Genomic DNA, 57,671 nt, shown 5'->3' with positions numbered 1-57,671 from the left:
TCAGGCTCCTTCCCCACCTCGCGGCACACGCTCAAGTCCTTCCGCGTCACCTCCTCGGGCACCATCGGGCGCGCTCCTGACAACACTCTTGTCCTGGACGACCCGCTCATCTCCAAGCACCACGCCCGTATCGACATCTCCTCCAACGGCATGGTCGTCACCGACCTGGGATCCACCAACGGCCTCTATGTCGGCGGGCAGCGCGTCTCACAGGTCCAGGTCACCCGGCCCGTGCTCCTGGGACTGGGATCGACCTTCATCGCCCTGAGTCCGGACGGGCTGTGCGAGGTCCAGGTCGCAGGCGGAGCCGGCGGCGAGCTGGTCGGCAAGGACCTGACCTTCCGCGTCAACAACGGCAGCATGACACTGCTCGACGGCATCTCCTTCTCCCTGCCGGGCAACGAGCTGCTGGCCGTCGTCGGCCCTTCGGGAGCCGGGAAGTCAACGCTGCTCAAGGCCCTCACCGGCGAGCAGAAGGCCCAGGAGGGCCAGGTGCTATTCAATGGGCTGGACGTCTACGAGCACTACCCGGTCATGCGCAACAAGATCGGTGTGGTCCCCCAGAGCGACGTCATTCACTCCGCCCTCACTGTCCGCAAGACCCTCGAGTACGCGGCCGAGCTGCGCTTCGCCAAGGACGTCTCCAAGGCCGAACGGCGCCAGCGCATCGCTGAGGTCCTGGAGGACCTCGACCTGACCGCGCATGTGGACAAGCGGGTCAAGAAGCTCTCCGGAGGCCAGCGCAAGCGGGTCTCCACCGCCATCGAGCTGCTGACACGCCCCAGTCTGTTGTTCCTCGACGAGCCCACCTCCGGACTGGACCCCCAGCTGGACCGTGATGTCATGGACCTGCTGGCCTCCCTGGCTCACGGGACGCGTCCGGGTGACAGCGGCCGCACGGTCGTCGTCGTCACCCACAATGAGAACCACATCGACCGCGCGGACAAGGTTCTCATCCTTGCAGCGGGCGGCAAGCCCGTCTACTACGGCTCACCCCGCGAGGTGCTCCCCTACTTCCGCCAGCGGCTCAACGAGATCGCCGCTCAGGGCCGCCTGCTGCTCAACACCCCGAAGGGCACCCTGCCCGACCCTCCCGCCGTGGACGGCTACGCCGATGTCTACGCCCTCATCCGCAACCACACCGCGGAGCTGCGTCAGTACATGGAGGCCACGGTGCCCTCGACGCGGCGCGGAGGGGCTCCCGCGGCGACCGCAGGACCGGCGACGCAGGAGAAGCCGCCCAAGCAGCAGTCCGTGCTCCGGCAGGTCTCGACCCTCGTGCGGCGCCAGCTGCGGATCGTGGCGGCCGACCCGTCCTACCTCGCCTTCATGCTGCTGCTCCCCATCATCGTGGGACTGCTGACCAAGGCGATCGAGGGAAGCGACGGCTTCGCGGTCCCCCACTACCCCGAGCCCACTCCCCCGACACCGGAGAACCCCACTCCCCCGATCATCAAGTACTCCAGCCAGGCCCTGCAGCTGTTGGTCATTCTCATCACCGGGGCGGCGTTCTCCGGGATGTCGGCCACCATCCGTGACCTCATCGGGGAGCGGGACGTCTTCCTGAGGGAGAAGGCCGTTGGCCTGAGGTCCGGCGCCTACCTGTTCTCCAAGGCGACCATCCTGGCGCTCATCACCACCGTTCAGACCGCGCTGATGATGGGCATCGCCCTGGCACTCAACAAGGGCCCCACCGATGCCGTCATCCTGGAGGGGTGGCCGGGACTGGAACTGGCCTTCTGCTGCTGGGCCGTCGCCTTCGTCTCCGGGCTCCTCGGCCTGGCGGTCTCCGCGATGGTCTCCTCCTCGGAGCAGGTCATGCCGGTCCTAGTGGTCTCCATCATGGCCCAGCTGGTCCTGTCCGGCGGCATCATCCCGATCTCCGGACGTGCGGTCTTCGAGCAGCTCGCCTGGTTCATGCCATCGCGGTGGGGGTACGCGATGGCTGCCTCCACCCTGGAGATGCTCGCCATCCTGCCCAACCGCGACGACGCGCTGTGGAAGCACGGGGCCGCGCAGTGGCTGACGAACTACGGCCTGCTCTCAGCCATCGGCCTGGCCTGCATGGTGGCGTGCTACATCGCTCTGGCCCGCCGCGGGCGTCGCTGATCCCTGTCAGCACTCCCGACACGAACTCCGGGGTGCCGACCACAGAGCTGGTCGGCACCCCGCGCCCTACATGCCGCGTGCGCTCCTACTTGCTGGTGATGCTGGAGACCACCAGATCAAAGGTAGAGGTAGGTCCTTGTGCGACCAGCAGACGGGCGTCGCTCTGGTCCTTCGCGGGAACGACGGTGCCGCCGTAGGCGCCGGGAACCTTCCAGCCGACCCTGCCCGTATCGGGCGACACGGCAACAACAAGGTTCCCCGGATCACTATCGGAGAAACTGTACTCTCCGACCTCCACCAGCACCTGTCCGTCGCTCAGCAGACCAATGGGCCTGATGTGGCACCCCTCGCTCTGCGAGAACTCGGGCAGCTCGAGCTTCTTGCTGCCGACCTTGGCCGCGCAGGCACTGGTGTCGACGACGACGTCGACCGTACCTCCGGGGCCGATGACCGGGGTGGTCGAGGACGATGCCTTCGCCAAGGAGGAGTAGGCGTCCTTCAGTGACGAGGCATCCAGTGGTGCTGACGCAGCCCACCAGTGCTTCTCCGAGAACTTGCCTGAGACGGTGGCCGCCTCACTGCCGTTGGCCTTGTAGATCGTGGCACCCGAGGACGTCACTCGCGAGAAGGCCTCCGGCCCGGACCCGATATTGAATCCGCCGGGGAATCGAGTGCGCTTGTCGAACTCCGAGTCCGGTTGCTTGCCGGGCTCCGAGACGAGCACCTCACCGGTCTTGGCCGACAGCACCTGGAACTGTCGCGACTTGATCTCGTAGGTGAGGATGAAGCCGTTATCGACCCGGCCTCCCTTGTACTGGCCCGAAGCACTCCACTTCTCCTTGCCGGAGGCGTCGTACCCCCTCATGGGGCCGCCGTCGGAGGTCTCCCCATCGTCCGACACGATGCCGAGGTCCGGCGTCGCGCCGATGTAGAAGGATTTCTTGGAGAAGGGCGCCTGAGAGGTCTTGCCCGCGGCCCCGATCACCGTGGACTCGTCACTGGTTGTGGTGCAGAGCATCGAGCCACCGACCCAGGGCCGGACCTTGTAGCACTCGCCCTTCCACACCGGCGTCGTCGTGCTCTTCGTGAGATCGACGAGCCTCGCATCGCCGCCCTGCTCGAAGGCCATCGTGGTCCTGTCAGCGGACATGACGGGTTCGGAGACCTCCGAGTATCGCAGGTCCTCCTGGACACCGTTGCCCGCAGGCAGAGCCGCCGGCCACCGGTTGCCGATCTCCTGCCCGGAGAAGAAGTACCACCAGGTCGCGCTCGCCCCCACCACTGCCAGGACAGTGACCACGGCGGCCACAGCCACCCACCGACGACGCCGCCACCGATGACGCGCGCCGGACTGCGGTCCGACCGCCGCAGCCGCCGAGTACTGCGCACCCGGTTGGCCGTAGAAAGCGGGTCCGGAAGGGCTGGAGACACCGGGGGCTGCCGACATCCCAGGAGCGGCGAAACCACCGGTCCCCGCAGGCCCCGGGCTGAGAGGAACCTGTCCCGGGCTGGGGGCGTACTGCTGCCCACTGACCAGAGTCGGCGCCTCCGGGACGATCGCCATCGTGGCCGAGGTCGCTGAGGGATTCGAGGGCGTCACCGGCGGCGCCATCGGATCCGCGGACGGAGGGGCGTCCCAGTCGTAGGGAACGAGCGAGGCCGTTGACTGCGGCGGCGACGCGAGCCTCGGTGCGGCGGGCAGGCCCGCCAGCGCCGACTGCATGACGTCCAGGCGCTGGGCGACATCCTCGATGGAGGGACGCATACCGGGCTGCTTGGAGGTCATCGAGGCGATGAGCTCCCACAACGGGTCAGGAACACCGACCGGTCGACCCGCGTCACGGCGGGCGTGCTGACTGAGCAGCTGGGCGGGCTCCCCCACGAACGGCGTCGTCCCACAGCTCACCTCGTAGAGCATGATGCCCAGCGAGTAGATGTCGGCGGCTGAGGTGGGGGCCTGCATGGACAGAATCTCCGGCGCCATGTACAGCGGCGTACCGATGGCTCCCGTGATGTGGGAGGCGGAGAAGGTGTCGCAGATGCGCGCCACCCCGAAGTCCGCCAGTCGGGGCACAACGGTCTCCGGCACACCGTCTCCCGGGGCAGTACCGATGGCAACCGTCTCAGCCGGGTCACCACCCCTGCTGGGACGTGAGCTGAGCAGGACGTTGGCGGGTTTGATGTCCCGGTGGATCACGCCGGCCTGGTGAACCGCGGACAGTCCCTGAGCGATACGCGTCCCCAGGGACGCCACCTGCGCAGGCGGCAGACAGCCGTGAGTCCTCAGCAGATCCCGTAGGTCGCCACCGTTGACGTAGTCCATGACGATCGCGAAGGTGGCGCCCTCGATAACGACGTCGCGAATGGCGACAACGAAGGGGCTGCGCACCCGCAGCAGGGTGGAGCGCTCCTTGATGAAGCGCTCCACGACGTCGGGATTCTCCACCAGGTCGGCACGCAGTACCTTGAAGGCCAGGGTCTCGCGGGCGTCAGTGCGCCGACCGCGCCAGACCTCTCCCTGGGCACCCGCACCGATCCGGGTCTCCATGATGTAGGAGCTTCCGAGGTGACGGGGGGCCGGGCTTTGGGACATCAGTGCTCCGTGTTACTCAAGGGCTGTCAGGCTTCATGGAGACCTTATCGCGATCTTCGCAGCATCGGACTTGCTCCACCAGGAGATGGCCGTGAATCGCACCTCGAGTCTCACCGCCCTCGTGAGAGGGTCCATGTCCTCAAGCTCGACGACATGACTACAGTGGCTCCCGTGAGCAAGCAGATGACAACCTCTGACCCGCTGGTGTGGATCGACTGTGAGATGACAGGCCTGGACCAGAGCGCCGACGCGCTCATCGAGGTCGCCGTTATCGTCACCGACTACGAGCTCAAGCCCCTGGCGGACGGAATCGATGTGCTCATCAAGCCTCCCGCCGCCGCGCTGGAGCAGATGGACGACTATGTGCGAAACATGCACACCTCCTCCGGTCTCCTTGCCGACCTGGAGGACGGGGTGACGATGGAGGCCGCCCGCGAGACGGTCCTGAACTATGTGACCTCTCTCGTGCCCGAGGCGCGCACCGCCCAGCTCGCGGGGAACTCCGTGGGCACGGACAAGGCGTTCCTGGCCCGCGACATGCCAGATCTCATCAAGCACCTCCACTACCGGATCGTGGATGTCTCCTCCCTCAAGGAGCTGGCCAAGCGCTGGTACCCCAGGACCTTCTTCCACGCGCCGAAGAAGGCCGGCGGGCACCGTGCACTGGCAGACATCCTGGAGTCCATCGACGAGCTGCGCTACTACCGCGAGGTCCTGTTCCCCAGCGGGGAGGGACCCAGCTCCCAGGAGTGCAAGGACGTGGCCGAGCGGATCCTGAGCACGCCCACCAGGTGACCGGAGCGACGACGCCCTCAGAGCACCCGCACGACGTGACGTAGTGCACCGAGCCCAGTTTGGCGTGCGGGGAGATGAGCGGATACAGTACCGATTCGTTGCGGTAATGCCGTACACGGTGGCTGTAGCTCAGTCGGCAGAGCGCCTGGTTGTGGTCCAGGAGGTCGCGGGTTCAAACCCCGTCAGCCACCCCACTGATTGCGGATCGTGCCGCAACCCCATCTCTCCATCCTCCTAGGCAGCAAACGACGCTGCCGTCTTCGTAGCGCAGGTGGACAGCGGACAGCGAAGGCTTCAGCCGTTTACCTGCGTCCCGAGTAACAAAGCAGCTCACTCACTCCGGCGCCCCGGCCGGCGGAGCAGGTGCTCGATGCTCTGACAATCCACCTTCGAGAAAGCCCCTCCCATGCAACGCCGCGACTTCCTACTCGCCCTGGCCGCCGGAACCGCAGGCTGCCTCAGCGCCTGCAACACCACGCAACCGACAGCTCATTCCTCCTCACCAGCCTCATCCCCGGCGCAGGCCTCGCCCCTGACCTCGGCATCACCCTCACCCACACCCTCACCAACGCCCTCACTCAACCCGCTCCACCTTCAGGACGGCCCGCCGTCACTGCCCGCTCCCAGTCCGGCGGACTCGCTCATCACCGGACTGCCGGAGAACGTCGGCAACGTCCTTGCCATCACCATCGACGACGGCGTCGACTCCTCGGTCGTGGACGCCTACCTGGACTTCGCCAGGGACTCGGGAGTCCGCCTGACCTTCTTCGTCACAGGTTGCTACCCGAGCTGGACCGACAACCGGGACAAGATGAAGCCTCTGGTGGAATCGGGGCAGGTTCAGCTGGCGAACCACACCTGGACGCACCCCGACCTGACGACGCTGTCGGAGGGCGAGATCATCGACGAGCTCACCCAGTGCGAGAATCTGCTGCGCAACACCTACGGTGTCACAGGGGCACCCTTCATCCGTCCTCCCTACGGCGGCCGCAGCTCCGTCACCGACTCGGTCTGCGCCAAAGTGGGCTACTCGACCACGACCATGTGGTACGGCTCGTTCGGAGACTCCGGACAGCTCACGCCGGAGGTCCTTCTCGGTGAGGCCCAGAAGTGGCTGCTTGCGCAGCACATCGTCATCGGTCACGCAAACTTCCCCACCGTCACCCACGTCTACGGTCAGATCATCGATATTCTGCGTCAGCGCTCACTGCAGACAGCCACGCTCGATGACGTCTACTTCGGCGCCGGACACAATCGTCACGTCTGAGAGCGCTCACTGCGCGAGAGCCTCCTGGACGACCTCCCGCCCCTCGTCGCACGGCCGCATCTGAGCGGAGCCGATCTCCGGGGTCCGCGGGAGGTAGGCGATCTCGCAGCGGCCTTCGAGCTGCTCGTCGAAGGTGCCGATCCAGTCATCGCCGATGACGAAGACATCAATGCCGTACTCATCGACGTCTCGGCTCTTCTGCCCCCAGGTCTGCTCGGGAACGACCATGTCGACATAGCGAACGGCCTCAAGCATGGCCTTGCGCTGCTCATAGGAGAAGTAGGCGCGCTTCCCCTTGGAGGCACTGAACTCGTCGGTCGACAGAGCGACAATGAGATAGTCACCCATCGCCTTGGCCCGACGCAGCAGGTCGATGTGCCCATAGTGGAGCAGGTCGAAGGAGCCGTAGGTGATGACGCGTTTCATTGGGATTGTCCTCATGGTTGGGGTCATCGATTTTTGTATGAATCACACAAGAACCGATCGCATTGTCGTTGGTTGCGCGCATGGCGGTTGAATGCGCTCGCCGCTAAGTCTAGGTGCGAGGCCGACCCCAAGATTCCTTTGTTACCCCCCTGAGGCAAGCTTTCAACTATGTCGGTCGTCACCCGCTATCGCTTAACCCAATGAATACGCGAAACCGCCACCCCACCCCTCACCCCAGGCCACCACAAGCTGAGGCCATCATGTGACAGAGTCCCGCCATTCCGCAGTATCGCAACGATTACGAGCGGTTTCGAGGCCGTCACGACAAACCCTGAACATCACAGTCTGATTGCAGACAAGTCAATCATGACGACTATCGCTTTTCCGGCTCTTCGACACAACTACCGTTATAAGAAAACGAGCAAAGAAGGCCACCCCCCGGGCCTTTATCTTCCCAGAAGATCGGAGGTCACCAGTGGTCACAGCAGTTCCCGCCCGCCCCCTCCCCCAACCTTCCTGCACCATCTCAAGCATCCCCTCCGCGGCCACTTCAGCACCCGGCCTCCCGTCCGATTTATCGGCAGTTACCCGAGACATGGCCTCCTGGACGCTATGGCTCTTCCTGGCGACCCTTATCAGAACGTTTTTATCACCGCATCGAATTCTTCATCCGCACATGCTTCTGATAGGAGTCACGGCCGCTGCTCTCATTCAGATGACCGCCTGGTGCGTGACATGGCACTACTGGCCGTGGGCCTCCATACGAGTCATGCCGTTCGTCATCGTGGCAGGGGCCGGGTTCGCACTCGGTTCCTGCTTCCTCGACCTCGTCACGAAGGTCCACCTTCTGCCGTGGACCGCCAGTCTCGCCGGGTCGGTCATCGCCGTGGCTGACCAGTGGCGGCACCGACTGAGATGGCGGGCTCAAGCACCACGGGCTCTGGAGCCGGCTTCATGACCACCTTGCTCCTGAGCGGGCTCGCCGTGACGGCGGCCGTTTCCGCTTCCTTGACTGCGGCTGTGATCCCACTCCTGAAGAGGGCACGAGTCATGGACGTCCCCGTGGACAGGTCTCTCCACCGACGTCCTGTTCCCCGCGGCGGTGGACTCGCCATCGTCCTGGCCGCCTCACTCGCCACCTGGACAACCATCCTCGCTGCAGCACACCAACGAGGCACTGTCCACACAATGACCAGGCTCGACGTCGCTCTCATGGGTCTGGCGACCGTGCTCGCGTTCGCGATGCTCGGACTGATCGAGGACCTGTTCTCAGTGTCTGTCAGAACTCGCCTGGTTCTCCAGCTCGCCCTGGGCGCAGCACTCGGACTGGTGATGCACACCGCCTTCGAGGTCTCACTGTGGTGGACCCCGGTGGTCTGTGTGGGCACGGCCGCGCTGGTCAACGCCACGAACTTCATGGACGGCGCCAACGGTCTGGCATGCAGCCACGCCCTGATGACCTCCCTGTGGTACGTCCAGGTGGCGATCGTGGCCCCGGTTCCCGGCCTGGGGCTCGTCATGATCTCGGTGGCCGGCGCGTGCCTCGGTTTCCTGCCCTTCAATACGCCTCGCGCCAAGGTGTTCCTGGGCGACTCCGGTTCCTACGCCCTGGGCGCTGCCTGGGCCTTCGCTGTCACGGCCTGCTTTGCCCAGGGTGTGGCCGTGGAGGCGGCAGTCGCCCCGGTCCTCGTGCTTCTGGCGGATACCGGCTACACCCTGTGGATGCGGATAAGAGCAGGCCAGTGCTGGTATGAGTCGCACCGGCTTCATGTCTACCAGCGCCTTGTCTGTGCCGGATGGCCGCACTGGGCATCGGCCCTTCTGGTGACCCTGGCCGCGGCCTCGTGCTGTGCCCTGGCGGCAGGCAGCCTTGTCACCAGTAGCCGGCTCTGGATACCTCAGGTCGGTATGGCGGCAGTCCTGGTCCTCTACCTGCGGATGCCCTCCATCATCGGAGCACCCAACCCCTTCCCCAGCCCCCGAAGGGCGAGGTGAGGACATGCGTATCCTCCTCCTCAGCCACTACTGGGCACCGGAGGTCGGTGCTCCTCAACGCCGCTGGAACCGGCTGGCCGAGGCGCTGATCTCACGTGGCCACGAACTGGCGGTGCTGGCTCCGGCTCCCCACTACCCAGGTGGTCGTCTCCTGCAAGGCGGCGGGGACCACATGGCCGGCTCGATCAGACGGGATGTCACCGGAGCGATGGTGCATCGCACGATCTTCCGCCCCTACAGCAGCGGTGTGTGCGGACGCGGAGTCGATCAGATGGTCGCGGCAGCCGACTCCGTACGCCTGGGGGTGGAGCGGTTCCGGGGAGCGAACCGCCCCGACATCATCGTCGGCTCGGTTCCCGGGCTCCCCACCCTTCCAGCAGCGCTCGCCGTCGGCGGGATGCTGCATCGCCCGGTCGTGGTGGAGCTGCGAGACGCCTGGCCGGATCTGCTTCTGTCAGCCGCACAGTGGTCCCCGCCCCTCAGCTGTCCATCGACCGCCACGCAGGCCCGCCAAACCAGGAGGCTGGACGTCGTCGGCTGGGGCGCACGCAGTCTTCTGCCACCCCTCATCACCCGCCTGGAGCAGGAGGCCGCGGCTGTGGTGACGACGACGGACTCCTTCGCACAGGTCCTGCGTTCCCGCGGGGTCCGCCGCGTGGTGACGGTGCGCAACACCGGCGCCACGACATCGGCAGGCCGATCTCCTGTCGGCCGATGCCGCTCAGACGGTGTCCTGAACGTGCTGTACCTGGGCACAGTAGGGCGCGCTCAGGGGCTGGGCTTCGCGGTGAAGGCCGCGCACATCGCCCAGCAGAGCGGCACCCCGGTGGTACTGCGGATCGTCGGCGACGGTGCGCAGTTTCAGGAGGTCGCGACCTTGGCCCGCAGCCTCGGGGCCCCCGTGGAGATGCACCCCGCTGTGCCGTGGAGTGAAGTGGACCAGCACTACGCCTGGGCCGATACGGCTCTGGTGAGTCTACAGAGCTGGCCGGCCATGTCTGTGACGGTCCCGTCCAAGCTCTACGAGATCATGTCCGCAGGACTGCACGTGTGCGCCTCGGTCGACGGCGAGGCTCGGCGCATCGTGGAGGACGCCGGCTGCGGCGACGTCACCACCCCGCAGGACCCGCAGGCCCTGGCGTCCCTGTGGAGGGCTCTGGCCGCAGACCGCAGCCGCCTGGACGTGACGGGGGGACGACGCTGGCTGGCGGACCACGCCGACGCCGAGGTCATGACGGACCGCTACGAGTCCCTCCTGAGGCAGGTGTCCGGTGACTGACGTCCAGATCCTGCGGAATCTGGTGCTGCTGAGCACCTCCGCCACCCGGCAGCTGGTCGAGGACCCGGTGCTCCTGGCCCTGCAGGGAGCGCGTCGGCTGTCTGAGCCCTGGCGCGGTCGGTGCGCTCAGGCACTCGGTATCGGGTCGGATGATCATGAGGTCCGCCGAGCCCTGTCAGCGTTCATCGCCGACAGACCGGACTCAGCCCGCGAGGCGCTGAGCCGGGCAGTACCACGATCTGCTGTCGGCCGTCGGCTCGCCGCTGAGATGGCGATCCATCTCGGTTCCGCGGAGCGCAGGCATATTGACGCCGAGGGCCTGAGCCCCTCGGTGCGCGCGCGGGACCTGTGGTCCCGGGGACACCTGAGTACCGCGCTCAGCACCTTGGAGGGGGCGCCCGGCTCCAGGGCGCTGTGGGCCCGTCTGCGTTCCCAGCTGGCCATGATGAGCCCGGGCTTCCATCTCCCCGGGTTCTCCCCCTCACCCGGTTGGACGGCTCCTGACCCGACTGAGCCGCCCCGCGTCCTTCACGTACTGACCAGCTCGCTGCCCCACACCCAGTCCGGCTACACGGTGCGCTCGCACGCGCTCCTGCGGGCGCAGGCCGGCGTCGGCATCAATGTGCATGCGGTGACGCGCATCGGTTACCCCGTCACCATCGGTAAGCCTGCGGCTCAGGCCACCGACGTCGTCGACGCAGTCACCTACCGGCGGATTCTTCCCGCGCGGTCACAGGACTCCCCGATAGCCCGACTGACTCAGATGAGCCGCCTGCTGGCGCGGGAGGTGGAGACGTTCTCCCCCCACGTGCTGCACACGACCACCAACTACGTCAACGCCCTGGTCACCCAGGCAGTGGCCCGCTCCTACGGTCTGCCCTGGGTCTACGAGATGCGAGGGGTGCTGGAGTGCACCTGGGTAGCCTCCAGGCCGCCGAGTCAGGAGGCCGAGGCGCTGAGCTCTGAGCGCTTCACGCTGCTGCGGGCCAAGGAGGCGGAGATGGCCCGGCAGGCCGACGCCGTCGTCGTCCTCTCACGAGTCCAGGCCGAGGACCTCGCGGACCGGGGTGTCGACGCCAGCCGGATCACAGTCGTTCCCAACGCCGTGGACCAGGAGGTGCTCGAGGCCGACAGGCTGCTACCGGCGGATGCCCGCCAACGGCTGGGACTGCCCCGCAGCGGCCTGTGGGTGGGGAGCGTCTCCTCCCTGGTGGGCTATGAGGGGTTCGGCGCGCTTCTGCGGGCTGTGGCGCTCTGCCGCACTCGGGGGGTCGATGTCCGGTGCGCCGTGGTGGGTGACGGGGTCAGCCGTCCCGAGCTGGTGGCCCTGGCCGGAGAGATGGGACTGGAGAAGTCGGTGTGCGTCCTTCCCGGACGGGTGGACCGAGCAACGACCCTGGACTGGTACCAGGCCCTGGACGTCTTCTGCGTGCCGAGACTGGATACGCCGGTGTGTCGGCTGGTGACACCCCTCAAGCCGATGACGGCGATGGCGCTGGGCCGGCCAGTGGTGGCCTCCGATCTTCCCGCGCTCAGGGAGATCACCGCCCCATCGGCGAATCGGTCCTTTCCCGCCGGCGACGTGGAGGCACTCAGCCGAGTGCTGACCCAGCTGGCCGCTGGAGCGCCCTTGCCCTCAACGCGTCAGACGCTACCCACCTGGAGCAGCAACGCAGTCCGCCAGGCCGAGATCTACGCGGGGCTGGTATGAGCAGGGCATCCTGGACCCCGTGGACCGCTGGGCAGCCGTTCTGGGGCGACAGCTCCGAGATCAGTGTCAGCGTCGTCGAGCTCAGCGAGCTGTATCCGGTGGGACGGCGCCCACCGCTGGTGGCCTACATCCGCGAGCTCTGGCAACGGCGGCACTTCATCTGGGCCGACGCCCGGGCCAAGGCCCTGGGGTCCCAACGGGGCACCTTCCTGGGAAACGCGTGGCTCATCGCCAAACCGATGCTCAATGCGATCGTCTACTTCATCGTGTTCGGACTGCTTCTGCAGACGAGCCGCGGTATTGACAACTTCATCGGCTACCTCATCATCGGCGTCACGTTCTTCCCGCCGCTGCAGCGGGCAGTGACCGACGGTAGCCAGGTGATAGTCACCGGGAAGAACCTCATTCGGGGATTCTCCTTCCCTCGAGCCGCCCTCCCCGCGTCGTACACGATTCGCAGCGCGATCGACCTGGTTCCACCGATGATCGCGGTCCTCGTCCTCGTGGTGGTTCTTCCTCCTCACGCCTGGCCGAGCTGGCACTGGCTCCTCATCGTCCCGGTCCTGGCTCTTCAGGTGCTCTTGAGCCTGGGGCTGACACTGGCCACCTCCCGTATCACGACGACGATCCCGGACATGCGGAATATCTGGCCCTTCCTGACTCAGTTCTGGTTCTACGCCTCGGGAGTCTTCTTCTCCTACGAACGTTTTATTGATCACCCGCTGATGCTGCGGGCCATGGACCTCAATCCCGGATACCTCATCATCACGATGTATCGGGACGTGATCCTGTACCAGCGCGTTCCGCAGGCGCGCATGTGGCTCATTCTGAGTGCGTGGTCGGTGGGGCTGGCCGTTGTCTCCTTCGTGTTCTTCTGGGAGAAGGAGGAGGTCTACGGTGTCGAGCGCTGAGACCGGACCGAAGCATGAGTCAGCGGTCCTTCAAGCAGACGGGCCGGGAGGCACGACGACGCCTTGCCCCATCGTCACGATGACCCCGGACACCGATTCGCATCCCGCGGTCATGACCGCCGCTGACGGTCACGAGGCCGGCATCGGCACCGCCACCGTCGTCGTCGACGACATTCGGGTGAGCTACCGGGCGCCCTCCACCGACGCCGAGGACCTGCACACCGCGTCCATGGCGCAGAAGATCCTTCTGGGGCTGACGGGGCAGAGACCGAAAGTGAGGGTCGACGCCCTCAAGGGGATCTCGTTCGTGGCGCGCGCCGGGGAGTCGATCGGGATCCTGGGTCGCAACGGTGCGGGGAAGTCCACGCTGCTTCGCATCATGGGCGGTTTGGAGACGCCGACCTCGGGAACGGTGAGTGCCCGTTCCAATCCGGTACTCCTGGGCGTCAATGCGGCTCTCATCCCAGACCTGTCAGGTGAGCGCAATGTGCGCCTGGGCTGTCTGGCCATGGGGATGAGTCCTCAGCAGGTCGAGGCGATCATTCCGGAGGTGATCGAGCTGGCCGGGATCGGGAAGGCCATCTATCGCCCGATGAAGACCTATTCCTCGGGGATGTCCTCACGTCTACGGTTCGCGATCGCCGCCTCAGCGAACCCGGACATTCTTCTCATCGATGAGGCCCTGTCCACCGGCGACGCCGCGTTCAAGGAGCGCAGCGAGAACAAGATGACCGAGCTGCGGCGCGCAGCCGGAACGGTGTTCATCGTCAACCATGCCGCGCAGGTCATCGAGGAGATGTGCACCCGGGCGCTGTGGCTCGTGGACGGCGAGCTCATCGGCGATGGTCCGGGCCCCCAGATCGCCCATGACTACCGATGGTGGTCCTGGAACATCGCCAAGGACAAACCGGACAAGGCCGCCACGATTCTGGCCACGTGCCGGGAGAAGTGGAAACCGGCAGGAGTGCGGATCCAACGCTCGGAGAGCCGCACGCTGCCCTACCGACACGCTCGAGGAGTATGACCATGCGCAGTGAGGAAAGCACGAAGACAGCAGGACGAATCACGGTCTACGGCTCTTGTGTGGCCAGGGACGCGGCACGTGAGATGGAGCAGCGGGGATGGAGCGTGGAGCGTTACATCGCCCGCCAGTCCCTCATCAGTGCGGGGCGTCCGGCCGACGTCGGCGATCTCGATCTGTCCCTGCTGAGATCGTCCTTCGCCCGTCGTTCCTTCCTGTCCGACATGGTGGGCAATCTGGAGGCGCAGCTGACGGCCGTTGCCTCGTACACCGATCTCCTGCTGTGGGACCTGACCGACGAGCGTCTCGGCGTCCTGGAGACGGCCCCCGGGACATTCCTGACACGTTCGACGGAAGCGCTGACGGCCGGTCTCTACGAGGGGCTTCCCGCCAGGTTCCTCGAGCTGGGGACGGCGGAGCACCTGCATCTGTGGCGGCCTGCCCTGCTGCGTTTCCACAGTCTCCTGGAGCGGCTCGACCTGGCGAGCAGGACGATCCTCATCAACGTTCCCTGGGCGACGAGGACCACCTCGGGCATGTCAACCGTCCCGAGCTGGGGACAGACGGCCATGGAGGCCAACTGGGTCATGACCCGCTACGTCGACCTCGTCCGCCAGGAGACCGACCTGCGGATCCTCCAGGTTCCCGATGAGCTCGTCGTGGCCGACGACGCGCACCGCTGGGGAGCCGCACCCTTCCACTACGCCGCCTCCCTGTACTCATGGGTCGCCGAAGAGCTGGAGATCGCTCCGGCTCCGCGCGACCTCGCCCCGGCGTTCTGAGCTCCGCCTCGTGCAGCAGGCCGGCGTCAGGCCCGTAGAGATGCCCGCCTCAGCGACGACGTCGCAGCAGCCCCGGGAGACTCATCGTCCTGGCTGGGTGCGTCTGACCCAGCCGTGGCCGGCGGGGCCACAGGGGGATGCGGGGGACGTCCCCGCCGGAGTAACGCTGCGCCGCCTCAGCCCCGGTGAGGACCCAGCCGACGTCGGTGCCGGCGTAGCGAAGGGGAGCCGCCTGCCGGCCGGGAGGCTCGACGGTGCACAGCTCCAGGATCTCTCCGTCGCGCACCACCGCCACCTCGGGGCGTCCTTTCCACAGCAGGAGACGGGCCCGGTCCCGGGCACGGAGGTTCCCCCAGGGGCTGCGGATGATCTGCTCGGAGTCGAGGCGCTGCACCAGCTCACGCATCTCCGCCGCGTGCACCTCCCCCAGTCCCGGCGGCTCGGTGGGCATCCGACCGGCATCGACGACCCCGAAGTACCAGCCGAGGTCGTACAGGATCGTCTGCTGAGCCCAAGGTGCACCACCGGCGGCATCGAGAAGGGCGTGGTAGCGCGTGCGCATCTGAGCGACGTAGCGGCCCGGGCGCAACCAGGCGGTCTGAACCGTGGAGTCGCCTAAGACCCGTTTGTCATAGTGGTAGACGGCCTCGGGCACGTAGACGATACGGCCTCCACCGGTTCGGATGCGCCCCAGGTAGAGCGCGTCCTCGAAGGTGGGCGCCTCGCGGTCCTCGGGGAACCGGGCCGCGAGCGCCCGGTCGGCCCGGATGAGGCACTCGTGGACGGAGAGCTGGATGGCCTGCGGCTGACGGGCGGCATCGGCCCGAGCAGTCCCGCCCTGGAAGCGGAAGTCGAGGGGGTGGGGCGTCTCAGCACCGTCCTGGTGAATGAGGGTGCGGCCGGCCAGGAGGACGTCGCCGCGGCGCCTGGCGGCCAGGAGTCGGGTGAGGAAGTCGGGGGCGAGCCAGTCATCGGGGTCGGGAAAGCCGATCCACTGCCCTCGGGCCCGTGCCATCCCGAGGTTTCGGGCGCGCCCCTGTCCGCCGTTGCCCGTCTCGACGATCTCGACGTCGAGGTCTGTTCGCCGCGCCCAGGTTCGGCAGACTCGCGGCGAGTCGTCGCAGGCCCCGTCCAGGACGAGCACGATCCGGAGGCGGTTGTGCGGGTGGTCCTGGGCGTCGAGCGAGCTCAGGAAGCGGGGCAGGTAGGGGGCCACACCGTAGACGGGGATGACGAGGCTGACCAGGGGCGGACGGCGGCCCGGCCGTCGGGCCACCGGCACCGGGGCCTGCATCAGATCAGGTCGCGTCGAAGCAGCGCGGTGAGGCGGGCGCAGGCTCCGGCGTCGAGCAGGATGAGGTCCTCCGAGGCGGTGACTCGGCCGGCGACGACGTCCTCCACCACCTGATGCACCTGCGCGGAGGTGTCGACACCGATGGCTCCGATGGCCTCGTGACGGGAGCGGTAGCGGTCCGTGTCCGGCCGTCCGCGGGGGTCCCAGACGATGCCGACGCAGCCGGCGATCATGCCCTCGTCGAGGACGGATGACCGGTCCGAGACGACCGCCCAGGAGCGGGCCAGGGTCTCGGGCAGGTCGCGGCCGGTGACGGCGGGAACGCCCAGGGCCCCGAACCACTCGGGGGCGTGCGGCACCAGCTTGGGATGGGCGAACAGGACGGTGCGGTGGCCGGCCTGGGTCAGGCCAGCGGCCAGCTCGAGCCAGGGCCGGTAGAGCGCGCTGAGGAGTCCGACGGCGTCAGGGTCGCTCTCCAGAGCGCGTGAGACCTCCGGGTCCCAGGTGGGGGCCAGCAGGATGCTGTCACGCTCACGTCCCAGAAGGCTGTAGAGGTGGTCATGGCGAGGGAAGCCCGTGCGCCAGACCTCTCGGTCGGTGAGGGTGTAGGAGGTGTGGTCCGCCGTCAGTCCGGCCTGCTCGGCGTCGGTGGCGCACACGACGACGTCCAGGCGGGCGCCGTTGAACCAGCGCCACATGTCACGCATAGTCACACCGTGCTGGAGGAAGACGAGGCGCTGGTCGGGGCCGATGCCCTCACCGGTGAGGCGGCCCTTGATGAGGGGGTCACCGATGTCGGACAGGAGGATGGTCTCGGCACCGCTCCAGGCGGCGTCGAATCCGGGGCCGGTCGGGTCCAGGAGGACGAAGCCGTCCTGTGCGAGGCGTTCCCAGTCCGGGCAGCTGCGTTCGAGGACGAAGATGTGCCGGACGCTGGGCGCGTGGGTGCGGGCATAGCGGTACAGCGGCTCGGCGTTGTCGCCGGCGCTGTCGTGGCGGTCCATGTAGAGCCAGGTGCGGGGCCAGTCGGAGGGGGACGAGGCGGTGTACGGCGAGGGCGCCGAGGAGGACACCCCGGAGAAGGCGTCCGGGTCCGGTGACGTGCCACTGGCCTGCCGGTGCTCCTGATGGCCGCTGGGACCGAAAAGCCGGGCCAGGCGCCGACGCAGCCCGGGTGAGGACGCTCCCTGGCGGCCTCGACCGGGGATCGTCTCAGGCGGCCTGGGGTCGCCCCGGTAGGGGGCCACCGGGAGCTCCTGACCGTTGATGACGGCGGTGATCCTCCCCTTGGGCAACCAGACGATGCGCTCGCGGAGGACCACGTCGTCGAAGTAGCGGTGATCGACCGTCTTGGCGCAGGTCGGCTGGGCCCAGGCGCCATCCACCTTCCACTGCTCCTGGGGCATGTCACCGGTGTAGAAGTAGGTGGCCTTCTGGTCGCTGCGGAACCTGCGTCCCGAGGGCAGGATCGGGGCGGGCATGGGGCCTGCGGTCATGGCGACCAGGGCGGTGCGACGCCCCACGGCCAGCGGCGTGGAGCAGTACGCCTCGATCTGGGAGGCGGGGACGCGCCGGGTGACGGCGCGCAGAAGCTGGGCCACCTCGGCGCGCTCGGCAGCTGTGAGCCCGGCCGAGGGGTAGCGCAGCCCGCGGTCGGCGTCGGTGACCTGGATGAGGCGGTGAATGATGAGCTGGTGGACCCAGGCGGGCAGGGGGCAGTCGGCCTGCAGCCACGCCGGCAGCACGGCACCCAGCAGGTGGCGGTAGTGGCTGATCCTTCCCCAGGGGCCGGGAGGCCTGGGGGCGTGGCGGATAACGGCCGGGCCGTCGTGGAGTCCCACCTGGTTGCCGGTGGCCACGACGTGGGCGATGAGTCCGCTCAGGCCGATGTTCTCGTCATCATCGACGGTGCCCTCAGCACCGACGGCACTGTCCACGCCGTGGAGGGCTCCCGAGCCGCCCCAGTCCTGCAGACCGTGGCGGGGGATGGTGAGCACCACTCCGCTCATGGTGTCGGGGAAGATGTGGGGCTCGGCGGCCAGGTCGGCGCTGCGGCTGCCGTGCTTGAAGCGCCATTGCAGCCGCTCGTCCCGGGCGCCGTCGGGGCGGATGGTCACGGTCGGGGTGAGCACGACGGTCTCACCCGGGCCGTGCTGAGCCAATGAGGTGAGATAGCCGGGCTCGAGCAGGTCTCCTGCCCTGAGGAACAGAACCCGGGTCCCCGCGGCCAGGGGGCGGAGGACCTGGTCCAGAACCGCCGGATCAGGGCACCCGATGGGGACGATCCCGCCTTCGGGCCGGTCCTGGTGAAGGGAGTCAAGCGTGTCCTGATCACCTGCGGAACCGATGATGACGACGTGCAAGGTCTCGGTGCTGCGGGCGTTCATGAGGTGGGCATCTCCATTTCGTGGGGCGGTCCCCAATGACTAATGGTGGACGTAGCCAGCACCTCTGCGTTGGAGATGTCCCAGGTGTGTCCGAAAGTCGTCCCACGTCGCTGGACGAAACCGAATCGGGAGGCCGAGTAGATACGAGCCCCGGCACGGTTGCAGTCATTGAGGAAACCGGTGTCCTCACCGGTGGTCGTCTCGGGAAAAGTGATATCGCGCACCAGGTCCGTACGAGCCACCAGGGTCGGTCCGGAGACGAAAGTCGTATAGCGGTGCTCCCAGTCGGCGAAGCGCAGCACCGTCAGGTCCGGTCCCGACAGGTGCAGGTAGTGGGCGTGCTTGCCGACGACGTCGGCCCTGGCGTAGTCGGCCGCCGCGAGGGACTCGAAGAGGTAGTGATCGCCGTAGAGGTCGTCGTCGTCCATCTTGGCGATGTAGTCGGCCTCGACCCGCGAGAGCATGAGGTTGTAGCAGGCTCCTAAAGGAGTACTGGTCCCCGCTGTGACCCAGTCGATCTCAAGGCCCAGCTCGCGGGCGCGGGCCCTGCTGCTGGCGCGGGCCGTGAAGCCGTGGGTGAGGATGACCGGCGCCATCGTCACCTGCTGCTGGCCGGCCAGGGTCTGAAGGACGTGGTCGACCTGCTCGGGCCGGATGGTGGACACCAGGGGTGCGACGGTGGGCCGGCGTCGCACCCTCTCCCCCATGCCGACGGCTCGCAGCACGGTCTCCACGCGGTGGCTGTAGGTGTGATGGCCCCAGATCTCACGTTGTGCCAGGTAGGTCATGTAGTCCCCGAGGGCCGGGTTGGTCACGAGCGCGCGCACGGTGTGCCCGGCCTGAGCGCGGTCAGAGACCTTGGCCAGGGTTCCGGCGGGCAGGAGGCGGTCGGTGGCCGGCGTCGGGGTACTCACCACAGGAGTGCCGCAGGCCAGGACCTCGATGACGCGGCGCGGAAGCATGGACGGGCTGTCCACCACGGAGCTGACGTTGAGGAAGACGCCGTAGGCACGGTAGGCGCTGAGCATCTGTGTGTAGGTGAGGCTGCCGCGCACGTGCGAGTCCCAGGGAGTCGGGAACTGGTAGGTGTCATCGCCATCGAGGTACCGGGAGAAGATGTCCAGCCCGCGGGGAAGTCGAGCCGACGCGTCGAGGGCGCCGCCCAGGACGATCTCCATCTGCGCGCGTCGCTCGGGGTACTTGTGGGCGAAGTAGGTGCCGGCGAAGGCGACATCCCTCAGGGGTGCGGGGCGACCCGCATCGTCCAGCAGGCGGATCGGGTTGTGGATCGCGGGCTGGGCGGCGAAGGGCAGGACCCCGATGCGGTCATGTCCCAGGTCGCTCCGGTAGCGCCCCACCATCGCCTCATCGGTGGTGAAGACCCAGTCGAACAGGCCCGCAGTCGCAATGGCCTCGTCGTAGTGGGCGGGATCCTCCTTGTTCCAGAAGACCGTCGGCACTCCTCGCTCTCGCAGCGCGGTGACCATCTCTCTCAGGTGACCCGAGGGCCCCTGGGAGCCGATGACCTGGAAGCGCCAGGCGTCGTCGTTGCCGTGCCAGGCGGACTCCACGAAGAGCAGGTCGATGGGGCTCTGCTCAATCTGCTCGCGCCAGCCGGTGGGCGTCAAGGGCACGGAGCGCCACTCGTAGCGCAGGGCGAGCGCAGTGAACTCATCGGCGATCAGCCCGACGGTGACGTCGTGGCGAGGTCCGGTCTCCTGCGGTGAGGGCAGGGGCCAGTCCGGCAGGAGGGTCTGGTGCCGTCGCCCGGAGGCCCACCGGCGGGGGCGGGCCCAGGCCGTCGCCCGACGACGGCGCAGGTGCTCACGCAGCCCCGTCAGCCCGGAGTGGCGCAGGTGCCACAGTGCGCGCCGCAGCTCGAGGGCCGTCCGAGGCGTCATACGGGCGCCTTTCGCGAGGCCGCACGCCTGCGCCGCCTCCTTGTGGACGCCGCCTTCCCCTTGGGACGCTGATGGTGCGCGTCGGGACCGAGTATCGCATCGAGAGTGTCCCGCAGTGAACGCGCGTTGTGCTCCTTGACGTCAAAGTCTCCGTGGGCGAGTCGGGGGTCGGCCAGTGCCGTGCGGATCGCCTGGGCGATGTCGTGGGGTGAGGTCCCGCTCAGAACTCCGTAACCGAGGGCGACCAGCTCCCGGTTGCCCGGAAGGTCGGAGGCCACGACTCCGGTTCCCAGTGTCATCGCCTCCAGCAGAGTGACCGGTTGCCCCTCGTGCAAGGACGGCAGGACGAACAGGTCGGCTCCCTCAAGGACCGGGAACGGGTTGTCCATCTGTCCCAGCAGCACGACGTGCCCGGACAGGCCCAGGGAGTCGATCCGGCCTCGCAGCGTCCCCTCGAGCACCCCGGATCCGACGATCGCCAGGCCGACACTCAGGCCATGAGCCCCGTCACCTTCAGCGCCGTTCTCGACGACGTCCTGCTTGCGCAGAAGGGCGAGCGCCTCGATGAGAGCCGCCTGGTTCTTCTCCATCGACATCCGCCCCATGGTGGCAAGGACGATGTCGTGCTCGTTCTTCAGCTCGGTGAAGGCGTCGGGGGCGGGCGCCTGCGCCCCGAGGCGCACCCGCTCGACGTCGAGGAGGTTGCGGGCCGAGAGCTGGCGCTGGGAGAGATCAATGCCCAGACCGGCCAGCCCGGTGCGGTTGTGGCGGGCCAGGCCCGGGCTGACGGCGACGACGGCGTCGACATCGCCGTAGAGGGTGAAGACGCGCCTGAGATTGGGGTACTTGTCCCGGTACTCGTTGTCCATCTGGTTGTGCTGGTAGCAGGAGGTGCGCGATCCTCGACGCCCCCAGGCCGCGATGAGCGACACCCAGGTCTCGGCGTAGCCGTCGTACTCGATGGCGGCGTCGGGCACGAAGTCGCCCAGGATGCGACGCGTCTCGCGCTCGTAGTACGCCCAGTAGCAGTCCCAGAAGCTCTGCGAGACGTAGGCCTCGGGGTGGCGGGCGAAGTCGTTGACGCAGGCCCGTTCGTGGATCCGCCAGGGCGCGGCACCGGGCTTGCAGATGACATGGACGTGGTGGGGCAGGCGCCGGAAGATCTCCTGACGGTCCTCGTTGCTGCGCAGGACGGAGGGCTCGACGATGAGGTTCACCGAGTAGAGCTCCGGGTCAAGCGCCTCCAGGAGCGCCAGGAGGGCAGAGGCGATCCCGTTGGGGATCATGGAGGCGTGGAACAGGAGTGTCCGGCGTTTACGGGCGCCACAGCCGGCTGCGGAGTCACGTGCGTGGTCCCGTATGACAGCCCGCTGTCCGTGGTCGAGGTCGTCGTCGAAGAAGAATCGGGCCAGGCGCGCCGAGGCCCACCCGTCTTCGTAGGGACAGTACCGGGCGAGGGCCTCCCGGGCCGCGACCCCCTCCCCGGCCAGGGCACGCCCGATGGCTGAGGCCAGCTCAGCGCGGTCATAGCAGGCCAGCCCGGGGACCTGAGCGGGATCGAGGTACAGACCCCGCTCGGCCCGGTACTCCTCGATGTCATGCATGTAGAGCACGATGGGGCGCTTCTGGGGGAGGAAGTCGAAGAGGATCGAGGAGTAGTCGGTCACCAGGACGTCGACGGCGGCCAGCAACTCATTGGTGTCGATGTCCTTGGGCACGACGCTCACCGGCAGATCGACGCCGGCCAACAGCTTCTCGGAGAGGCGGTGGGCGCGGTAGACCACAAGCACGTCGTCACGGGAGGCCATGGCGGTCAGGTCGGCGACCAGGGCCTCACGGTCCAGCTCCCGCTTGCTGACTCCGCCGCGCCAGGTGGGGGCGAACAGGACCAGACGGCGCTCGTCCCCCTCGGCCATTCCCAGGCGGCCTCGAAGCGCCTTGCGGTCCTCCTGGCTCATCGTCAGCGAGGTGTCCAGACGGGGGGAGCCGGTGATGATGGTGCGGCCCCGGTAGACGTCGAGCAGATCATGGTCCTCGATGAGGGCCCATCGGGTGAGCTCGTTGGGTGCCATGAGCGTGGTGCTCAGCTGGAAGTTGCGCTGCAGGTTCTCGTAGTCGAGCAGACCGCCCCGCATTGATCGCCCCAGGGTCTTGAAGGGGGTGCCGTGCCAGGTGTTGAGGTAGCGCTGCTCGCGACGGCGCACGAAGTAGGGGGCGAAGGAGACGTTGTTGACGAGGTACCCGGCGGTGGCGAGGTACTGCATGTACTCGGTGCTGTGCAGGGGGACGAAGACGACGTTGCGACGCCCCAGCAGGTCAGGCGGGATGGCGCCCAGGTCGTTGACGGCCCAGACATGGAGCAGGTGGGAGTACTCCGGCCGGTCCACCATCCAGCGGAAGACGGCCAGAGGGTGGCAACCGATCGAGGCTCCGTGGTTGGACTCCCACAGCACCAGGTGGGGGCTGACGGGAAGGACCTCCAGGGCCTCGGCGTAGCGGATGTTGCGAGCAGCTCCCGCGGTGCGCCCATAGGCCCGCGGATCCAGCCCGTCCTTGCAGCCGAACTCCTCGGCCTGCTCGAGGATCTCGCAGGCGAGCTCCACCTGCCCGGCGTCCTGGGCCAGCTGGGCCAGGACCAGGCGGTGGTTCCGGTCCCCCTTGAGAACCAGAGGGAGAATGCGGCGGATGGACTGAGCCGCCGTGCGCGCCACGGCGGGCGGGATCTCCATACCGGTGCCGGGACCCTCCGTACCGCCGTGGGTCCTGAGATCCTCATGAAGCCCCAGCATGATCTCGCCGATGGTGGACTCGACAAGATCCTCCGGCCGCTGCCGAGGCGGTGGTGTGCTCTTAGCGCGAACGAGCTCGAGGAAGCCCGTACTGGCCGGTTGCTGCGACACCGATGCCAGCCCGCGCGGGGCCGGCCCCAGGTAGGACCAGAAGGAGTCCAGCGCCTCGGCGTGGCGTCCCAGTCTCGCCAGACAGACCCCACGGCGATAGTTCCACCAGCTGCGTGCGGGCTTCTTGAGCGTCCGCAGGGCCTCCTGGTAGGAGCGCTCCGCGGTGAGCAGGTCGCCAATGCGTTCCGAGGCGAGCCCCAGCTTGTAAAGGGTGTTCCCGTTCCCCGTATCCAGCGAGGCGGCCAGGGCGTACTGCCCCTGCGCTCGCTCGTGCTCACGCAGACGGTCCAGGCAGTAGGCCAGCTCATAGGCCAGCTCCCCCCTGGACAAGCCCTCTCCCGGGTAGATCTCGAAGAGCTCGGACGCCAGCCTCCAGTCGCCCCGGGAGCATGCGAACTGGGCCGGCCCCTTGCTGCGCGCCTTGCCGCCGGCAGCCTCACAAGCGGCCGCGAAGCTGGCAGTGGCGCAGGCCCGATCACCGTCACGGTGAGCGATGACCCCCTGTTCGAAGAGCTCGTGCGCGCTGAGCCGATCAACGCTGGCCAGGGCATCCAGGGTGCACCTGGCAGGCCCGTTCAAGCCCATGTGGAGCTGAGACTGAAGGAGCTTGCGCAGCCAGGCGGCGTCGTTCTCGTGCTCGGGCAGACCGGAGAGCAGAACCTCCAGACGCTGCCACTGCGGGGTGCTCGCAGGCAGGCAGGCGAGCAGGCGCTCCGAGTAGCGTCGGTCTCGCACTCCTGAGGAGAGGGCACGCGAGAAGAAGACGAAGGCCGCCTCTGGATCGTCTTGCCGTTTGAGGAGGCAGCCGGCACGGTAGAAGGCCTCTCCGCAGGCGGGGTCATGGTCGGCCACCTCGGTATAGGTTCTCAGAGCGGCCTCGAACCGCTCCTGACGCTCGGCGATGACCCCTAGGCGCAGCCGGGTGGCAGTGTCCTGAGCACCCTCAGAGAGTTTTTCATACAGGCGCCTGGCCTCCGCCAGGTTGCCGTCCTCATACTCCCTGGCAGCGGCATAGCGCACCAGCCTGGTGGCGGCCGGCAGCTGCAAACGGCCGGAAACGACGCGCCCCATCTTCCTGAGGACAGCATCCTTGGTCATGATAATCGCCTTTATTTCATTAAAAACATTCTATGGATTAAAATCAGCGCTTGCTGACGCGCCACACAGCGAGACTCACTCCGGCCTCCAACTCGGAGGCCCGCTTCACCTCATGCGACACCCCGATTCAAAGCACACCAGTCAGCCCAGGCGCATATCACTCTTGATTCGAGTCGTCGAGACCTCTGGAGTCCGAGGAAGGTAGACGACCTCGCACAGCCCTTCCAGCTGATCGTCGAACTCACCGCTCCAGTCGTTCCCCATGACGAAGACGTCGATACCGTACCTGGCGACGTCCTCGGTCTTCTGTCCCCAGGTCAGCTCGGGCACCACGAGGTCGACGTACCGGATGGCCTCGAGCATCACCTTGCGCTCCTCGTAGGAGAAGTACGCCTGCTTACCCTTTCCGGCATTGAACTCATCGCTGGACAGCGCCACCACCAGAAAGTCTCCAAGCGCTCGCGCACGCCTCAGCAACGCAATATGACCATAGTGGAGCAGGTCATATGTGCCATAGGTGATCACGCGCTTCATGAGGTCACTTCCTGATTGAATCTCCGAGGCTCGCCCACCACAACACCCTGGACAAACCACCGTGAGTATTCCCCACCCTCCGAACCGACATCGAAGATTTCATAGAATCGATGCCATACCGATATATCACTGAAATATGCGATGTTCGCTGTTGAAAATCACAGAGAGGCCTGTCCCACCTTTTCTGAGCACCTCACGCTCTCGTCACAATTATTCTTTCCAGTTCTTTTGAGAGGTGCGGTTCATCCGCCCTTCCGGTCGCTTATCAGCTCAGGAAACGAGTGACCCATCCACGGATCCACGCAAGGTTGTCCAGGATCGGTGCGGGATCCACCTCTGGCGGTGCGCAGCGGCCCCCCGCGGCGTCGATACCGCCCAGGACCCTGTGCAGGTGGGAGGTGAGCCCGTCGTGGTCGACGGCGACGGGCAGCCCTGATTCGAGGGGCCAGCAACCGTACAGACCCCTCTCGACATCGCGGTAGAAGGTCAGGTCGGGTACGTAGGCCACTGCCGGCTTCCCGGTGAGAGCGAAGTCGAAGAAGATGCTGGAGTAGTCCGAGACCAGGATGTCGGCCGCCACCATGAGCTCCTCGACACTCGGGTACCCGCTGACATCGATCGCCCCTGGGACACGGCCTGCCCGGTTCATGTGGTGGCTGCGCATGAGGACCACCACGCCGAGACGATCAGCCAGGTGCTCCCCATCCAACGCCCCCGCCGGCCCTGGCCCGCCCGCGGTACCGCAGTCGACTGCGCGCTTGTCAGGCCGCAGGCTCTCCCGCCAGGTCGGGGCGTAGAGGATGACCGGCTGCTCCTGACCGATACCGAGCTCGTGGCGCACCCGTCGCCTCACTTCAGAGCCCCCGAGGAGCCTCACGTTTCGGGGGTACTCCCCCACCCGGACCTGCCCGTGGTATCCCAGCGCCCGCTGAAGACGCCTGCCGGCTTGCGGGGTCTGGGCGAGCAGCAGGTCCCACTGGGGAACCTGGCGGGCCATGAGGCGCCGGTATCTCAGAGTGACGGTTCGTGGGGCGTCGTGCAGCAGCTTCTTGATCGGAGTGCCGTGCCAGGTCTGGAGCAGGTGCTGCCCCTCACGCTTGGAGAACCAGGAGGGAAGGTGGTCGTTGGTGACGATGACCCGTGAGGTGCGCAGCGCCTCCACCCATTCCTGTGACCCGACGACGACGGGGCGCGCACCCGACGGCACTGGAACCGTCCCGTCGACGACCGACCACCACAGGGTCGCGGTGATGCCGTGAGCCGCCAGGTCCTCGCATATCGCGGCCGGATTGTCTCCCCCGCTGCGCCCGCCGAAGGACTCCAGGAAGACTCCCGCTCTCAGGGCCTTGGGCTCACGCTCAATGAGGAGCCGATGCCCCCGCCGCGAGCGCTCCTGAGGCGTCAGCGGGGGGATGACGGCCACAGCCACGGAGCCGTTCCGACGGGTGATGATCCGTGCGAGACGCGCAGGGCGCCCGGAGCCCGCCGGGAAGGAGGTGCCGTCGGGTGCCACCGCGGAGCCGGTGGGCGCTGGGGCGACGGGAACCTCGATGGCGGGACCGTCGATCTCCTCCCCTGCCAGACAGGCACCCTCAGTGCAGCGGTCGGGCTCGTCCTGCGACGCGGCGCTCCAGCTCATCGGGTGAGTCCCCAGCTCGACGTCGGGATCGACCAGGTCAATACTCGCCGACCACCCGCCATCCGATGCCAGATCGGCGGATACGGTCATCGGGCCGCTGTTTCCAGCACTGTCGCCAAGGACAATGTTCAGCCTCGCCGGGGCCCCCGTCACCGTTCCGCTCAGCATCAGCGTTGCGTCGATGTCCAGGCGTGCAGCGAGGAGCACGACGCCGATCGGGCTACTGGGCAGCAGCGCGCTCCCCGGGCCCCCGCTCTCCACCGGAGCGGCCTGGAGCAGCCCCCGTTGACTGCGCACCGCCAGGCGCATCCCGGGCTCCGGCGGTGCCGGGCGCCACCTGCTGGAGCCGGCCGGTTGCGGCATCCATGCCCACACCCGTCGCCCCGCCACGCGGGTCACCACCCGGAACCAGACGGAGCGTCCCGGTTCGAGCTGCAGACGCACCACGATCCCCGAGGACAGGTAGGAGCGCCACGGGTCGCCGGCCTCCAGGTCGGCCCGGGGCGCCTCGCAGCGATCCACCTCGCCGTGTCCTCGAACTCTCCCGGCCTCGTCGACCACCTCAACGATCGGGCGGTCGATCAGGCTCGGGTCGACTCCCCGGACCCAGGCGCTGCCGCGCACCTCCAGGGTCCTGGGGCCGCCCCAGCGCGCCGAGTCGATACTGACGTGCAGTCTCAGGTCGACGTCTCGGACCTGGGTGAGCCGACTGGTCACCGTGAGCCCTTCCAGGAAGCGCCGCTCGGGTCGCAGCGCCCCTGCCTCAATGGTCAGGGGAAGGTGGCTCAGGTCCTCGCAACGCCGACCGACCAGCTCCTCAAGCTCCACGGCACTGGCCGGATCGTCCTGGATGAGGAGCCACAGCACGAGTCGATCGAGAAGCGCGGTCGACTCCCACACGGAGTCTTCAGCATCTCCAAGCGCCCTCCTCGCGGTGCGGCGGAGGCAGTCGGCGAACTCAGGTCCCTCCCGGTGGGCGCGCTCAGCCAGAAGAACCAGGTCCCGGTTCAGGCGTTCGGCGACCAGTTGCTGCCGCACCGCCTCCGGCGCGTCAGCAGCCAGCCGCACCAGGGCATCCACCTGCGCCAGGAGGGCGCCGGGATCAGTGTTCGCACCGGGGCCACGAGCCTCCGATCCGGCGCGCCAGGTGTAGACCTCCTCATCCAGCACGTCAATGCGGGTTGCACGACGAAGCACCGCAAGGGTCCTGGCGGGTAGAGACATCGCAGGGGTGGGGAGCGCAACGAGCCTCCTCGGTGGTGTCCACAGTTCTCGGCGGGCGATGACCGCGCCGGCCACCAGGTCCTCGACCGCCCCGGGCACCTGGGCCAGTGGCTGTGCGAGGCGGGTCACGCTGGACGGTCCCGTCCTCGGCCCGTCCCCGGCTGCTGGCGTCAAGGACCGCGAGCGCGCGACGACGGCCTCAGAGCCGGACCGCTCCAGGCACTGAATCATCAACTGGCAGGCACCGGCGATCAGTCCGTCACCGCCGTCGACGACGGTGACCAGGCTTCCCCTGGCTCGCTTCAGGGCGACATCCAGCCAGTCACTCGAGTCACCGCCCAGGCCGCGGGGCACGAGCCGGACGCGCCGGTCCCTGGCGGACAGGCGACTGGCCACCTGCTCTCCAGTGCACTGCGCATCGCCCCCCGGCCCCACGACGACCAGGACCTCCAGGTCCTTGAAGGACTGGTTGAGCACGGATCGGACGGCCCCTTCCAGGTGAGGGCCGGCCCCCGCCGCCCTGACGATGACGCTGAGCCGGGGCCGGTGCACCCTGCGCAGAGCCGCACCAATGAGACGTCTGAGACGCCGACCACCCATGTCCTTCTAACCCGCCGGTCGGGGAGCGCGGCAGCGCCAGAGCCCCGTGGCGTCGATGACTCTGCGCCCCTCGAGCTGGAGCGGATCGAGATCGGCGAACTCCTGGTGGCTGACCAGCAGCGCCACGACATCGGCCTGGTCGACGGCCTGCCGGCACCCGGTCAGTCGAACGTTGTCCCACCGCGCCAGGGACGGTGGAAGCGCGCCGGCGTGCGGCTCGGCCACCAGGACCCGGGCGTGGGGCGCTGCAGCGGCCACCTGCTCGGTGATCGCGAGCGCGGGCGACTGGCGCAGATCGTCGACGTCGGCCTTGAAGGTCAGGCCGAGCACCGCCACGGTCGGCGAGGCCACTCCTTCCAGCGCCTGGAGAATGCGCCCGACGTAGTGGGCCGGCCGGGAGTCGTTGACCTGGCGGGCCGTACGGATGAGCCGGGCATCCTCGGAAGCGCAGGACACCAGGAACCAAGGGTCCACGGCGATGCAGTGGCCGCCCACCCCGGGGCCCGGCTGCAGAATGCTCACCCGCGGATGGCGGTTGGCCAGGTCGATGAGCTCCCAGACGTCCACCCCGACCCGCTCGCAGACGAGGGCCAGCTCATTGGCGAAGGCGATGTTGAGATCGCGAAAGGAGTTCTCCGTCAGCTTGGTCATCTCGGCGGTGGTGGCGTCGGTCAGGACCAAGTCACCCCGGCAGAAGGTGGCGTACAGGTCTCGGGCCAGGTCGCCGGCCTGGGGGGTCAAGCCGCCGATGACCCGGGAGTTGGTCACCATCTCGGTCATGATGCGGCCGGGCAGCACGCGTTCGGGGCAGTAGGACAGGTACACCTGGGGCCGTGAGCCGCTGCCGTCCGTTGACAGGTCCGGGCGCATCGAGCCGATCGTCTCGGCCAGGGCGCGAGTGGTGCCGGGCGGGCAGGTCGACTCCAGGACAATGAGCTCTCCCCCGGTCAGACGAGGGACGATCTGCCTGGTGGCGGCCTCCACCAGAGACAGATCGGCCACGTGGTCCCGGCCCGTCGACGGGGTCGGCACCGCGATGATGTAGGTCCGTGCCGACGGCGTCGCCGTCTGGGCGCGCAGGCGGCCGGCCTCGACCTGCTGGGCCAGCACGGTGGCCAGCCCCTCCTCGAGGAAGGGAAGCTCTCCACGGTTGACGGCCTCGACACGTTCCCGGACACGGTCCACCCCGACGACGTCGAGCCCGGCACGGGCCAGGACCGCGGCCGTGGGCAGGCCGATGTACCCCAGCCCGATGACCGCGACGTCGACTACTTCTACTTCAGCAGCGTCAGTCATGAGTCGTGCATGCGTCTGTGAGCGTCCCGTGAGGCGCTCCCCCGGGACGCTGCGCCGTGCGTCACGAGTCCTCATCCCTAGTTCACCGTGGCGGGAAGCAGCTCGACGGCGTCGGGGTGCTCGGCGAGATAGGCGCTCACCCGGTCCTCGGCGAAGGCCTTGAACAAGGGGGCGTCCGCATCGGAGTCGAGCTTGACGATGGACTGCCCGTCCACTGAGGTTCCCGTACCGGCAGTCGGTACAGTCATGAACTTCATGTCGTTGCTGTGAAGGTGACGCGTCTCCAGGGCCAGGGACTGCATCTGGTTGAGAGTGAAGGACTCGTCCACGGCGACTGTCCGTGAGGCGGTCTTGAGGAACGAGTACAGCGCTGTGGGGCTGCTCAGGGTGCCGTTGGTCAGGACACTGCTCACGATGGAGCGCATCCAGGTCTGCTGACGCCTGACGCGGTCGAGGTCCCCGCCCGGGAGGGAGGAGCGCTCGCGGGTGTAGGCCAGGGCCTGTTGCCCGTTGAGTACCTGAGCACCAGTACCGAATTCCTTGCCGGCGAGGCTCTGAGGCGTCTTGAGGTTGACCCGCACCCCGCCGATGTCATCGGTCAGCGCGACGAAGGACTCGAAGTTCGCCACTGCGAAGTAGTCGATGCGGATGCCAGTGAGGTTCTCCACGGTGTGGATCGTCAGCGAGGGGCCCCCGTAGGAGTAGGCGGCGTTGATCTTGCCCTGGCCATGACCGGGGATCTCCACCCATGAGTCACGGGGGATCGACATGACCGAGACAGTCTTCCTGTCACCGCTGACCTGAACGATCATGATCGCGTCCGTGCGCTGGGCCCCCTCCTGCCACTGGGAAGGGTCAGAGGCGGAGGTGCGCGAGTCGGTCCCCAGGACCAGGATGTTGACGGCCGGTTCCTGGCCGGCCGCCACCTTCTGCTGCGGGGCACGCGTGGCAATACCCGCGAAGGGATCGGCGATGGTCTCAATGCCGGAGGCGATGGAGTGGCGCACCCACAGAGCGAGGCCTCCTGTGGCCAGGGTCAGAACCAGGAAGATCGCCAGGACACTGAGGAGGGCGATCCTCCATCCTCGTCCGGGGCGGCGTCGAGCACTGCGCACGCCGCGCACTGAGGTCGTTTCAGCCTCTGATGAGGCTGGTCCGGCATCACCCTTGTCAATCGGGGTGCTTCCAGGTTCTGGTAGGAGGGACTGCGTCATGGGCTAATGGCATCACATCTTTCTCAAGCGTTTTACCCGGAACCCCCTTGTTTTAGGAATTCCGGGCAAATCACTCGTGAAATGAGATGCAACTGAGACCCATGCAATCTCCCCGTCACCATTCCATGTCACGTCCAGAATATCTTTCTGGGCGATCAGAAGAATATCGTCAGTGATTCTATGAACGAGGAGGCACGAGCTGGTACATCCACCCGTAGGGGTCCTCGGCGCGGCCGGACTGAATGGCGGTGAGCCGGTCGTGGATCTGCCGGGTGACCTCACTGCCCTCGATACGGGCGTCGAACCCCTCGCCCTTGAGACGCCCAAGAGGCACGACGACGGCAGCGGTTCCGCAGGCGAAGACCTCACTGACCCGGCCCGACTCGATGTCCGCGAGCAGCCCCTGGAGGCTGATGGTGTCCTCGACGACGCTCCGCCCGGAGTCGCGCAGCAGGCGGATGATGGCACTGCGGGTGGAGCCCTCAAGGATCGTCCCGGTCAGACGCGGCGTATGCACAGTCCCCTCGGCATCGACGACCATGATGTTCATGCCACCGAGCTCCTCGATGTTCTTCTGCGAGATGTCATCGAGGAAGCAAACCTGGTCGCAGCCCTGCTCGTAGGCCTCCTGCTGAGGAAGCAGGGAGGAGGCGTAGTTGCCCCCGGTCTTGGCCGCCCCTGTTCCTCCACGTCCGGCTCGGTGGTACTCGGTGGTCACCCAGATGGAGACGGGCTCGAGGCCGTGGGGGAAGTAGGAGCCCGCCGGCGAGGCGATGACGTAGTAGTCGACCACGGCGGAGGGACGGACGCCGAGGAAGGCCTCGGAGGCGAAGGCGAAAGGACGCAGATAGAGGGACTCGCCCTCACCCGAGGGCACCCAGGCGGCGTCGGCACGCACCAGATCCACCAGGGAGGCCACGAAGTCCTCCTCCGCCAGCTCGGGCAGAGCCATGCGCCGGGCGGAGGCGTTGAGGCGCGCCGCGTTGTAGCGGGGACGGAAGGTCCACACCGATCCGTCCTTGTGCCGGTAGGCCTTGATGCCCTCGAAGATCTCCTGGCCGTAGTGGAGCACAGCGGCGGCCGGGGACAGGCTGAGACTGCCGTAGGGAACGACGCCGTAGTCACCCCATCCCTCACCCTGCCTCCAGCGGGCGTGAGCCATGTGGTCGGTGAAGAAGTCACCGAAGTGGAGACCCGCCAGGACTGCCGCCCGTTCATCCTCAGCGACGGGTGATGGGTTGGCGGTCAAGGGGAACCGACCGGCGAGCACATCGGCCTCCGGGACCGGGACCTCGGCGGCGCGAGCCAAGGGGGTGGATGCGAAGTCGGTTGAGGTGGCGTCTGTCTCGGGCATGGACCCACCCTACCGTCGAGGCCATAACTCGGACACGACCTTCCCATATGCTGGCTGGCGGACGGTGCGGGGCCAGGATCCGGCCATGCGTTCCGTCCTGCATCCCTCGGTCCAGCGCTCACGGCCGGCCTCCCGGGCCCGCCCGGCTGCTGCACTGCTTCCGCCGCCCCGCACGAGACCACCAGCCGGGCCGCTTCCACGCCTACATCGGTTCCCCAGGGCTCCTGATCACGCTCCGGACACGAAGAGGGACGTGGCGTCTCAATGCGATGACGCATCCGCACCGGTCGTCACCGCATCGGCGATGGCGTCACCGATCTGGCTGGTGGAGCGCTGGGCGCCGTCACCTCGGGCGGCCATGTCCGCAGCGACTCCGGCCTCGACCCTCGCAGCGGCCTCGGACAGCCCTAGGTGGTCGAGCATGAGAGCGACGGCGCTGATCGTGGCGGTCGGGTCCGCCTTGCCCTGACCGGCGATATCCGGGGCAGAGCCGTGGACGGGCTCGAACATCGAGGGGAAGGCCTTCTCAGGGTTGATGTTGCCCGAGGCCGACAACCCGATGCCACCGGTCACGGCACCGGCCTCATCGGTGAGGATGTCGCCGAAGAGGTTGTCGGTGACGATGACGTCGAAGCGGCCGGGGTCGGTCACCATGTAGATGGTGGCGGCGTCCACGTGGCAGTAGTCGACGGCGACGTCGGGGTACTCGGTGCCGACGGCCTCCACGGTGCGCCGCCACAGGTCGCCGGCGTGGACGAGCACGTTGTGCTTGTGGACGAGGGTGAGGTGCTTGGCCGCCCTGGCCCGGGCCTTGGCGAAGGCGTAACGTACCAGGCGCTCCACCCCGTAGGCCGTGTTGACACTGACCTCGGTGGCGATCTCGTGCGCCGTGCCCTGGCGCACGACGCCGCCGTTACCGCAGTACAGGCCCTCAGTGCCCTCGCGCACCACGACGAAGTCGATATCGCCCGGATCGGCCAACGGCGTCGGCACGCCCGGGTAGTACACCGAGGGACGCAGGTTGACGTAGTGGTCCAGGGCGAAGCGCAGACGCAGGAGCAGACCGCGCTCGAGCACACCGGAGGGGACGGAGGGATCGCCGACGGCCCCCAGCAGAATGGCGTCATGCGCCTTGATGGCCTCAAGATCCTCATCGGTGAGGGTCTGGCCGGTGCGGTGCCAGCGCTCAGCCCCCAGGTCGAAGGCGGTAGGACGGACCGTGACCCCGGTTCCCTCCAGCGCTCGCTCAAGGACCTTGAGCCCCTCGGGGACGACCTCCTTACCGATGCCGTCACCCGGGATTACTGCCAGCTTGATGGTCTGCGTCATGAGGCAACCTTAGGGCACGATCAGGATGCGAGACGAGGAGTCCGCATCACGGAAGTACGCGCTCGCGTTTCGACCAGCAGTCGATTAGTCTGCTGCCGATGCCCCGAGGAGGAGCCATGCCGCGCATCCATCGCCCTGCCGCGCAACGTCGCGAGGAGATTCTCGACGCCGCCCATACCCTGTTCACCACCAAGGGATTTCAACCCACGACCATGGAGGACATCCTGAGGATCGTGGGCATCGCCAAGGGGACGCTCTACTACCACTTCCCCAGCAAGGAGCAGATTCTCAAGGCCCTGGTCCTGCGCATCGTCCTCCAGGTCGAGCAGCAGGCCCGCGAGATCGCCACCTCATCGGCCCCGGCGACGGACAAGCTCGCAGCGATCATGGCCGCGATGCGGCTCGCGGACACCGAGACCGAGCTCGTCGACCAGTTCCACGCACCGGGTAACGCGGAGTTCCACCTGCTGTCCATCACGGCGATGATCGAGCACCTCACCCCGGTCCTGACCGAGGTCATCACCCAGGGAGTGAGCGAGGGGACCTTCACCACCGAGCGCCCCCGTGACGCCATCGAGCTGCTGCTGAGCGCCTCGGGCATCCTCCTGGACCAGGACATCATGAAGCCCAGTCCCGCGGAACTCGCCCGCCGTCGCGAGAGCCTCATCTGGGCCGGTGAGACACTGCTGGGTGCCAAGCCCGGCAGCCTCGGCATCCTGATGAAGGCGGAGCCGTGAAGCACGTCGGACTGCTGGTCCTGGGCTCGTTCATCAACTCGCTGGGAACAGGGCTGACCGCCTTCGGCCTGGCCGTCGTCATACTGCGCGCCTACGGAACGGCGTCCTCGGTGGCGGCCGTCCAGATGAGTGCCTTCGCCCCCATTGTTCTTCTGGCGCCCTTGGCCGGGGTCCTCGCAGACCGCTACGACCGCCGCCTCATGATGATGATCGGGGATGCCGGCTCGATTCTCGGACTGGGCGTCATCCTGGCGGCCCTTTCCTCGCCCCGGCCGCCCTTGGGATGGATCTGCGCAGGAGCCGTCATCTCCTCCTGCCTGGCCGCGCTGACCGAGCCGGCGCTGCGGGCGAGCGTCACCGATCTGGTGACCGAGGAGGACTACGTGCGCTCCTCCGGCCTCCTCCAGCTCGCCTCGGCGGCCAAGTACCTGCTGGCACCGGCCGTGGCGGGATTCCTCATGCCCCTGGTCGGGCCCCGGGGTCTCCTGTTGCTGGACGCCAGTACCTGCCTGGTCACCGTGGCGTGCACCCTGACGGTGCGCCGCGCCCTGGCGACCGAGGAACCGCAACGCACCGAGCCCCACCAGGGCGAGGACCACAACGTCATGGCGGGGTGGCTGGCCATCGCATCCCATCCCGCCCTGCGCTCCCTCGTTGTCCTCATGACCTTGGCCACTCTCGCGATTGGGGTCGTTCAGGTGCTCCTCAAGCCGATCCTTCTGCCCACCGTGAGCACCGCTGAGATGGGGGTGGTTGAGACGGTGGCCGCTACCGGCATGCTCATGGGCGCGGCCCTGGTGACCGCCTGGAAGAGCGCCCAGCCCACGACGCTGCTTGCCGCGGGGCTGGCCGGAACCGGCGCCGCCATGTCCCTGCTCCCCGTGGGGCCGGGCGCCTGGTGGGTGGCCGTCTGCGGTTTCCTCATCTTCGCCTGCCTGCCCCTGTCCCAGGCCGGGGCGGAGGTCCTTGTGCGCACCCGGGTCGACAACGCTCAGCAGGCGCGCACCTGGGGCACCATCAGTCTGGTCACCCAGACGGGCTACCTGGTGGCCTACCTGTGCTCCGGGGCGCTGGTCGACCACGTGCTTCAGCCCCTGTTGGAGCCGGGACAGTCACTGTCCACCAGCCTGGGAGCCGTCGTCGGCACCGGTCCTGGACGCGGTGCCGCTCTGCTCGTGGGGCTCATGGGCGCGGCCTTGGCCCTGGTGGCCCTCGCCGTTCGTCTCCAGCGACGTCGGATCGCCTCGCCCCAGTCGCACTGACGGGTAACGAGCGGGCGGCGCCCCGATGACCTGACGTCTTCGGGGCGCCGCCCGTTGTCAACGGATCTCAGTGGTCCTCAGCGGGCCACGGAGCCTTCGGTGTAGTCCTTGTCGACGTCGGCGCGCCAGGCGAACATGGAGCGCACCTCGCGGCCGGTGGCCTCGATGGGGTGCGCCTCGCCCTCGGCCCGGAGCTTCTTGAACTCAGGAGCGCCGGCGGCCTGGTCGTCCATGAAGCGCTTGGCGAAGGTGCCGTCCTGGATGTCGGCCAGGACCTCCTTCATGTGCTCCTTGACCTCGGGGGTGATGACGCGCGGGCCGGAGACGTAGTCGCCGTACTCGGCGGTGTCGGAGCAGGACCAGCGCTGCTTGGAGATACCGCCCTCGTTGATGAGGTCGACGATGAGCTTCATCTCGTGGCAGACCTCGAAGTAGGCCATCTCGGGCTGGTAGCCGGCCTCGACCAGAGTCTCGAACCCGTACTGGATGAGCTTGGAGACGCCACCGCACAGGACCGCCTGCTCACCGAAGAGGTCGGTCTCGGTCTCCTCGCGGAAGGTGGTCTTGATGGCACCGGCGCGGGTACCGCCGATGGCCTTGGCGTAGGACAGGACGAGGTCCCAGGCGCTACCGGTGGCGTCCTGCTCCACGCAGACGAGCACAGGCACGCCTCGGCCGGACTCGAACTCACGGCGCACCGTGTGGCCGGGTCCCTTGGGGGCCACCATGACGACATCGATGTCCGCAGCCGGCTTGATGTAACCGAAGTGGATGTTGAAGCCGTGGGAGAACAGGAGGGCGGAGCCCGCCTTGATGTTCGGCTCGATCTCCTCGCGGTAGAGGGTGGCCTGCACCTGGTCGGGCGCCAGGACGGTGACGACGTCGGCCCAGGCGACGGCCTCGGCGATGGACTTGACGGGCAGGCCCGCCTCCTCCGCCTTGGCCACTGAGGAGGAGCCCTCACGCAGGCCGACAACGACCTCGACGCCGGAGTCGCGCAGGTTCAGAGCGTGAGCGTGCCCCTGGGAACCGTATCCGATGACGGCGACCTTCTTGGACTGGATGACGGACAGGTCGGCATCGTCGTCGTAGAACTTCTCAGCTGCCATGATTGCTTCTCACTTCTCCTTGAGTTGATCGGTGATGGATCGTGGGCCGCGCGTGATCGCCACGGCACCGGACTGGACAATCTCTTTGACACCGTACGGCTGGAGAGCCGTCAGTAGAGCCTTGACCTTGGACTCTGAGCCGATGGTCTCAATGACCACCGACGTGGGGGCGACGTCCACGACGTGCGCGCGGAACAGGTCGACGACCTGGAGCACCGCGGTGCGGTTGGCGTCATCGGCGTGCACCTTGATGAGGTACAGCTCGCGCTCGACCGAGGTATCAGGATCGAGCTCGACGATCTTGAGGACGTTGACCAGCTTGTTGAGCTGCTTGGTGACCTGCTCCATGGCCAGTCCCTCAGCATCGGCGATCACCGTGATGCGCGAGATGTCCTCATGCTCGGTGGGCCCCACGGCCAGGGAGTGGATATTGAAGCCCCGGCGCGTGAACAGCGCCGAGACCCGGGTCAGGACGCCGGGCTTGTTCTCCACCAGGACGGACAGCGTGTGCTTCTCGCTCACGGCGCTCACTCCTCTTCCCACACCGGGCTCATGCCGCGGGCGTGCTGGATCTCGTCGTTGGACACCCCGGCCGCGACCATGGGCCACACCTGGGCGTCCGCGGAGACGATGAAGTCGACGACGACGGGACGGTCGTTGATGGCATTGGCCTGGGCGATGACGTCATCCAGGTCCTCCAGGCGCTCGCAGCGCAGTCCCACGGCCCCGTAGGCCTCGGCCATCGTGACGAAGTCGGGAATACGTACCGTTCCGGCGCCGGTATGCAGGTCGGTGTTGGAGTAGCGCTGCCCGTAGAACAGAGTCTGCCACTGCCTCACCATGCCCAACGAGGAGTTGTTGATGACGGCGACCTTGATGGGGATGTTGTTGAGGGTGCAGGTGGCCAGCTCCTGGTTGGTCATCTGGAAGCAGCCGTCTCCGTCAATGAGCCATACCGGCCGGTCGGGACACGCCTCCTTGGCACCCATGGCGGCGGGCAGGCCGTAGCCCATGGTGCCGGCGCCGGCTGAGGTGAGCCAGGTGTGGGGGCGACGGAAGGTGAGGTAGTGGGCCGACCACATCTGGTGCTGGCCCACGCCTGTGACCCAGATGGTGTCCTCGGAGGCGGCCCGGTCGAGGTGGGTGATGACCTCCTGCGGCTGAAGCAGCCCGTCATCGGTATCGGTCCAGCCCGTGGGGTAGGTGGCCTGGATGCGCCCGACCTCGCCGCGCCACGGGGCGATGTCCGCCCGCCCCTCGGCGGCGACGTGGTCGCGGAACTCGGTGCTCAGAGCGGGAACGACGTCGGCCAGATCCCCGACGATCGGGACGTCGGCGGTACGGATCTTGGAGATCTCTGCCGGGTCGACGTCGACGTGGATCACCGAGGCCTTGGTTGCGAAGGTGTCCGGCCGGCCGGTGACCCGGTCGTCGAAGCGGGCTCCCAGGCAGACGACGACGTCGGCGCGCTGCAGGGCCCCGACGGCGGCCACGGTACCGTGCATCCCGGGCATCCCCAGGTTGAGCGGGTGCTCACTGGGCATGACGTCAAGGGCGGTCAGAGTGGTGACGAAGGGCGCTCCGATGAGCTCGACGAGCTCGGTCAGGTCCTCGGTGGGAACCTGCGCCCGGTTCAGGCCGCCGCCGAGGTAGAGGACGGGCCGCTCTGCCGCGGAGATCACCTCTGCGGCCTGAGCCAGGCGCCGCTGGTTGGGCTTGCCCGGCAGGCGGTAGCCGGGGAGGTCCCGCGCCGGGGGCCACACGAACTCGGTGGGCCCCTCCTGGGCATCCTTGGAGATGTCGATGAGGACCGGGCCGGGGCGTCCGGTGGAGGCGATGTGAAAGGCCTCGGCCACGCACGGGACGATGTCCTCCGAACGGGTGATGAGGAAGGAGTGCTTGACGAAGGGCATCGTGGCACCGACGATATCGGCCTCCTGGAAGGCGTCCGTCCCGATTCCACGGCTTCCGACCTGACCGGTGATGGCCAGCATGGGCACCGAGTCCATGTGGGCGTCACCGATGGGGGTGATGAGGTTGGTGGCACCGGGGCCGGACGTGGCGACACAGACCCCGGGGCGACCGGTGACCATGGCATAGCCCTCGGCGGCATGACCAGCGCCCTGCTCGTGACGCACCAGGACGTGGCGGATCTTCGTCGAGGCGAGCAAGGGGTCGTAGAAGGGCAGGATGGCACCACCCGGCATCCCGAAGATGTCTGTGACGCCTAGCTCCTCCAGCGCGCGCACCAGAGCCTGGGCGCCTGTCATGACCTGCTGGCCCTGACGTGCGGGAGCGTCATCGCGTGTCATCGCTGGCTCTCCTTCTCCGTGCCTACCGTCCGGCGACCTGCCGGGTAATGAACGTTAGATCAGTCTCCGCGCAGAGTCATAATGAGACACCTGCAATCTCACATCATGGAATCACGGACTGGATGCCGTGGCGGTTCTCCCAAACAAGGCACCCCCTCCACTCCCCCGGCGGATCACGGACCTTGGTACGTCATCAGCGTCTGCGAAGATGACACAATGCTCCTGTTACTCCTGACAAAGTATCCGCTGCGTCACTTTCAGCGGCGACACGGAAGGCGGCACTAGCGACGTGGCCACGGTCCTGGACTATCTGTTGGACAACCCGGTTGTCATCGTCCTTCTCATGGTTGGTGCCGGGATGCTGCTCTGGCGCGCCAGGCGCAGGAGCATACGCGTCCCGGCGACGATCCTCCTGATCGGCAGCACCGCCCTGCTGATTTGGAAGGTGGCGCACGCCAATATCCTCCACCACCTGGCCGGGAACGCGGTCATCGTTCTGTTCCTCCTGATCGGTACCGGGATGCTGCTCGGGCACGTCAAGATCAAGGGCGTGAGCCTGGGGGCAGCGGCCGTCCTGTTCTGCGGCATTGCGTTAGCGGCCTGGGGAGCGGCCGCCTCCACGCCCATTGAGGTTCCCAAGGAGCTGGGAACCCTGGGGCTGGCGATCTTCACCTTCGCCATCGGCATCCAGTCCGGGCCGAACTTCTTCCACGTGATCCGAACCGCCGGCGGTCCGTTGGCGGTCCTCCTGGGCGTTCTGGGCGTGGCGGCCCTGGCGGCCGTGGGCGTAGGGCGCCTCCTCGGCCTCAAGGCGGCGATGATCGCGGGGGCCTTCGCCGGCGCCGTCACGAACACGCCCGCCCTGGCGGCGGCCGGGAACGCCGCATCATTGGCCGGCGACAAGAGCGGGCCAGGTGATGCCACTGTCGCCTATGCCGTCACCTACCTCTACGGCGTCATCGGGATGCTGTTCTTCTGCCTGCTGGCGCTGCGCTATCGTCGCAGCGACAAGGACACTCCCTCCCCACTCATCAATCGCACCATCCGGGTGGAGCGCGAGGACGGCCCGCTCCTGGGCAATCTCGTTGAGACGATCTCCGGCCAGCTGAGGTTCTCGCGTCTGCGCCGTGGCGAACGCGGTCCCATCACCCGACCGAGCAACGACGACCGTCTGTTCAAGGATGACCTCATCACCGTCGTCGGAACGCAGGAAGCCGTCAACCAGGCGATCAAGGCCGTGGGGCACGGCTCATCGCACTCCCTCATCGAGGACCGCAAGTACCTCGACTTCCGCCGCATCACTGTCTCGGACCCGAAGCTGGCCGGAAGAACGATCGGTGAGCTCGATATCGACAGCCGTTTCGAGGCAACGATCTCACGTGTGCGCCGCGGCGACGTCGACATGGTGGGCACCCCGGATCTGGTGCTTCAGCAGGGCGACCGGGTTCGCGTCGTCGGTCCGACCGGCCGCATGAAGGAGATCTCGACGTACTTCGGCGACTCCTCACGAGGCCTGTCCTCCATCAACCCGGTGGCGCTGGGCCTGGGCATGGCCCTGGGCATCTTCATCGGTGAGTGGAAGTTCCTCACGCCCACCGGCGCGACCTTCTCCATCGGATCGGCGGCAGGCACGCTCTTGGTCGGCCTCATCTTCGGCCGCATCGGTCGCATCGGGAAGTTCGTGACCGCCATGCCCTTCACTGCGACGGCAGTGCTCTCAGAGTTCGGGCTCCTGGTCTTCCTGGCCCAGGCCGGCACCAAGGCGGGCGGGGAGATCGCACACGCATTCACCGGCGGAGACTGGTGGAGGATCTTCGTCACCGGCTTCGTCGTCACCACCATCGTGGGACTGGGGATCTACGCCTCCATGCGCTGGGTGGTCAAGATGGGCGGGACCCGCCTGTCCGGCCTCATCGGTGGCGCCCAGACCCAACCGGCGATTCTGGCCTTCGCCAACGAGCGCACCGGAGCGGACCCCCGGGTGGCTCTGGGATACGCGATGGTCTATCCCGTGGCCATGATCGTCAAGATCTTCATTGCGCAGATCCTCGGCGGTCTCTGAGCCTCTCCCCTGAGACTCACAGGTCTCACACGACCAATGGTGGCTCGCCGCCGTATGTCCGCGGCGAGCCACCTTCGTCCATGTGAGACGCGCACAGGCTGAAAGTCAGTCCTCCTGAGCCTGCACAGCTTCTTCAGCACGAGGCAGCGTGATGCGCCCGGAAGTGGCGACGTCGTGACGCCAGTTGTGGTCGGTAATGATGCGCGCCAGAGCCAGCCCCACGCCAATGGCCGTGATGACGAAGAAGACCTCGAACAGGTTCGTGGCCGCTTCGCCGACGTCGACTCCCCCCTTGTCCACAGAGAGCGTGTTGAGCGCGGAAATAGCCCGGTAGAAGGGAACCCCTGGGATCATGATGACCACCGCAGGAACGGAGAGAGCCACCCGGGACAGAGACGCGCGGGAGACGAAGAGCTGGGCGAGTAAGCCGATCGTGACCGCGGCCAGTCCTACCGCGAGCTGCCACGGCACGTGGAAGACGTCGATGAGAAGCAGTCTGCCGGTATTGGCCAGGGCACCGACAACAGCCGCAAGGGCGCTGGCCTTGGTGCCGGCATTGAACAGCATGGCGAATCCGTAGGCGGCGATGAAGGAGCAGAAGCAGCGCAGGACGTGCAGCAGCGGACCATGAAGCTCGGCACCGCTGGCCGCCGCTACGTCCCAGCGGAAGATGAAGGTCACTGTCCAGACGGCGACGCCTGCGGACGCCATGACCATGAGCACGTAGGCACTGCGCGACAGCGCCGAGGAGAAGTCCTGGCGGAACAGGTCGAGCATGGCGGTCACCATCGGGAAGCCCGGGATGAGGAAAAGGATGGCCGAGATGATGCCACCCTGGTGGTTGCCCGTCACCACACCTGCTGCGTCGAGTGCAGTCACGATGCCCATGTACGTACCGGAGGCCGAGACTCCGCACACGAGCCAGGTGAAGAAGTGCTGGTAGTGGCGCTCAAGCATCTGCCGGCGGATGAACTGTCCCAGGAATGCCGCGACGAGCACCGTCAGGCACTCGGTCCAGCCGCCCTTGTTGAGGAAGCAGAATCCTGCGCAGGCGACGCCCGAGGCAGCGGCATTGGCAAAGGCGTTGTAGCGGGCGTGCATCTGCTCGACCTGCTCAAGCTTGGCCTCGAGGTGCTCGACAGTCTCGTGCGCGCGCAGATCGTGGACGATCCTGCGCAGTGCCTCCAACCGAGCAACGTTGACACCGACACGACGCACTTCGCAGGCCTCGGTACGGAAACGGTTGCCGACGTAGGAGGAGGTGACGATCTCCGTCATCGTCACGGTCGCCTCGTGGCGGTCGAGCCCCACGGCGGAGGCGGCCCTGGCCATAGAGGACTTGATGCGGTAGGAGCCGGCGCCGGCGGCGAGCATGAGACGCCCCAGGTGCAGTACGACGTCGGACTGTTGCATGAGCCGATCAGCATCGAGACTCGGCTCATGACTGCCCGATTGGGTCGAGGGGAGGTCGGTGTGAGTCACGGAGACAATGGTGCACCGTTTCGTACCCCGATGTCAGATCGGTCCTGGATCCAACCCGGCTTCTGTTGTTTGTGGGTGGTGGTTTTGTTTGTGGGTGTGTAGAGCAGTTGGCCCGGGGCCGCTGTTGTTGGCGGTTCCCGGGCCAGCTGTGTGGTGTGTGCTCGGTGGTGTCCTACTCTCCCGCACCCTGGCGGGTGCAGTACCATCGGCGCTGTCAGGCTTAGCTTCCGGGTTCGGGATGGGTGCCGGGCGTTTCCCTGTCGCTGTGACCACCGAGACGACTGTACGGGCAGTGCGTGGGCCGTCTTGATTGTGGTGACGGTTATTCGATTATCTGGTTGCCTGGGCTGCCCGCTGACCACACGCTGCGTGTGTGTGCTTGTGTGTGGTTGGGTTGGGTGTGGACCGTATAGTGGACGCCTTGCGCATGCTGTATCGCTCACCCCCGGCATTCTCACGCACGCTAGGTGTGTGGTGTTGAGGGGTGTTGTTGTTTGTGTTGGCCTATTAGTACCAGTCAGCTCAGTCAACCGTTGCCGGTCTTCCACTCCTGGCCTATCAACCCAGTAGTCTGCTGGGGGCCTACCAAGAAGGACAAGTCCTTCTTGTGGAGACCTTATCTTGAAGATGGTTTCCCGCTTAGATGCTTTCAGCGGTTACCCTTCCCGAACGTAGCCAACCAGCCGTGCCCCGGGCGGGACAACTGGCACACCAGAGGTTCGTCCGTCCCGGTCCTCTCGTACTAGGGACAGGCCTTCTCAAGTCTCCTGCGCGCGCAGAGGATAGGGACCGAACTGTCTCACGACGTTCTAAACCCAGCTCGCGTACCGCTTTAATGGGCGAACAGCCCAACCCTTGGGACCTGCTCCAGCCCCAGGATGCGACGAGCCGACATCGAGGTGCCAAACCATGCCGTCGATATGGACTCTTGGGCAGGATCAGCCTGTTATCCCCGGGGTACCTTTTATCCGTTGAGCGACGACCCACCCACACGGGATCGCCGGATCACTAGTTCCTACTTTCGTACCTGCTCGACCCGTCGGTCTCACAGTCAAGCTCCCTTGTGCACTTGCACTCAACACCTGGTTGCCGACCAGGCTGAGGGAACCTTTGAGCGCCTCCGTTACACTTTAGGAGGCAACCGCCCCAGTTAAACTACCCACCAGGCACTGTCCCTAACCCGGATCACGGGCCCAGGTTCAGGCGCACGCCATAACCAGAGTGGTATTTCAAGGACGACTCCACCACCACTGGCGTGGCGGCTTCACAGTCTCCCACCTATCCTGCACAAGCTATAGCGGGCGCCAATACCAAGCTGTAGTAAAGGTCCCGGGGTCTTTCCGTCCTTCTGCGCGAAACGAGCATCTTTACTCGTACTGCAATTTCGCCGAGCTCATGGTTGAGACAGCGGGGAAGTCGTTACGCCATTCGTGCAGGTCGGAACTTACCCGACAAGGAATTTCGCTACCTTAGGATGGTTATAGTTACCACCGCCGTTTACTGGGGCTTAAATTCACCACTTCACCCCCAAGAGGGGGCTGATGGTTCCTCTTAACCTTCCAGCACCGGGCAGGCGTCAGTCCGTATACATCGCCTTACGGCTTCGCACGGACCTGTGTTTTTAGTAAACAGTCGCTTCCCCCTGGCCTCTGCGACCCTCCCCCCTAGCCCGCAAAAGGGGCTTCAGGGTTCGGGCCCCCCTTCTCCCGAAGTTACGGGGGCATTTTGCCGAGTTCCTTAACCATGATTCACTCGTGCGCCTAGGCATACTCTGCCCGACCACCTGTGTCGGTTTAGGGTACGGGCGGCTGGCACCATCGCGTCGAGGCTTTTCTCGGCACCCCAGGATCACCCTGTTATCCCCCACCAGCGTGGGGTCACCATCACGCCTCACCCCCGTCATCAAAGACAGCCACTCCGGATTTACCTGGAGGACGGGCTGCGCGCTTGAACGGACCAAGCCATCAGGTCCGCCGGGCTACCACTGTGCGTCACCCCTGTTAACACGCTTGCCTACCTGCACGGAGGGTCCCCAGACCCCACCACCACAACCACACCACCCCCCGAAAGGAGTAGGCGCGGCCATTATGGCGGCCGGGCGTGGGTTAGCACCCGCGCGTCAGCATGGGCGGTGCTTCGCCGGTACGGGAATATCAACCCGTCATCCATCGACTACGCCTGTCGGCCTCGCCTTAGGTCCCGACTCACCCAGGGCGGACTAGCCTGGCCCTGGAACCCTTGGTCATTCGGCGCTAGGGCTTCTCACCCTAGTATCGCTACTCATGCCTGCATTCTCACTCCCGCACCGTCCACCAGCAGTCACCCACAGGCTTCCCCCGGTGCAGGACGCTCCCCTACCACCCACAACCCCTGCCACCACCCGGGCAAGCCGGACGGTGAAAGGAACACTGTCATGGGTCCGCGGCTTCGGCGGTGTGCTTGAGCCCCGCTACATTGTCGGCGCACGATCACTTGACCAGTGAGCTATTACGCACTCTTTCAAGGATGGCTGCTTCTAAGCCAACCTCCTGGTTGTCTGCGCGACCGCACATCCTTTCCCACTTAGCACACGCTTAGGGGCCTTAGCCGGCGATCTGGGCTGTTTCCCTCTCGACCACGGAGCTTATCCCCCGCAGTCTCACTGCCACGCTACAACCCGAACGGCATTCGGAGTTTGGTTGACGTCAGTAACCCTGTGGGGCCCATCAGCCACCCAGTAGCTCTACCTCCGCCGGGCAACACGCGACGCTGCACCTAAATGCATTTCGGGGAGAACCAGCTATCACGGAGTTTGATTGGCCTTTCACCCCTACCCACAGCTCATCCCCCCAGTTTTCAACCTAGGTGGGTTCGGTCCTCCACACGCTCTTACACGTGCTTCAACCTGGCCATGGGTAGATCACCCCGCTTCGGGTCCAGAACGCGCCACTACACTCGCCCTATTCGGACTCGCTCTCGCTACGGCTACCCCACACGGGTTAACCTCGCGACACGCCACTGACTCGCAGGCTCATTCTTCAAAAGGCACGCCACCACCCCCACACACAAAAAACATGCGGGAGGCTCTGACGGCTTGTAAGCGCCCGGTTTCAGGTACTATTTCACTCCCCTCCCGGGGTACTTTTCACCATTCCCTCACGGTACTATCCACTATCGGTCATCAGGAGGTATTCAGGCAGCCAAGTGGTCTTGGCAGATTCACACAGGATTCCACGAGCCCCGTGCTACTCGGGCAACACCATCCCAGACACGCACCAACCAGTTCCGCCTACGGGGGTATCACCCACTACGCCACGCCTTCCCAGACGATTCAGCTACCAGCCAGCACACGCGCCCCCTCTCCGGCAGAAGAGGACAGGACAGCCCCACAACCCCGCACACGCAACCCCTGCCGAGTATCACACGCACACGGTTTAACCATCATCCGCTTTCGCTCGCCACTACTCACGGAATATCTTCTCCTACGGGTACTGAGATGTTTCACTTCCCCGCGTCACCCCCCACACCCTATACAATTCAGATGCAGGTGACACGACATAACTCGTGCCGGGTCCCCCCATTCGGAAACCCTCGGATCACAGCCCGCCAGCCGGCTCCCCGAGGAATATCGCAGGCCACCACGTCCTTCATCGGCCCCTGATGCCAAGGCATCCACCGAACGCTCAAAAAAACAAACAACAAAACACACGACAAAATCAAGAAACTTGTCGCAGAAATCTTACAGTAAGATGCTCGCGTCCACTATACAGTTCACAACCAACCCACCCACACCCACCCAAAACCCCAAGAAATGGAACCCTGGACGGGCCGGGCAACCCAGGGCGCACTGCCCCAGAACCCCGACAGCATGCCACCCCCACACGCACCAAGCACGCAAAAGGGGGGCACCCACCACCACCAAACACAGGCAGCAGAGAGTGTGTCTCCTATACCAACACGGACAAGCCAGCCACACCCGCGAGAACCAACCCACGAGACACGACCAGCCGCCCTTCCGCAGAAGCAGCCCCTCCAGCCGGCCCAGACCCATTCAACAGCCTGAGCAAGATCAAACGGCCAGGAAGCCACCCCCACACATAACCTATCCTTAGAAAGGAGGTGATCCAGCCGCACCTTCCGGTACGGCTACCTTGTTACGACTTCGTCCCAATCACCAGCCCCACCTTCGACCGCTCCCCGTAGGGCCACGGGCTTCGGGTGTTGCCGACTTTCATGACGTGACGGGCGGTGTGTACAAGGCCCGAGAACGTATTCACCGCAGCGTTGCTGATCTGCGATTACTAGCGACTCCAACTTCACGGTGTCGAGTTGCAGACACCGATCCGAACTGAGACCGGCTTTAAGGGATTCGCTCCACCTCACGGTATCGCAGCCCTCTGTACCGGCCATTGTAGCATGCGTGAAGCCCAAGACATAAGGGGCATGATGATTTGACGTCATCCCCACCTTCCTCCGAGTTGACCCCGGCAGTCTCCCGCGAGTCCCCACCACAACGTGCTGGCAACACGGGACAAGGGTTGCGCTCGTTGCGGGACTTAACCCAACATCTCACGACACGAGCTGACGACAACCATGCACCACCTGTGAACCGGCCCCACAAGGAGGAAACCCCGTCTCCGGAGCCGACCGGCACATGTCAAGCCTTGGTAAGGTTCTTCGCGTTGCATCGAATTAATCCGCATGCTCCGCCGCTTGTGCGGGCCCCCGTCAATTCCTTTGAGTTTTAGCCTTGCGGCCGTACTCCCCAGGCGGGGCACTTAATGCGTTAGCTACGGCGCGGAAGACCCGGAAAAGGCCCCCCACACCTAGTGCCCAACGTTTACGGCGTGGACTACCAGGGTATCTAATCCTGTTCGCTCCCCACGCTTTCGCTCCTCAGCGTCAGTAACGGCCCAGAGACCCGCCTTCGCCACCGGTGTTCTTCCTGATATCTGCGCATTCCACCGCTACACCAGGAGTTCCAGTCTCCCCTACCGCACTCAAGCCGGCCCGTACCCACCGCAAGCCCCCAGTTAAGCCAGAGGATTTCACGACAGACGCGACCAGCCGCCTACGAGCTCTTTACGCCCAATAATTCCGGACAACGCTCGCGCCCTACGTATTACCGCGGCTGCTGGCACGTAGTTAGCCGGCGCTTCTTATCCAGCTACCGTCAACCCACCCACAAAAGGGACAGGCCTGCTTCACTGGCGAAAGAGGTTCACAACCCGAAGGCCTCCATCCCTCACGCGGCGTCGCTGCATCAGGCTTGCGCCCATTGTGCAATATTCCCCACTGCTGCCTCCCGTAGGAGTCTGGGCCGTGTCTCAGTCCCAGTGTGACCGTCCACCCTCTCAGGCCGGCTACCCGTCACCGCCTTGGTAGGCCATCACCCCACCAACAAGCTGATAGGCCGCGAGCCCATCCCCCACCGAAAACACCCAAAGGCACAATCTTTCCCACACCCACCATGCAGCAGGCACAGAATATCCCGTATTAGCCACACTTTCATGCGGTTATCCAGAAGAAGGGGGCAGGTTACTCACGTGTTACTCACCCGTTCGCCACTCATCCAGGACCCACAAAAGCAGGCCCCTTCACCGTTCGACTTGCATGTGTTAAGCACGCCGCCAGCGTTCGTCCTGAGCCAGGATCAAACTCTCCAAACAAAACCAACAAACCCCAACCAACCCCACACAACAAAGCATGAAGCCAAGCCAGAGCAACAGTCAGAACAACAGTCCAGAAAACCAGACCAGGCCCAACCCAACCCCACAACAAAAAAGCAGGACCAGGCAAACCAAAACAAAACAAGCCCCAAAAAACCACACACAACCATGCGCAGCCCCAAGGGACCATGGCATAAAAAACATGACACACTATCGAGTTCTCAAACAACACACCCAGCCAGATCTTGATCAAGTCTCCCGACTTCACCTTTGCTCTGGCGAGCAACTCGGCTACTCTAGAACATTTGCCGGCTCGACGTCAACCTTAAGAGCATTGCTCTCGGTCACACCGAACGACGTTCTGCTGCAGCACGTCCGCCACCGACGACCAGTCGTCAGACTCAGCCCGTTCGGCAGCGGGCTGTACTTTAGGCAGGCCCACCCCACGCACGTCAAACCAGGATTCCATGATCCAGGACACACTAGTTTTTCGTCGTCATTCCAACACTTTCGCAGAGCACCTGGGTGTACAGCGGTGGATCCCCGCCGTCCATCGGTATCCACCGAACGGCCTGGCAGACTAGTATCGACAAATCAGTTTACTGTTCAACTGTCTGGTGTCCGGAGTCGGCCTCCAGTGACCATCAAGGAGCACATGCCGTGCCTGCTTCCACCCGTGGCGCCCGCCCTCGTTCCGGATCCGATGTCGTGACAAGACCATCGGCTCGCATCGTGCTGGCCATCATGCGGATCGTCGTCGGTTTCTTCTTCCTGTGGACCTTCTTGGACAAGACCTTCGGCCTCGGATTCTCCACACCTCGTCAGATGGCCTGGATCAACGGCGGTCAGCCCGCCCAGGGCTTCATCAAGGGCGTGGCGGTCAACAGCCCCTTCGGGAGCGCCTTCGAGCTGTTGGCCAACCCGATCGGTGACTGGCTGTTCATGGCCGGAATGCTCGGGGTTGGCATTGCCTTGACGCTGGGCATCGGGCTCAAGGTGAGCGCCATCGCTGCTTCAGCACTCATGGTCTCGTTGTACCTTGCCCTGTGGCCCATCGGCACCGGAGGCACCGAGAATGCCGCGACCAACCCCTTGGTCGATCTCCACTGGGTTCTGTCCCTGTCCACTGTCCTGTTCGCACTGACGCGGGCCGGCGACACCCTGGGGCTGGGCACCTGGTGGTCCCGTTTAGTTGGTGACTCCTGGCTGCGCTGATCTCACCGATGTCGTCTGGCTGACGAGCGAGCTCGGGCCACGTATCGAGTACGGCAAGGGGCGTGAGACACCTAACCGGTGTCTCACGCCCCTTGCCCCGTCACATGAAGCGTAGTGCGGCTCTCACTCCGCTTCGGCGAACTTGCGGACCGCCTTGGCCACAGCATCGGCGACCCGAGTGTCGAAGGCGCCGGGGATGATGTACACAGGGCTGATCTCATCGTCGGCGATCACCGACGCGATGCCGGTGGACGCGGCTCTCAGCAGCTCGGTCGAGATGTCGGTGATCCCAGTGTCCAGCAGGCCGCGGAAGAGCCCGGGGAAGGCCAGCACATTGTTGATCTGGTTGGGGAAGTCCGAGCGCCCGGTCGCCACAACAGCGGCGTGGTCGGCGGCACGGATCGGGTCGACCTCGGGGACCGGGTTGGCCATGGCGAAGACGATGGCGCCGTCGTTCATGGCCTGCAGGTCCTCGGGCTCGAGCAGGTTGCCTGACGAGACGCCGATGAAGACGTCAGCGCCCTTGAGGCCTTCCTTGAGGGACCCCGTCACCTGGCGCGGGTTGGTGTTCTCCGCGAGCCACTTGCGGTGCTCGTTCATCCCCTCGGTGTTCGTCGCGGACAGGGCCCCAGAGCGCCCGTACCCGACGATGTCAGTGGCGCCGTGCGCCATGAGCAGCTTGGCGATGGCGCTACCGGCGGCACCGACGCCGGACAGGACGATGCGCACGTCCTCGATCCGCTTGTCCACGATCTTCAGCGCATTGATGAGGGCCGCCAGGGTCACGATGGCGGTGCCGTGCTGGTCGTCGTGGAAGACGGGGATATCGAGCTCCTCGCGCAAGCGGGCCTCGATGTCGAAGCACTTGGGGGCGGCGATGTCCTCCAGGTTGATGCCGCCGTAGGCCGGGGCGATCGCCTTGACGATGGAGATGATCTCCTCGGGGTCCTTCGTGTCCAGAGCTACCGGCCAGGCGTCCACATTGCCGAACTGCTTGAACAGAACGGCCTTGCCCTCCATGACGGGCATGGCGGCGGACGGGCCGATGTCCCCCATCCCCAGAACCGCGGTTCCGTCAGTGACGACGGCGACGGTGTTCTTCTTGATGGTGAGCATCCGGGCGCGCTCGGGGTGGTCGTAGATGGCCTTGCAGACACGGGCCACTCCGGGGGTGTAGACGCGGGCCAGGTCACGACGGTTGTGGATCGGGTACTTGCCGGCCACCTCGATCTTGCCGCCAACATGGGTCAGGAAGGTCGAGTCACCGACATTGCGAACGACGACGCCGTCGATCTCCTCGAGCGTGGCGACCAGCTCGTTGCGGTGCTTGGAGTCGCGGGTGTCGGCGGTGAGGTTGACGGTGAGCTTGTCGCCATCGGCGTCGGCCACGTCGACGCCGGTGACGATGGCGCCAGTCGCAGTGGCAGTGTCGACCAGACGGGCTACCGCCTTCTGGGAGGCGGGCACCTCGAGGTACAGGGCGACGGTGTAACTGGGACTGGGCTGAACCATGGGCACTCCTCGTGGGATGGGCGGGACTTAACGTCGATACTCCGAGCCTATCTCCCACCGACCACCTGCCACTCGGATGACGGTCCTATTGTGACCGGATACTGAGACTCTAAGCGGCTTTCGCAAGCAATCTCACCCTGCACAGAAGCGCATCCTCACCGACGTGAGCCGCCGGCAGCGGACGGTCCGCCCCGTGACCACTGCATGATGCCAATGATCACGGGGCGGACCGTTCAGAGTCGCCCTCACGACGAGGAGACGGCGGTGAGAGGAAAGGAGGCCTCGGTCGACGAGTCGCGAGACCCGCCTCAGCCCTGCACGCGCTCCATGACGAGCTCGCGCACGCGCTTGGCGTCGGCCTGGCCGCGGGTCGCCTTCATGACAGCACCGACAATGGCGCCGGCCGCCTGGACCTTACCGCCACGGATCTTGTCAGCCACGTCCGGGTTGGCGGCCAGGGCCTCGTCCACGGCGGCCAGCAGCGCGGAGTCGTCGGAGACGACCTCGAGCCCGCGAGCGGCGGCCACGGCCTCAGGATCTCCCTCTCCGGCCAGAACCCCTTCGAGAACCTGGCGGGCCAGCTTGTCGGTCAAACGCCCGGAGTCCACCAGCCCCTGCAGCTCAGCGATCTGCTCGGGCGTGACGGCCATGTCCTCCAGGGCGGTCTCCTGCTCCTTGGCCCTGCGGGAGAGCTCACCCATCCACCACTTACGGGCGGCCTGACCGGTGATTCCTGCTGCCGCGGTGGCCTCGATGAGCTCAAGCGCTTCGGCGTTGACGACATCGCGCATCTCGGTGTCGCTCAGGCCCCACTCGGCCTTGAGGCGACGACGCTTGGCCGCCGGCATCTCAGGCAGGCCCGCACGGATCTCCTCGACCCACTCGCGGCTGGGCGCCACCGGCACGAGGTCCGGCTCGGGGAAGTAGCGGTAGTCGTCGGCGTCGGACTTGACGCGACCGGCACGAGTGGTGCCGTCGGCCTGGCCGTGACGGGTCTCCTGAAGCACCTCTCCCCCGGCGGCCAGGATGGCGGCCTGACGCTGGATCTCGTAGCGGACGACCTGCTCGATCCCACGGAAGGTGTTGACGTTCTTCGTCTCGGTGCGGGTGCCCAGCGGCGCGTCGGGCGACTCGCGCAGGGAGACGTTGACGTCGGCGCGCACGTTGCCGCGCTCCATCCGCGCCTCGGAGACCCCCAGGGCGCGGAAGATGTCGCGCAGCGTGCGCACGTAGGCGGCGGCGACCTGAGGCGCCCTGGCGCCGGCCCCCTCGATGGGGCGGGTGACGATCTCCACCAGCGGCACGCCGGCGCGGTTGTAGTCCACCAGGGAGTGGCTGGCGCCCTCGATACGGCCGTCGGCACCTCCGATGTGGGTGTTCTTGCCGGCGTCCTCCTCCATGTGGGCCCTCTCGATCGGGATGGTGAAGAAGGAGCCGTCCTCCATCTCGATCTCCAGGGCGCCGTCGTAGGCGATGGGCTCATCCGACTGGGAGGTCTGGAAGTCCTTGGCCAGGTCCGGGTAGAAGTAGTTCTTCCGGGCGAAACGGCAGGACTCTGCGATCTCGCAGCCCAGAGCCAGGCCGATGCGGATGGCGTACTCCACTCCACGGCCATTGACCACCGGCAGCGCACCGGGCAGCCCCACCGACGTGGGGGTCACCATCGTGTTGGGCTGAGCGCCGAAGACGTTGGGGGCGGCGTCGAACATCTTGGTGGCGGTCCCCAGCTCGACGTGCACCTCGAGTCCCAGGACCGGGTCGTAGCGGCGAACGGCCTCGTCGAAGTCCATCAGCGTGTCACTCATCGTGTCTCCTCCAGCTCGGGCGCACGCGACAGCAGCGGCGCCCCCCATGTCTCCTCCAGCGCGGCCTCCAGGACGGCACCCACGCGGTACAGGCGGTCATCGGCCCTCTGCGGCGCCAGGATCTGGAAGCCCACCGGAAGCCCGTCATCGCTCAGGCCCGAGGGCAGGCTTATACCGGGCACCCCCGCGAGGTTGGCCGGGATCGTGGTCACGTCCAGCTTGTACATCGCCAGCGGGTCGTCCTTCTCCCCGAAGCGGTAGGCCGTCACCGGAGCGGTGGGCGACACGAGGATGTCCGCCTTGTCCCAGGCGGCGGCGAAGTCGCGCTGCACGAGAGTGCGCACCTTCTGGGCCGAGCCGTAGTAGGCGTCGTAGTAGCCGGCCGACAGCACGTGCGTTCCCAGGATGATGCGGCGCTTGACCTCGTCACCGAAGCCCGCCCCGCGGGTGGCCGCCATGACGGTCTCTGCGGTGACGGGTCCCGACGTCGGCTCGACCCGCAGGCCGTAACGCATCCCGTCGTAGCGGGCCAGGTTGGAGGATGCCTCGGCGGGCATGATGAGGTAGTAGGCGTCCAGCGCGTACTCCAGATGCGGCAGGGAGACGGTCTCCACCTGCGCGCCCGCCGCCTCGAGCAGCTCCAGGGCGGCGTGGAAGGAGGCCACGACGCCGTCGTGGTAGCCCTCACCGCCGTCGAGCTCGGAGATGACGCCGACCCGCAGGCCGCTCAGGTCCCGCCCCTCCTGCGCGGCCCGAACCACGGCGGCCATGCCGCGCGGCGCGTCCGGCAGCGACGTCGAGTCCAGCGGGTCGTGGGAGGCGATGACGTCATGCAGGAGAGCGGTGTCCAGCACTGTGCGGGCCATGGGGCCGGGCGTGTCGAGGGAGGAGGCCATGGCGATGACGCCGAAGCGCGAGACCGTGCCGTAGGTCGGCTTGACGCCGACTGTGCCGGTGACGGCCGCGGGCTGGCGGATCGAGCCTCCGGTGTCGGTGCCGACGGCCACGGGGGCCTCGTAGGCGCCGACGGCTGCCGCCGAGCCGCCGGAGGATCCTCCGGGAATGCGCCCGAGGTCCCAGGGGTTGGCGGTGCGCCCGAAGGCCGAGTGCTCGGTGGACCCCCCCATGGCGAACTCGTCGAGATTGGTCTTGCCCAGGATCGGGGTGCGGGCGGCGCGCAGGTTGCGCACGAGAGTGGCGTCGTAGGGCGGCACCCACCCCTCGAGCATCCGTGAGGCGGCGGTCGTGACCTGACCACGGGTGACGATGAGGTCCTTGACGGCCACCGGCACACCGGTCAGCTCACTGGCCGCCTGGCCCTCCTTGCGGGCGGCGTCGGCGGCGTCGGCCTGGCTCAGGGCGCGCTCGGCATCGACGTTGAGGAAGGCTCCGATGGCACCGTCGACGGCGGCGATGCGGTCGAGATGGGCCTGGGTGAGCTCGCGCGAGGAGACCTCCCCCGCTGCCAAGGCCGCAGCCTGCTCCGCAGCGCTGCTCCTGGTGAGGCCGGACAGTCCGGTGGTGCGGTGAGTGCTCATGAGGCGGAGTCCTCCCCCAGGATCTGCGGCACGAGGAACATGGAGTCCTCACAGGCCGGCGCTCCGGCCAGGAGCTCGTCGACGTCGAGCGTGGGGGCCGGAACATCCTCACGCAGCACGTTGGTCAGGGGCACGGGGTGGGAGGTCGCCGGCAGGTCGGGCGTGACCACACTCGTGACCCGGGCGAAGGAGGAGGCGACCGCGTCCAGCTCCCCGGCCAGGCGCGTCACCTCCTCATCGCTCAGGGCGACCCGAGCCAGCGCCGCAACCCGTGCGACCTCATCAGTGGAAATAGCAGACATGGTGTGGAGTCTAGCCGGGCCGAGCCGGGCTGCAGCCACATCACGTCGACATCACGTCGCAGCGGGATCGACACTGAGAACAGGCACCGATCGACGCCCCTGTCGCCGCAGGCGGAACGTGGGTGCCGAGGCTCCGGGGCCCAGCGAAACGAAACTGATACAGGATTCGCGCGATCTCACAGAGGCTCATCCTCGAGGATGATTGACATCGTCTCGTTTGACGGATGTCATGGTGATCACCAGGGCGAGGACCGACCCGCCGGCAACGTCACTGTCACGTTGACGCAGGTCGGGCCAAGGAACAGCCCTTGGATCAGACCTCCATCCAGATCCAGGATGTTGGACCGCCGGAGGTCGGATGGACCACTGGATTCGGCCATGTTCCTCCCCCGCGCGGGGCAGGTGGCCGAGGGACGAGGATGCATGAGCAGCAACACTTCCCCCACTGGTGTAAAGCACCAGGGAGAAGCCTCACAGAGCGATACCACTGTGCTCAGCACGCCCTACGGACAGCCCGAAGGCGTGCGTCGTCAGTCCGTCTTCCAGACGGCTGCGAGCACCACGGCACCGTATGCGCATTCCGCCAGCACCGCCTCAAGCGATACGAACGCGGAACAGGGCAGCACCGAGGAGATTGAGGCGGTCGTCCCGACCCCGACCTCCGAGCCCGGCAGCAGCACCCAGTCGGACGATCAGCCGAGCACTGAGGGCATCGTCAGTGCTGAAGGCGCTAATAGGACCGGCCATCCCGCCGCAGCCGTGCTGACTCCTGCCACCTTCCCAGCAGCCACGCACCCCGGTGCAGAGTCGTCCCAGGACGAGCACCGGCGTCGTCGCCGTTGGCCCCTGGGGGTCGCGGCCGCCGCGCTCCTCCTGCTGGGCGTCGTCGGCGCCGGAGGCTACGCCTACGCCGCGCACTACGACGGCCGGGCCGTCCCGGGGACCACCGTGGCCGGCACCGACGTCTCCGGCAAGAGCCGGGAGGAGGTGGTGGCCGCCATTGAGGAGCGTACGAAGAGCACCAAGGTCGACATCTCCGGGGACGTCACCGCCAGCGCCACCCTCGCAGACCTGGGAACCACCGTGGATGCCCAGGCCACCGCCGATGCCGTCATGGCTCGAGGCGACACACTCAGTGAGAAGCTCCACGCTCTGGTCTCCAAGGGTGAGATCCCGGTGGTCACCACCACCGACAAGACCAAGGTGAGCAGCTATGCCACCTCTCTGATCCCTGAGGACCGTGCCAAGGCGCGCAACGCCACCGTGGTTCTCGGCGAGGACGGCACCACCTTCACCACCACCAGCTCGTCCAAGGGCTCCTCACTGGACGCAGAGGCCCTGACTCAGGCTGCGCAAAAGGCCGCTACGTCCCTGGACTCGTCATCGATCTCTTTGACGATCACGAGTGCCGACCCGAAGGTCTCCGACTCCGACGCCCAGAAGGTTGCCGACAAGGCCAACAACTGGGTCTCCCAGGACGTCACCGTCACCATGGGTGAGGACTCCTACACGGCGGAGAGCACGGACAAGGCCTCGTGGATCACGGTGACGAACTCGTCCGACGCCGCCCCGACCATCGCCGTGGACTCCTCAAAGGTTTCCCAATGGGTGAAGACACAGGCCGAGGAGGCCAGCTCCGATCCCGTCACCGGTCAGCGCAACGTCAATGCCAACGGTCAGGTGGTCTCCACCCCGACGGAGGCCAAGGACGGCAAGACCGTCAACAACGCCGATGCGGTGGCCACCTCGATCACGCAGTCCCTGGGCAGCAGCAAGGCCTACTCCGGTTCCTTCGAGGCCACAACGGTCAAGGCGGAGTGGAAGGACCGCACCATCGCCAATGGCGCGGAGAAGCTGCCCTACCAGGCCGCTCCGGGTGAGAAGTGGGTCGACCTCAACCTGTCGAACAAGACGGTGACCGCCTACGAGGGGGCAACCGTCGTGCACGGCCCGGTCTCCATCGTCGACGGCGGAGCCGCGACTCCGACAGTCACCGGCACCTACAAGGTCTACCTGCAGTACGAGTCCCAGACGATGCGTGGTCTGGAGCCCAATGGCGATGAGTACGTTGCGGAAAACGTCCCGTGGGTGAGCTACTTCTATGAGAGCTTCGCCTTCCACGGCGCGGGGTGGCGCTCCAGCTTCGGGTACTCCGGTTCCCACGGCTGCATCAACATGCCGGTCCCCGAGGCGCAGTGGCTCTACAACTGGCTCGACACGAACACGGTGGTTCAGAGCCACTACTGAGCCGGTATCAGCCGAGTCGCAACCGACTGGGGCGGGGCACCTCCTGACAAGGAGGTGCCCCGCCCCAGTCGTGAGCCATCAGGAGACCGCCTGGGGGCCTGACTCCAGGAGCGCCACGAAGCCGTCCTCGTCGAGGATCGTTAGTCCCAGATCGCGGGCCTTGCTCTCCTTGGAACCCGCCTTGTCTCCCACGACGACGAAGCTCGTCTTCTTCGAGACGCTGCCCGAGGCCTTGCCGCCGCGCGAGACGATGGCCTCCTTGGCGCTGTCCCGGGTGAATCTCTCCAGGGACCCGGTCACGACGATGGTCAGGCCTTCCAGGGTCCGTGCCGGCTCCTCCTGCTGGTCCGAGGTCTCCTCCCGGGTACGGACCCCGGCGGCCTCCCATCGGCTGAGGATCTCGCGGTGCCAGTCGACCTCGCGCCACCGCACCCAGGACTCGGCAATGGTGGGTCCGACGCCGTCGACCTCGGCCAGCTCGGCGACGTCGGCCTGGCACAGAGCCTCCAGGGACCTGAAACGCGCCGCCAGGGCCCGAGCGGCGGTCGGCCCGACATGACGCACGGACAGGGCCACCAGGATGCGCCACAGTGGACGGGTGCGGGCCTGCCGGAGCTGGGAGATCATGGCGGTCGCGTTCTTTCCCGGCGCCGTCGCCCTCTTGACCCGCCCGTCGGCGTCGTAGATCTGCTTGGTCCAGAAGAAGCGGCTCAGGCGCCAGTCCCCGGTGGGAACCCCTCGGCGGGAGACGGGACGCCAGACGAAGACCTCGCGCAGGTCG

Annotated in this window: 35 protein-coding genes, 1 tRNA gene and 3 rRNA genes (2 of these 39 running past the window's edge); 15 read left to right on the top strand and 24 right to left on the bottom strand. The window is 66.4% G+C overall.

All coding sequences use genetic code 11. The features are described from left to right. Positions 1-2,109 carry the 3' portion of an ATP-binding cassette domain-containing protein gene (locus tag FBF36_RS04550; protein ID WP_034493490.1) on the top strand. It extends 573 nt beyond the left edge of the window, so 2,109 of the gene's 2,682 nt are visible here — the last part of the coding sequence; its start codon lies off the left edge, out of view; the stop codon is at positions 2,107-2,109. An 85-nt stretch (positions 2,110-2,194) separates the two neighbouring features. On the opposite strand, the gene FBF36_RS04545 is transcribed toward FBF36_RS04550, so the two are convergent. Further along, the gene (locus FBF36_RS04545; RefSeq protein WP_009398438.1) at positions 2,195-4,702 is read right to left on the bottom strand and encodes a serine/threonine-protein kinase; all 2,508 of its coding nucleotides are present in this window, start codon (positions 4,700-4,702) and stop codon (positions 2,195-2,197) included. Between the two features lie 183 nt (positions 4,703-4,885). Between FBF36_RS04545 and orn the strand changes: the two genes are divergently transcribed. From orn to FBF36_RS04530, 3 genes are all read left to right on the top strand, one after another. Then, complete coding sequence (gene orn, locus FBF36_RS04540; protein ID WP_034493538.1) at positions 4,886-5,497, top strand: oligoribonuclease; 612 nt, start codon at positions 4,886-4,888, stop codon at positions 5,495-5,497. Between the two features lie 118 nt (positions 5,498-5,615). After that, positions 5,616-5,691: transfer RNA gene (locus tag FBF36_RS04535), tRNA-His, on the top strand. A gap of 212 nt (positions 5,692-5,903) precedes the next feature. Beyond that, positions 5,904-6,764 (top strand): polysaccharide deacetylase family protein, encoded by an 861-nt coding sequence (locus FBF36_RS04530; protein WP_034493488.1) that lies wholly within the window; start codon positions 5,904-5,906, stop codon positions 6,762-6,764. A gap of 6 nt (positions 6,765-6,770) precedes the next feature. On the opposite strand, the gene tagD (FBF36_RS04525) is transcribed toward FBF36_RS04530, so the two are convergent. After that, entirely contained in the window at positions 6,771-7,190 is a 420-nt protein-coding gene (tagD, locus tag FBF36_RS04525) for a glycerol-3-phosphate cytidylyltransferase (protein WP_009398434.1), read from the bottom strand. Positions 7,191-8,144: 954 nt separating this feature from the next. On the opposite strand from tagD (FBF36_RS04525), the gene FBF36_RS04515 reads away from it, so the two are divergent. From FBF36_RS04515 to FBF36_RS04490, 6 genes are all read left to right on the top strand, one after another. Next, positions 8,145-9,185 carry a glycosyl transferase family 4 gene (locus FBF36_RS04515; RefSeq protein WP_009398432.1) on the top strand — a complete coding sequence of 347 codons (1,041 nt, stop codon included), beginning with the start codon at positions 8,145-8,147 and terminating at the stop codon, positions 9,183-9,185. A gap of 4 nt (positions 9,186-9,189) precedes the next feature. Further along, on the top strand, positions 9,190-10,464 hold the full coding sequence (locus FBF36_RS04510; protein WP_009398431.1) for a glycosyltransferase family 4 protein: 1,275 nt from the start codon (positions 9,190-9,192) through the stop codon (positions 10,462-10,464). Continuing rightward, a complete protein-coding gene (locus FBF36_RS04505; protein ID WP_009398430.1) occupies positions 10,457-12,175 on the top strand; it encodes a glycosyltransferase family 4 protein in 1,719 nt (572 codons plus the stop codon). The genes FBF36_RS04510 and FBF36_RS04505 overlap by 8 nt, the downstream gene beginning before the upstream one ends. Then, on the top strand, positions 12,172-13,086 hold the full coding sequence (locus tag FBF36_RS04500; protein WP_009398429.1) for an ABC transporter permease: 915 nt from the start codon (positions 12,172-12,174) through the stop codon (positions 13,084-13,086). The genes FBF36_RS04505 and FBF36_RS04500 overlap by 4 nt, the downstream gene beginning before the upstream one ends. Positions 13,087-13,198: 112 nt before the next feature. Next, positions 13,199-14,110: an ABC transporter ATP-binding protein gene (locus tag FBF36_RS04495; RefSeq protein WP_225792464.1), complete on the top strand. Its 912-nt coding sequence runs from the start codon at positions 13,199-13,201 to the stop codon at positions 14,108-14,110. Positions 14,111-14,112: 2 nt separating this feature from the next. Then, positions 14,113-14,889 carry a DUF6270 domain-containing protein gene (locus FBF36_RS04490; protein ID WP_034493482.1) on the top strand — a complete coding sequence of 259 codons (777 nt, stop codon included), beginning with the start codon at positions 14,113-14,115 and terminating at the stop codon, positions 14,887-14,889. 49 nt (positions 14,890-14,938) lie between these two features. On the opposite strand, the gene FBF36_RS04485 is transcribed toward FBF36_RS04490, so the two are convergent. The 10 genes from FBF36_RS04485 to FBF36_RS04440 form a co-directional block, all read right to left on the bottom strand. After that, positions 14,939-16,183 (bottom strand): glycosyltransferase family 2 protein, encoded by a 1,245-nt coding sequence (locus tag FBF36_RS04485; RefSeq protein WP_009398426.1) that lies wholly within the window; start codon positions 16,181-16,183, stop codon positions 14,939-14,941. Beyond that, a complete protein-coding gene (locus FBF36_RS04480) occupies positions 16,183-18,570 on the bottom strand; it encodes a hypothetical protein (RefSeq protein WP_009398425.1) in 2,388 nt (795 codons plus the stop codon). Before FBF36_RS04480 ends, FBF36_RS04485 begins: the two co-directional genes overlap by 1 nt. Next, positions 18,567-20,471, bottom strand: coding sequence for a glycosyltransferase (locus FBF36_RS04475; RefSeq protein ID WP_009398424.1), 1,905 nt, complete (start codon positions 20,469-20,471; stop codon positions 18,567-18,569). Before FBF36_RS04475 ends, FBF36_RS04480 begins: the two co-directional genes overlap by 4 nt. Beyond that, complete coding sequence (locus FBF36_RS04470) at positions 20,468-24,469, bottom strand: CDP-glycerol glycerophosphotransferase family protein (RefSeq protein WP_009398423.1); 4,002 nt, start codon at positions 24,467-24,469, stop codon at positions 20,468-20,470. Before FBF36_RS04470 ends, FBF36_RS04475 begins: the two co-directional genes overlap by 4 nt. A 141-nt stretch (positions 24,470-24,610) precedes the next feature. Beyond that, the gene (gene tagD / locus FBF36_RS04465) at positions 24,611-25,003 is read right to left on the bottom strand and encodes a glycerol-3-phosphate cytidylyltransferase (protein ID WP_009398422.1); all 393 of its coding nucleotides are present in this window, start codon (positions 25,001-25,003) and stop codon (positions 24,611-24,613) included. A gap of 265 nt (positions 25,004-25,268) precedes the next feature. After that, a complete protein-coding gene (locus FBF36_RS04460; protein ID WP_225792463.1) occupies positions 25,269-28,343 on the bottom strand; it encodes a CDP-glycerol glycerophosphotransferase family protein in 3,075 nt (1,024 codons plus the stop codon). A gap of 129 nt (positions 28,344-28,472) precedes the next feature. After that, positions 28,473-29,762: a UDP-N-acetyl-D-mannosamine dehydrogenase gene (gene wecC / locus FBF36_RS04455; protein ID WP_009398419.1), complete on the bottom strand. Its 1,290-nt coding sequence runs from the start codon at positions 29,760-29,762 to the stop codon at positions 28,473-28,475. A 77-nt stretch (positions 29,763-29,839) separates the two neighbouring features. Further along, on the bottom strand, positions 29,840-30,976 hold the full coding sequence (locus FBF36_RS04450) for an LCP family protein (protein ID WP_034493479.1): 1,137 nt from the start codon (positions 30,974-30,976) through the stop codon (positions 29,840-29,842). A gap of 178 nt (positions 30,977-31,154) precedes the next feature. Continuing rightward, positions 31,155-32,330: a branched-chain amino acid aminotransferase gene (locus FBF36_RS04445; RefSeq protein WP_009398415.1), complete on the bottom strand. Its 1,176-nt coding sequence runs from the start codon at positions 32,328-32,330 to the stop codon at positions 31,155-31,157. A 261-nt stretch (positions 32,331-32,591) separates the two neighbouring features. Beyond that, positions 32,592-33,659 carry a 3-isopropylmalate dehydrogenase gene (locus FBF36_RS04440; protein WP_009398411.1) on the bottom strand — a complete coding sequence of 356 codons (1,068 nt, stop codon included), beginning with the start codon at positions 33,657-33,659 and terminating at the stop codon, positions 32,592-32,594. Between the two features lie 116 nt (positions 33,660-33,775). Here FBF36_RS04440 and FBF36_RS04435 point away from each other — a divergent pair, with 116 nt between their 5' ends. Together FBF36_RS04435 and FBF36_RS04430 are read left to right on the top strand one after the other, a co-directional pair. Next, entirely contained in the window at positions 33,776-34,396 is a 621-nt protein-coding gene (locus FBF36_RS04435) for a TetR/AcrR family transcriptional regulator (RefSeq protein WP_009398410.1), read from the top strand. Next, the gene (locus FBF36_RS04430; RefSeq protein WP_009398409.1) at positions 34,393-35,658 is read left to right on the top strand and encodes an MFS transporter; all 1,266 of its coding nucleotides are present in this window, start codon (positions 34,393-34,395) and stop codon (positions 35,656-35,658) included. Before FBF36_RS04435 ends, FBF36_RS04430 begins: the two co-directional genes overlap by 4 nt. Before the next feature lie 77 nt (positions 35,659-35,735). Here the strand turns inward: FBF36_RS04430 and ilvC are convergent, their stop codons facing one another. Genes ilvC through FBF36_RS04415 form a run of 3 tightly spaced genes read right to left on the bottom strand, consistent with a single transcriptional unit; the run spans position 35,736 to position 39,079 of the window. After that, positions 35,736-36,767 carry a ketol-acid reductoisomerase gene (ilvC, locus tag FBF36_RS04425; RefSeq protein ID WP_009398408.1) on the bottom strand — a complete coding sequence of 344 codons (1,032 nt, stop codon included), beginning with the start codon at positions 36,765-36,767 and terminating at the stop codon, positions 35,736-35,738. Positions 36,768-36,776: 9 nt separating this feature from the next. Continuing rightward, positions 36,777-37,289: an acetolactate synthase small subunit gene (gene ilvN / locus FBF36_RS04420; protein WP_003784785.1), complete on the bottom strand. Its 513-nt coding sequence runs from the start codon at positions 37,287-37,289 to the stop codon at positions 36,777-36,779. A gap of 5 nt (positions 37,290-37,294) precedes the next feature. After that, positions 37,295-39,079, bottom strand: a complete 1,785-nt coding sequence (locus FBF36_RS04415; protein WP_009398402.1) for an acetolactate synthase large subunit — start codon at positions 39,077-39,079, stop codon at positions 37,295-37,297. 289 nt (positions 39,080-39,368) lie between these two features. Between FBF36_RS04415 and FBF36_RS04410 the strand changes: the two genes are divergently transcribed. After that, positions 39,369-41,141, top strand: coding sequence for an aspartate:alanine exchanger family transporter (locus FBF36_RS04410; RefSeq protein ID WP_009398400.1), 1,773 nt, complete (start codon positions 39,369-39,371; stop codon positions 41,139-41,141). A 105-nt stretch (positions 41,142-41,246) separates the two neighbouring features. Here the strand turns inward: FBF36_RS04410 and FBF36_RS04405 are convergent, their stop codons facing one another. The 4 genes from FBF36_RS04405 to FBF36_RS04390 all read right to left on the bottom strand — a co-directional run bounded on the left by FBF36_RS04405 (position 41,247) and on the right by FBF36_RS04390 (position 48,271). Next, positions 41,247-42,623 (bottom strand): threonine/serine ThrE exporter family protein, encoded by a 1,377-nt coding sequence (locus FBF36_RS04405; RefSeq protein ID WP_034493477.1) that lies wholly within the window; start codon positions 42,621-42,623, stop codon positions 41,247-41,249. A gap of 159 nt (positions 42,624-42,782) precedes the next feature. Next, positions 42,783-42,900, bottom strand: a 5S ribosomal RNA gene (gene rrf, locus FBF36_RS04400). Positions 42,901-43,109: 209 nt separating this feature from the next. Then, positions 43,110-46,303: ribosomal RNA gene (locus FBF36_RS04395) — 23S ribosomal RNA — on the bottom strand. Between the two features lie 411 nt (positions 46,304-46,714). Next, positions 46,715-48,271 (bottom strand): 16S ribosomal RNA (locus FBF36_RS04390). Together the 16S, 23S and 5S rRNA genes form the textbook arrangement of a ribosomal RNA operon. Positions 48,272-48,931: 660 nt before the next feature. Between FBF36_RS04390 and FBF36_RS04385 the strand changes: the two genes are divergently transcribed. After that, positions 48,932-49,486: a hypothetical protein gene (locus FBF36_RS04385; RefSeq protein ID WP_034492217.1), complete on the top strand. Its 555-nt coding sequence runs from the start codon at positions 48,932-48,934 to the stop codon at positions 49,484-49,486. A gap of 123 nt (positions 49,487-49,609) precedes the next feature. Here FBF36_RS04385 and FBF36_RS04380 read toward each other — a convergent pair whose 3' ends face one another. The 4 genes from FBF36_RS04380 to gatC all read right to left on the bottom strand — a co-directional run bounded on the left by FBF36_RS04380 (position 49,610) and on the right by gatC (position 54,643). Beyond that, entirely contained in the window at positions 49,610-50,998 is a 1,389-nt protein-coding gene (locus tag FBF36_RS04380) for an NADP-dependent malic enzyme (RefSeq protein WP_009396229.1), read from the bottom strand. Positions 50,999-51,306: 308 nt separating this feature from the next. Further along, complete coding sequence (gene gatB / locus FBF36_RS04375) at positions 51,307-52,803, bottom strand: Asp-tRNA(Asn)/Glu-tRNA(Gln) amidotransferase subunit GatB (RefSeq protein WP_009396231.1); 1,497 nt, start codon at positions 52,801-52,803, stop codon at positions 51,307-51,309. Beyond that, positions 52,800-54,341, bottom strand: coding sequence for an Asp-tRNA(Asn)/Glu-tRNA(Gln) amidotransferase subunit GatA (gene gatA, locus FBF36_RS04370; protein ID WP_009396233.1), 1,542 nt, complete (start codon positions 54,339-54,341; stop codon positions 52,800-52,802). The genes gatB and gatA overlap by 4 nt, the downstream gene beginning before the upstream one ends. Next, positions 54,338-54,643 (bottom strand): Asp-tRNA(Asn)/Glu-tRNA(Gln) amidotransferase subunit GatC, encoded by a 306-nt coding sequence (gatC, locus tag FBF36_RS04365; protein ID WP_009396235.1) that lies wholly within the window; start codon positions 54,641-54,643, stop codon positions 54,338-54,340. Before gatC ends, gatA begins: the two co-directional genes overlap by 4 nt. A gap of 423 nt (positions 54,644-55,066) precedes the next feature. Here gatC and FBF36_RS04360 point away from each other — a divergent pair, with 423 nt between their 5' ends. Next, positions 55,067-56,890, top strand: a complete 1,824-nt coding sequence (locus tag FBF36_RS04360; RefSeq protein WP_034492233.1) for a L,D-transpeptidase — start codon at positions 55,067-55,069, stop codon at positions 56,888-56,890. A 78-nt stretch (positions 56,891-56,968) separates the two neighbouring features. On the opposite strand, the gene ligA is transcribed toward FBF36_RS04360, so the two are convergent. Next, positions 56,969-57,671, bottom strand: the final stretch of a protein-coding gene (ligA, locus tag FBF36_RS04355) for an NAD-dependent DNA ligase LigA (protein ID WP_138137217.1). 1,754 nt of this gene lie beyond the right edge of the window; 703 of the gene's 2,457 nt are visible here — the last part of the coding sequence; the start codon falls outside the window, past its right edge — the gene reads right to left on this strand; it ends in the stop codon at positions 56,969-56,971.

It is taken from the genome of Actinomyces sp. oral taxon 171 str. F0337 (genome assembly GCF_005696555.1).
GTDB lineage: Bacteria > Actinomycetota > Actinomycetes > Actinomycetales > Actinomycetaceae > Actinomyces > Actinomyces oris_E.
The sequence above is the reverse complement of the archived record's forward strand: the minus strand, read 5'-3'. Positions and strand labels throughout refer to the sequence as shown.

Bases quoted from the DNA above. Each gene is read 5' to 3' on its own strand.
- FBF36_RS04480 (WP_009398425.1), bottom strand. From the start codon at position 18,570: ATGAACGCCCGCAGCACCGAGACCTTGCACGTCGTCATCATCGGTTCC.
- FBF36_RS04545 (WP_009398438.1), bottom strand. From the start codon at position 4,702: ATGTCCCAAAGCCCGGCCCCCCGTCACCTCGGAAGCTCCTACATCATG.
- FBF36_RS04510 (WP_009398431.1), top strand. From the start codon at position 9,190: ATGCGTATCCTCCTCCTCAGCCACTACTGGGCACCGGAGGTCGGTGCT.
- FBF36_RS04435 (WP_009398410.1), top strand. From the start codon at position 33,776: ATGCCGCGCATCCATCGCCCTGCCGCGCAACGTCGCGAGGAGATTCTC.
- FBF36_RS04445 (WP_009398415.1), bottom strand. From the start codon at position 32,330: ATGCCCGAGACAGACGCCACCTCAACCGACTTCGCATCCACCCCCTTG.
- FBF36_RS04440 (WP_009398411.1), bottom strand. From the start codon at position 33,659: ATGACGCAGACCATCAAGCTGGCAGTAATCCCGGGTGACGGCATCGGT.
- gatB (WP_009396231.1), bottom strand. From the start codon at position 52,803: ATGAGTGACACGCTGATGGACTTCGACGAGGCCGTTCGCCGCTACGAC.
- FBF36_RS04380 (WP_009396229.1), bottom strand. From the start codon at position 50,998: ATGGTTCAGCCCAGTCCCAGTTACACCGTCGCCCTGTACCTCGAGGTG.
- FBF36_RS04500 (WP_009398429.1), top strand. From the start codon at position 12,172: ATGAGCAGGGCATCCTGGACCCCGTGGACCGCTGGGCAGCCGTTCTGG.
- FBF36_RS04415 (WP_009398402.1), bottom strand. From the start codon at position 39,079: ATGACACGCGATGACGCTCCCGCACGTCAGGGCCAGCAGGTCATGACA.
- orn (WP_034493538.1), top strand. From the start codon at position 4,886: ATGACAACCTCTGACCCGCTGGTGTGGATCGACTGTGAGATGACAGGC.
- FBF36_RS04490 (WP_034493482.1), top strand. From the start codon at position 14,113: ATGCGCAGTGAGGAAAGCACGAAGACAGCAGGACGAATCACGGTCTAC.
- FBF36_RS04495 (WP_225792464.1), top strand. From the start codon at position 13,199: ATGACCGCCGCTGACGGTCACGAGGCCGGCATCGGCACCGCCACCGTC.
- FBF36_RS04475 (WP_009398424.1), bottom strand. From the start codon at position 20,471: ATGACGCCTCGGACGGCCCTCGAGCTGCGGCGCGCACTGTGGCACCTG.
- FBF36_RS04360 (WP_034492233.1), top strand. From the start codon at position 55,067: ATGAGCAGCAACACTTCCCCCACTGGTGTAAAGCACCAGGGAGAAGCC.
- ilvC (WP_009398408.1), bottom strand. From the start codon at position 36,767: ATGGCAGCTGAGAAGTTCTACGACGACGATGCCGACCTGTCCGTCATC.
- FBF36_RS04470 (WP_009398423.1), bottom strand. From the start codon at position 24,469: ATGACCAAGGATGCTGTCCTCAGGAAGATGGGGCGCGTCGTTTCCGGC.
- FBF36_RS04530 (WP_034493488.1), top strand. From the start codon at position 5,904: ATGCAACGCCGCGACTTCCTACTCGCCCTGGCCGCCGGAACCGCAGGC.
- FBF36_RS04450 (WP_034493479.1), bottom strand. From the start codon at position 30,976: ATGACGCAGTCCCTCCTACCAGAACCTGGAAGCACCCCGATTGACAAG.
- tagD (WP_009398422.1), bottom strand. From the start codon at position 25,003: ATGAAGCGCGTGATCACCTATGGCACATATGACCTGCTCCACTATGGT.
- wecC (WP_009398419.1), bottom strand. From the start codon at position 29,762: ATGACTGACGCTGCTGAAGTAGAAGTAGTCGACGTCGCGGTCATCGGG.
- gatC (WP_009396235.1), bottom strand. From the start codon at position 54,643: ATGTCTGCTATTTCCACTGATGAGGTCGCACGGGTTGCGGCGCTGGCT.
- tagD (WP_009398434.1), bottom strand. From the start codon at position 7,190: ATGAAACGCGTCATCACCTACGGCTCCTTCGACCTGCTCCACTATGGG.
- FBF36_RS04485 (WP_009398426.1), bottom strand. From the start codon at position 16,183: ATGCAGGCCCCGGTGCCGGTGGCCCGACGGCCGGGCCGCCGTCCGCCC.
- FBF36_RS04515 (WP_009398432.1), top strand. From the start codon at position 8,145: ATGACCACCTTGCTCCTGAGCGGGCTCGCCGTGACGGCGGCCGTTTCC.
- gatA (WP_009396233.1), bottom strand. From the start codon at position 54,341: ATGAGCACTCACCGCACCACCGGACTGTCCGGCCTCACCAGGAGCAGC.